43 protein-coding genes and 2 pseudogenes (1 of these 45 cut by a window edge) are annotated in these 57,671 nt (G+C 36.7%); 18 read left to right on the top strand and 27 right to left on the bottom strand.

The window, feature by feature from the left end; genetic code table 11:
* Nucleotides 1-4: 4 nt before the first annotated feature.
* The 4 genes from HCX49_RS05060 to HCX49_RS05045 form a co-directional block, all read right to left on the bottom strand.
* Nucleotides 5-1,090, bottom strand: a complete 1,086-nt coding sequence (locus tag HCX49_RS05060; RefSeq protein WP_206368248.1) for a FecR family protein — start codon at nucleotides 1,088-1,090, stop codon at nucleotides 5-7.
* 49 nt (nucleotides 1,091-1,139) lie between these two features.
* Entirely contained in the window at nucleotides 1,140-1,691 is a 552-nt protein-coding gene (locus HCX49_RS05055) for an RNA polymerase sigma factor (RefSeq protein ID WP_168126385.1), read from the bottom strand.
* A gap of 465 nt (nucleotides 1,692-2,156) precedes the next feature.
* Nucleotides 2,157-2,621, bottom strand: a complete 465-nt coding sequence (locus tag HCX49_RS05050; RefSeq protein WP_168126384.1) for a GyrI-like domain-containing protein — start codon at nucleotides 2,619-2,621, stop codon at nucleotides 2,157-2,159.
* 207 nt (nucleotides 2,622-2,828) lie between these two features.
* Nucleotides 2,829-5,309 (bottom strand): phosphocholine-specific phospholipase C, encoded by a 2,481-nt coding sequence (locus HCX49_RS05045; RefSeq protein ID WP_168126383.1) that lies wholly within the window; start codon nucleotides 5,307-5,309, stop codon nucleotides 2,829-2,831.
* A gap of 427 nt (nucleotides 5,310-5,736) precedes the next feature.
* Between HCX49_RS05045 and HCX49_RS05040 the strand changes: the two genes are divergently transcribed.
* The gene (locus HCX49_RS05040; RefSeq protein WP_168126382.1) at nucleotides 5,737-6,549 is read left to right on the top strand and encodes a helix-turn-helix domain-containing protein; all 813 of its coding nucleotides are present in this window, start codon (nucleotides 5,737-5,739) and stop codon (nucleotides 6,547-6,549) included.
* Between the two features lie 71 nt (nucleotides 6,550-6,620).
* On the top strand, nucleotides 6,621-7,307 hold the full coding sequence (locus tag HCX49_RS05035; protein WP_168126381.1) for a DUF6624 domain-containing protein: 687 nt from the start codon (nucleotides 6,621-6,623) through the stop codon (nucleotides 7,305-7,307).
* Between the two features lie 147 nt (nucleotides 7,308-7,454).
* Here the strand turns inward: HCX49_RS05035 and HCX49_RS05030 are convergent, their stop codons facing one another.
* The 6 genes from HCX49_RS05030 to HCX49_RS05005 all read right to left on the bottom strand — a co-directional run bounded on the left by HCX49_RS05030 (nucleotide 7,455) and on the right by HCX49_RS05005 (nucleotide 18,093).
* Nucleotides 7,455-8,627, bottom strand: a complete 1,173-nt coding sequence (locus HCX49_RS05030; protein ID WP_168126380.1) for a peroxiredoxin family protein — start codon at nucleotides 8,625-8,627, stop codon at nucleotides 7,455-7,457.
* A 615-nt stretch (nucleotides 8,628-9,242) separates the two neighbouring features.
* Nucleotides 9,243-9,650: a hypothetical protein gene (locus tag HCX49_RS05025; protein WP_168126379.1), complete on the bottom strand. Its 408-nt coding sequence runs from the start codon at nucleotides 9,648-9,650 to the stop codon at nucleotides 9,243-9,245.
* A 246-nt stretch (nucleotides 9,651-9,896) separates the two neighbouring features.
* On the bottom strand, nucleotides 9,897-11,957 hold the full coding sequence (locus tag HCX49_RS05020; RefSeq protein WP_168126378.1) for a glycoside hydrolase domain-containing protein: 2,061 nt from the start codon (nucleotides 11,955-11,957) through the stop codon (nucleotides 9,897-9,899).
* Nucleotides 11,958-12,055: 98 nt separating this feature from the next.
* Nucleotides 12,056-13,291: a YdcF family protein gene (locus HCX49_RS05015; protein WP_168126377.1), complete on the bottom strand. Its 1,236-nt coding sequence runs from the start codon at nucleotides 13,289-13,291 to the stop codon at nucleotides 12,056-12,058.
* A 19-nt stretch (nucleotides 13,292-13,310) separates the two neighbouring features.
* Nucleotides 13,311-14,831 carry a RagB/SusD family nutrient uptake outer membrane protein gene (locus HCX49_RS05010; RefSeq protein ID WP_168126376.1) on the bottom strand — a complete coding sequence of 507 codons (1,521 nt, stop codon included), beginning with the start codon at nucleotides 14,829-14,831 and terminating at the stop codon, nucleotides 13,311-13,313.
* A gap of 13 nt (nucleotides 14,832-14,844) precedes the next feature.
* Nucleotides 14,845-18,093, bottom strand: coding sequence for a SusC/RagA family TonB-linked outer membrane protein (locus tag HCX49_RS05005; protein ID WP_168126375.1), 3,249 nt, complete (start codon nucleotides 18,091-18,093; stop codon nucleotides 14,845-14,847).
* Nucleotides 18,094-18,304: 211 nt separating this feature from the next.
* Here HCX49_RS05005 and HCX49_RS05000 point away from each other — a divergent pair, with 211 nt between their 5' ends.
* Together HCX49_RS05000 and HCX49_RS04995 are read left to right on the top strand one after the other, a co-directional pair.
* On the top strand, nucleotides 18,305-18,901 hold the full coding sequence (locus HCX49_RS05000) for a GrpB family protein (RefSeq protein WP_168126374.1): 597 nt from the start codon (nucleotides 18,305-18,307) through the stop codon (nucleotides 18,899-18,901).
* Between the two features lie 720 nt (nucleotides 18,902-19,621).
* Nucleotides 19,622-20,500, top strand: a complete 879-nt coding sequence (locus tag HCX49_RS04995; protein WP_168126373.1) for an AraC family transcriptional regulator — start codon at nucleotides 19,622-19,624, stop codon at nucleotides 20,498-20,500.
* 143 nt (nucleotides 20,501-20,643) lie between these two features.
* Here HCX49_RS04995 and HCX49_RS04990 read toward each other — a convergent pair whose 3' ends face one another.
* Both HCX49_RS04990 and HCX49_RS04985 read right to left on the bottom strand, forming a co-directional pair.
* Nucleotides 20,644-21,810: an iron-containing alcohol dehydrogenase gene (locus tag HCX49_RS04990; RefSeq protein WP_168126372.1), complete on the bottom strand. Its 1,167-nt coding sequence runs from the start codon at nucleotides 21,808-21,810 to the stop codon at nucleotides 20,644-20,646.
* A gap of 65 nt (nucleotides 21,811-21,875) precedes the next feature.
* Nucleotides 21,876-22,751, bottom strand: coding sequence for a helix-turn-helix domain-containing protein (locus HCX49_RS04985; RefSeq protein WP_206368247.1), 876 nt, complete (start codon nucleotides 22,749-22,751; stop codon nucleotides 21,876-21,878).
* Between the two features lie 438 nt (nucleotides 22,752-23,189).
* Between HCX49_RS04985 and HCX49_RS04980 the strand changes: the two genes are divergently transcribed.
* The 3 genes and pseudogenes from HCX49_RS04980 to HCX49_RS25525 all read left to right on the top strand — a co-directional run bounded on the left by HCX49_RS04980 (nucleotide 23,190) and on the right by HCX49_RS25525 (nucleotide 27,192).
* Nucleotides 23,190-24,218 (top strand): hypothetical protein, encoded by a 1,029-nt coding sequence (locus tag HCX49_RS04980; protein WP_168126371.1) that lies wholly within the window; start codon nucleotides 23,190-23,192, stop codon nucleotides 24,216-24,218.
* A gap of 351 nt (nucleotides 24,219-24,569) precedes the next feature.
* Nucleotides 24,570-25,391, top strand: coding sequence for an aminotransferase class IV (locus HCX49_RS04975; protein WP_168126370.1), 822 nt, complete (start codon nucleotides 24,570-24,572; stop codon nucleotides 25,389-25,391).
* 142 nt (nucleotides 25,392-25,533) lie between these two features.
* Nucleotides 25,534-27,192 (top strand): annotated as a pseudogene (locus tag HCX49_RS25525) (FAD-binding dehydrogenase).
* Between the two features lie 107 nt (nucleotides 27,193-27,299).
* Here HCX49_RS25525 and HCX49_RS04965 read toward each other — a convergent pair.
* Nucleotides 27,300-28,766 (bottom strand): PLP-dependent aminotransferase family protein, encoded by a 1,467-nt coding sequence (locus HCX49_RS04965; RefSeq protein ID WP_317166808.1) that lies wholly within the window; start codon nucleotides 28,764-28,766, stop codon nucleotides 27,300-27,302.
* Between the two features lie 112 nt (nucleotides 28,767-28,878).
* On the bottom strand, nucleotides 28,879-29,271 hold the full coding sequence (locus HCX49_RS04960; RefSeq protein ID WP_132767706.1) for a hypothetical protein: 393 nt from the start codon (nucleotides 29,269-29,271) through the stop codon (nucleotides 28,879-28,881).
* A gap of 257 nt (nucleotides 29,272-29,528) precedes the next feature.
* Here HCX49_RS04960 and HCX49_RS04955 point away from each other — a divergent pair, with 257 nt between their 5' ends.
* Complete coding sequence (locus HCX49_RS04955; protein WP_168126368.1) at nucleotides 29,529-30,596, top strand: DUF6688 family protein; 1,068 nt, start codon at nucleotides 29,529-29,531, stop codon at nucleotides 30,594-30,596.
* A gap of 104 nt (nucleotides 30,597-30,700) precedes the next feature.
* Here HCX49_RS04955 and HCX49_RS04950 read toward each other — a convergent pair whose 3' ends face one another.
* Nucleotides 30,701-31,573, bottom strand: coding sequence for a hypothetical protein (locus HCX49_RS04950; RefSeq protein ID WP_168126367.1), 873 nt, complete (start codon nucleotides 31,571-31,573; stop codon nucleotides 30,701-30,703).
* A gap of 263 nt (nucleotides 31,574-31,836) precedes the next feature.
* Here HCX49_RS04950 and HCX49_RS04945 point away from each other — a divergent pair.
* Nucleotides 31,837-32,619, top strand: a pseudogene (locus HCX49_RS04945) (sulfatase-like hydrolase/transferase).
* 28 nt (nucleotides 32,620-32,647) lie between these two features.
* Nucleotides 32,648-33,274, top strand: a complete 627-nt coding sequence (locus HCX49_RS25655) for a sulfatase-like hydrolase/transferase (RefSeq protein ID WP_260291964.1) — start codon at nucleotides 32,648-32,650, stop codon at nucleotides 33,272-33,274.
* 130 nt (nucleotides 33,275-33,404) lie between these two features.
* Here the strand turns inward: HCX49_RS25655 and HCX49_RS04940 are convergent, their stop codons facing one another.
* Both HCX49_RS04940 and HCX49_RS04935 read right to left on the bottom strand, forming a co-directional pair.
* Complete coding sequence (locus HCX49_RS04940; protein WP_168126366.1) at nucleotides 33,405-35,885, bottom strand: WG repeat-containing protein; 2,481 nt, start codon at nucleotides 35,883-35,885, stop codon at nucleotides 33,405-33,407.
* Nucleotides 35,886-35,938: 53 nt separating this feature from the next.
* Complete coding sequence (locus tag HCX49_RS04935) at nucleotides 35,939-38,242, bottom strand: WG repeat-containing protein (RefSeq protein WP_168126365.1); 2,304 nt, start codon at nucleotides 38,240-38,242, stop codon at nucleotides 35,939-35,941.
* Nucleotides 38,243-38,451: 209 nt separating this feature from the next.
* On the opposite strand from HCX49_RS04935, the gene HCX49_RS04930 reads away from it, so the two are divergent.
* Nucleotides 38,452-38,811: a bleomycin resistance protein gene (locus HCX49_RS04930; protein WP_132767697.1), complete on the top strand. Its 360-nt coding sequence runs from the start codon at nucleotides 38,452-38,454 to the stop codon at nucleotides 38,809-38,811.
* A 14-nt stretch (nucleotides 38,812-38,825) separates the two neighbouring features.
* Here the strand turns inward: HCX49_RS04930 and HCX49_RS04925 are convergent, their stop codons facing one another.
* Nucleotides 38,826-39,689 (bottom strand): GLPGLI family protein, encoded by an 864-nt coding sequence (locus HCX49_RS04925; RefSeq protein WP_168126364.1) that lies wholly within the window; start codon nucleotides 39,687-39,689, stop codon nucleotides 38,826-38,828.
* A 448-nt stretch (nucleotides 39,690-40,137) separates the two neighbouring features.
* Here HCX49_RS04925 and HCX49_RS04920 point away from each other — a divergent pair, with 448 nt between their 5' ends.
* Entirely contained in the window at nucleotides 40,138-40,692 is a 555-nt protein-coding gene (locus HCX49_RS04920; RefSeq protein ID WP_168126363.1) for a tetratricopeptide repeat protein, read from the top strand.
* Nucleotides 40,693-40,781: 89 nt separating this feature from the next.
* Here the strand turns inward: HCX49_RS04920 and HCX49_RS04915 are convergent, their stop codons facing one another.
* The 4 genes from HCX49_RS04915 to HCX49_RS04900 form a co-directional block, all read right to left on the bottom strand.
* Entirely contained in the window at nucleotides 40,782-41,018 is a 237-nt protein-coding gene (locus tag HCX49_RS04915; protein ID WP_132767691.1) for a hypothetical protein, read from the bottom strand.
* Nucleotides 41,019-41,135: 117 nt separating this feature from the next.
* Nucleotides 41,136-42,671 (bottom strand): TlpA family protein disulfide reductase, encoded by a 1,536-nt coding sequence (locus HCX49_RS04910; RefSeq protein ID WP_168126362.1) that lies wholly within the window; start codon nucleotides 42,669-42,671, stop codon nucleotides 41,136-41,138.
* Complete coding sequence (locus HCX49_RS04905; RefSeq protein ID WP_168126361.1) at nucleotides 42,668-43,426, bottom strand: LytR/AlgR family response regulator transcription factor; 759 nt, start codon at nucleotides 43,424-43,426, stop codon at nucleotides 42,668-42,670. Before HCX49_RS04905 ends, HCX49_RS04910 begins: the two co-directional genes overlap by 4 nt.
* 4 nt (nucleotides 43,427-43,430) lie before the next feature.
* Nucleotides 43,431-45,185: a sensor histidine kinase gene (locus tag HCX49_RS04900; RefSeq protein ID WP_168126360.1), complete on the bottom strand. Its 1,755-nt coding sequence runs from the start codon at nucleotides 45,183-45,185 to the stop codon at nucleotides 43,431-43,433.
* Nucleotides 45,186-45,227: 42 nt separating this feature from the next.
* On the opposite strand from HCX49_RS04900, the gene HCX49_RS25650 reads away from it, so the two are divergent.
* Nucleotides 45,228-45,353, top strand: coding sequence for a hypothetical protein (locus HCX49_RS25650; RefSeq protein WP_259192630.1), 126 nt, complete (start codon nucleotides 45,228-45,230; stop codon nucleotides 45,351-45,353).
* 120 nt (nucleotides 45,354-45,473) lie between these two features.
* Complete coding sequence (locus HCX49_RS04895; RefSeq protein WP_168126359.1) at nucleotides 45,474-45,974, top strand: hypothetical protein; 501 nt, start codon at nucleotides 45,474-45,476, stop codon at nucleotides 45,972-45,974.
* A gap of 88 nt (nucleotides 45,975-46,062) precedes the next feature.
* Here HCX49_RS04895 and HCX49_RS04890 read toward each other — a convergent pair whose 3' ends face one another.
* Complete coding sequence (locus HCX49_RS04890) at nucleotides 46,063-46,896, bottom strand: AraC family transcriptional regulator (protein WP_206368241.1); 834 nt, start codon at nucleotides 46,894-46,896, stop codon at nucleotides 46,063-46,065.
* Nucleotides 46,897-46,979: 83 nt separating this feature from the next.
* Between HCX49_RS04890 and HCX49_RS04885 the strand changes: the two genes are divergently transcribed.
* The 3 genes from HCX49_RS04885 to HCX49_RS04875 are packed head-to-tail and all read left to right on the top strand — an operon-like array spanning nucleotide 46,980 to nucleotide 49,524.
* Entirely contained in the window at nucleotides 46,980-47,927 is a 948-nt protein-coding gene (locus HCX49_RS04885; RefSeq protein ID WP_168126358.1) for an NADP-dependent oxidoreductase, read from the top strand.
* A gap of 14 nt (nucleotides 47,928-47,941) precedes the next feature.
* Nucleotides 47,942-48,898, top strand: a complete 957-nt coding sequence (locus HCX49_RS04880; RefSeq protein WP_206368239.1) for an alpha/beta hydrolase — start codon at nucleotides 47,942-47,944, stop codon at nucleotides 48,896-48,898.
* The gene (locus HCX49_RS04875) at nucleotides 48,895-49,524 is read left to right on the top strand and encodes an NAD(P)H-dependent oxidoreductase (protein ID WP_168126357.1); all 630 of its coding nucleotides are present in this window, start codon (nucleotides 48,895-48,897) and stop codon (nucleotides 49,522-49,524) included. Before HCX49_RS04880 ends, HCX49_RS04875 begins: the two co-directional genes overlap by 4 nt.
* Before the next feature lie 84 nt (nucleotides 49,525-49,608).
* Here HCX49_RS04875 and HCX49_RS04870 read toward each other — a convergent pair whose 3' ends face one another.
* Nucleotides 49,609-52,746, bottom strand: coding sequence for a GH92 family glycosyl hydrolase (locus HCX49_RS04870; RefSeq protein ID WP_168126356.1), 3,138 nt, complete (start codon nucleotides 52,744-52,746; stop codon nucleotides 49,609-49,611).
* A gap of 378 nt (nucleotides 52,747-53,124) precedes the next feature.
* Here HCX49_RS04870 and HCX49_RS04865 point away from each other — a divergent pair, with 378 nt between their 5' ends.
* On the top strand, nucleotides 53,125-55,242 hold the full coding sequence (locus HCX49_RS04865; RefSeq protein ID WP_168126355.1) for a hypothetical protein: 2,118 nt from the start codon (nucleotides 53,125-53,127) through the stop codon (nucleotides 55,240-55,242).
* 74 nt (nucleotides 55,243-55,316) lie between these two features.
* Here the strand turns inward: HCX49_RS04865 and HCX49_RS04860 are convergent, their stop codons facing one another.
* The 3 genes in view from HCX49_RS04860 to HCX49_RS04850 are tightly spaced (each overlapping or abutting the next) and all read right to left on the bottom strand, a layout consistent with a single transcriptional unit that may run on beyond the window.
* Nucleotides 55,317-56,024 (bottom strand): HAD family hydrolase, encoded by a 708-nt coding sequence (locus HCX49_RS04860; RefSeq protein ID WP_237682718.1) that lies wholly within the window; start codon nucleotides 56,022-56,024, stop codon nucleotides 55,317-55,319.
* On the bottom strand, nucleotides 56,021-57,022 hold the full coding sequence (locus HCX49_RS04855; RefSeq protein ID WP_168126354.1) for a lysylphosphatidylglycerol synthase transmembrane domain-containing protein: 1,002 nt from the start codon (nucleotides 57,020-57,022) through the stop codon (nucleotides 56,021-56,023). Before HCX49_RS04855 ends, HCX49_RS04860 begins: the two co-directional genes overlap by 4 nt.
* A protein-coding gene (locus HCX49_RS04850; RefSeq protein WP_168126353.1) for a CDP-alcohol phosphatidyltransferase family protein crosses the window boundary here: on the bottom strand, nucleotides 57,003-57,671 show its 3' portion. It continues 267 nt past the right edge of the window; the window shows 669 of its 936 coding nt (coding positions 268-936); its start codon lies beyond the right edge, outside the window; its stop codon occupies nucleotides 57,003-57,005. Before HCX49_RS04850 ends, HCX49_RS04855 begins: the two co-directional genes overlap by 20 nt.

The following is a 57,671-nucleotide window of genomic DNA, read 5'->3' as shown; positions in this document are numbered from 1 at the left end:
GTTTTTAATAAATTAATATACTGTCTTGTTTTTCTGTGTAATGTAAATTGACACCTGTTTTAATTAACAGGTCAAGTAAATCTTTACAGGTTTTTTCCTCAAATACACCCGTAAAAGACTCATTCATGAGTCTTTCATTTTCTATGACAATCGTTTTATTGTACCACCGTTCCATTTTTTTTGTCATAAGTTCCAATGGATCATTTTGAAAAACAAGCTTATTTTTAGTCCAAAGAATATCCAGTTGTTCACCGTTTGTAGCGGTAGCTTTTTTCATATCAATAATTACTTGTGTGTTATCAGGAGAAGTATTCTGACGATTTTTACTGATACGCATGGCATTGGTCATGATGTTGGTTACTTCGATTTTGTCTCCCGGCAGCATAATATATTGACGATATTTACCATTGTCTTTTATTTGTAGATTGACCTTCCCTTCAATCAATGCTGTTTCCATTTTCTGTTCTTCAGGATAGGCTCTGACATTAAATTGAGTACCTAATACTTCAATTCTGTTGCCATAAGAATCGACATGAAAAGGTAGATTTTTGTTTTTTGCAACATTAAAGTAAGCTTCACCGGATAATTTCACATCACGGTTACTATGTCCATATGACGTGTTATATTCCAATTGGCTCTCGCCATTCAACCAGATTTCCGTACCATCTTTTAACCTGTAGAATTTACGCTCTCCCTTGGCGGATACAAGTGTGATGCTATCATTACTAGCTACTGGCATATAGATGTAAGTAACTCCTATTGCTAAAATGAAAAATATAATCACTGCTGCTATTGAGAATCTATATTTTCGCACTTTACGTTCAGGCTCTATTGGTTGTGCTATTACAGGTTCTTGGGAAACAGCAGCAGACATAAATTTTTGCTTTGATCTTTCGTAGCGTGTTTCTTTGGGGATTGTTTTTTTTCCAGATATACTTTTGCTCTGTGTTAGAAAGAGATAGAGATCGATTCTATTTTCATCTTCAGCCATTAGACGATACAGCTCATCCAATTCTGAACCCGAAATCGACTGGTTCAAAACTTTATGAATCAATTGTAAATATTGCTGATCTGCTGATGACATATTCATGGTTTAATAGCAAGACACATGAAAAGAGCAAAATCCCCAATACGATATGTTATTTTTTTGCTTTTAATAGAAAATATAATTTTTCGATTGCAATCTGCATGTGTCTGTCTACTGTTTTGACTGCGATACCCATGCTTTCGGCCGCTTGTTTATAGGTCATCTGGCAGTCTTTTACCAAAAGAAATGCTTCTTTGGTTTTTGGTGATAATTGATTGATTGCAAATTCAATCTCTTTGGTTTTCTCGGTAGATATTAGAAGTGCTTCAGGAGATAGGTCGTCGATTAAGGTATTACAATGCAGTTCAACAGATTCGTAACGAACTATTTTATTTCGTAATAGATTGAGACATTTATTTTTTGTTGCCCGGTATAAGTAGGCAGACACTGATTTGATCTCCATAAGCTTTGGACCCATATTCCAGATCTCCCAAAATACTTCGCTAGCGACATCTTCAGCGTGACAATCGTCTTTAACAATGGATAAGGCATATTCCTCCAGAATTTCTAAATTTTTAATGAAGAACTCCTTAAACACATATTCATCACGCATAATGGCGATTTTATGTTTTTGCTCTTCACTAAAATCCTTAATATCGTACATGTTTATGGTTCGTTGATTGGCTTGACTAATATAAACAAATCATACATAAAACGTTAACAATTGAAAAAATTTAAAGAATTTTACTTCAGCTTCCCGACTGAATTTCTGAACCGCTGGAATAATTTAAGAGATTTGGTAATAACTACCAAAAGCAATACTAAACTTTTAAATGAAAACATGTCCACTTGATTTAATATCTTTTGATTTGATTAATAATCTACGTGTTTAAAAAGGTGTTTTAAACATTTTACTTCTTAGCAACAACCTAAATATTGCTGTTATACTTCATATTGTATGATGCATGAATCTCTTACTATTCGATTTTCAAAAAGTTGAAGCAAAATACGGCATCAAAAATAAGGTCATATAAAAAGCCGTTTGGTCATTCCAAACGGCTTTTATTTTAATACTATCTTATTTATATTTTTTTGGTACCGCTACAAAAACAAAAAACTATAAAGATCACTACTTAACAGAGATAAAGGTCTCTACCTCTGCCTCAGGACCATCATTGTATTTTTCACCATGTACGGTAAAATCTGCTTTGTAGGCTCTTTTTGAATTAAATTCTTCATCACCCCAAATGCCCAACCAAGTATTGAATACGGCTTCTGGCATCTTTCCTTTGGACACAAATTCAGCATATTCTCCCCCTTCGATTACTAGACCGACAAGTCCTTCTGGAACCACCGTTAACGTACTTACTTCATATCCGATAATGGTATCGTAATGGCCTGTAAAATCTGTTTCATAATTTGTATAAACGGCATAGATGTCGTTATTTATCTTTTGCTCGAATTGATGTATGGTTTCATCTTTCCAAAACTTTTGCCATAATAATTCGATATCATTTGCAGATTGTCCATTTTCATTGGTAGTTCGAATGGTCATACCGATAATCTTCTTTTCTTCAATAGTAATGTTGTTCATTTTTTGATTTTTAATATTTAAACGAAGATAACGATGACGGGTGACAGCGGTATGTCAGCAGTAATAGCCACATTGAATTAAACTTATAGCCGATAAAAGGAATCAGATATAGAATGGTACGCTATTAATTTGCATCTAAGTAAAAGCACCATACAATTTGAGGTGTATGATGCTTTTTATTTAATAATAGAAGGATCGTTAAGACTTCTATGCCATTAATGGATCGCTTTTCGCGTTTTGTCCAACTTCAATACGTCCTGCAAATTGCTCGAAATAGTTCAAGTATCCAGTACAGCTTACTTTTATATCATACCAAAAATGCTGTTTGGATAAATCAACTTCGGCAACCGAGGTCGAACCGGCACGCACCTTAATGTTACGCTCTGGTTGTCCATAGCTGTTATCGTGAAGCCATACTTCAACCTGACTGTCTTCATGATTCGCGATCTCAACCAGCAATCGGCCTGTAAATCCTTTACCTTTTTTATCGCGTTCATAACGACAAGAAATTTTAATTTTTGGGTTTTCTTTACCTCCAGCAAATCTTCGGAAAAAACCATTGGGACCGTAAACGCTTAATTTATAAGCAGGCTTTTCGAAGGCTTCTAATGACCAGCTATCCTGCAACCGGTCTCCTGCAACGGTAGCATAATTCCAACTTCTTCCTTGTTCATTATGATAAGAAGTTTCGCTGTAAACGGTAAATGCTGCTCCTGCTGATGCGGTACCGAATATGCGATTTGAAGACTCAAAGGAGATCTTATATGCTACATTTTCTTGATCAAAATATCCATCAACATAGAGTTCGTAAGGTAGTCCGCATGAATCTCTATTCCCTTTCTCCTGTTTCGGGAAGTTGGGCGAAGTTCGAGGATCTTGCTCTATCTGCTCTATTTCAGCTTGATTTAAGACTTTAAATCCTTTGGGCACATCTTTATATTGTGCTTGATGAATGCTTTTAATAAATGGCTTTTTCTGAACGAATTCGGGTTTTGCTATAACTTCCCCTTTATATGGTCTGAAAGCGGAGGTTAAATCTCCACAAACGGCCCTCCTCCATGCTGTAATATTAGTCTCTTTGATATCAGAACGTGTTTTGTGATTAATGAACCGCTCTAAAAACTGTAATGGTGAGGTGTGGTCAAACACCTGTGAATTTACCCAACCTCCACGGGACCATGGAGAGGCGATGATCATCGGTACACGATACCCAAGGCCGATGTTACTTTCACGGCCGCTTTCGGGATGATATTGCTCTTCTTTTGTTACATATTCCAACCGTGTGTCGATGCCTTGAGAAACTTTACCTGAATCTTGACGATAAGGGTTTGGCGCCGCAAAAGGTGCCACATGGTCAAAATAACCATCATTTTCGTCATAAGTAAGGATAAAGATAGTCTTTTTCCATACTTCTGGATTTTTGGTTAAGATTTCCAGAACTTCACTGACATACCAGGCTCCGAACCAAGGTGAATCGGGGTGATCCGAGAAAAGCTGCGGTGCCGTTAGCCAAGATACCGTAGGCAGTTTGCCACTGTCCACATCTTCTCTAAACTGATACAAGATATCACCCTTCGGTATTTGGAGTTGGCGGGTCTCATCGCCTTCTTGATATTCCATCTGCTCGAGCTCCATATAGTCTGGAGCAGCACTGTTATTCACAAATGCACGTCGATGGATTTCTTTTGTGTATGCGCTTAACTTTTCAAAGTTTTCGTCTGTATACAGCTCTTGCTCTTTTAAGGTTTCTTGCAGCCGCTTTTGCAATTTCTCATACTCTTCCCCAGTTACAATATCTTTTTCCTTTAGCTCTTCAAGTTTTGCGTCGATCTGCTTTCGTTTTTCAATCAATAGATCTTGATAACGCTTGCTATATCTGACAGCATATTGAGGAAAATATTCCATTACATTACACCCAAAATTCCCCAACCAACTGTTTTCTTGACCACTATAACCGGCACTACTGGACGATATTTCATTTTGATAGATTTTCCAGTCCACCCCGCTATCTGTAAGGCGTTCAGGAAAAGTTTTCCATGTGGCTTTACCACTGAACTCGGAATCTCCGTTCCACACCAGTGCTTTATCGGTCAGTTTTTCTCTGATATTGCCTGTCCAAAAATAAAGCCTATTGGGATTGGTGCCTGTTAGACTGGAACAAAAATGTTGATCGCAGATGGTAAATGCATCGGCCATGGCATAGTAGAACGGTATATCTTCACGCGTATAATGACCCAATGTTAAGGGCATCTCTTTAAAATCTTTAAATCCCGAACGTTTGACATCCAGCCAGCGATCCATCTTGCCCTGATTGCGGGCATCGGTCTGGTCTGTCCAATTGTGTGGCAGACAGCCCATCCAAGTGACTTTAGAATCTTTAATATCCAGTCGAAAAGGAGCATATGTTTTACCATCAGCTTGTGTCTGTAACCAGACTTTCTGGTTATTGGGCTGCCGGATAGCACGTGGATCGTTAAATCCTCGAACTCCCCTTAGGGTGCCAAATGCATGGTCAAATGATCTATTTTCTTGCATAAGTAGCACAACATGTTCTGCATCGTAAAACGTACTCCCTAATTTAGGATCTATAGCCATGGCCTTAGCAATAGATCGAGGTAGCAGTTGCGACAAGGACATACCACCTGTTAGCATCGCCGCTTTTTTTAGAAAATCTCTCCTGTTATCCATTTTATCAATTATTCTTTTAAATGATCATTCTTTAATCAGCCCCATCCATTCAACTTTTCCCTTACTCACAAAAATGCGCCAGTGTCTTCTTAATGTTGTAATATCATGTGAGACTTGAAAATACGAATTATAGCTTGTTTATAATGAACAGCAATTATAAACTAATTATTGGAAATAGAATATTATTTTTTTATCAATTCCATGTTGCTGAGTAATGATGGAATTGGTATTATTATCCATCTTCGTGGTCATAGATTGATTGTAATGATAGAAATAACCAGTTAGACAGGATAGTGAGGCATAAGAAAAAACTAAAGATCATACGGGAGATAACTTTTGGAAATGTGCTTCTTATAGGTGCAAGTGCGCGATAATCTTATTATCTTTAAGATATATCTCCTTTTATAATTTTTTTAGATATACTATTATGTTTACCAATATTATACCATTTTCCGATCAACTAAAAAAATATATTACCTGTTTTACAGTGTCACACCATGGAGAGACCTTTCCTTTAAGGTATACAGCGTTTCCAAATTTGGGCACATGTCTAGCCCTATTTAATCAGACCTCGATATCCATACAGCCCAACAAAGTTACCTTCATAAGAGATGAAACCCATGGACCTGAAATTATTGTATTGGGTAGATTAACACAACCGACACTAATCACGTTTAATGATCCTGTAGACGAAATAGGAATTAATTTTACACCCTGCGGTATCAACTATTTTTTTGAGCTGCCATTTGTAGAAATAGCAGCTCAGTCACATCAATTACTGAGCGAATCCAAATGGTCTAAATTTGCTTCACAACTCTTCGCAATTCCTTTAGAAAAGAGAATTGAAAGCCTCGAAGAATTTCTTTTATTGAATTTAAGCGTACACAAAGGGGATCCATTAGAAAGAATTAATAACAGCACTTCTGAAGTCAATAAATTGACCGTGAAAGAGCTGGCAGCAACCGCCTGTATGTCTGAACGAAATTTCCTACGGTACTTTAAAAAGTATGTTGGTTGCAATCCTTCCCTCTTTAAAAAAATAATTAGATTTAGAAATGCACTTGATGCTCAATACTCGAAAAATACAAACGCATATCATAGATTTTTAATTACTGAAGACTATTACGATTCATCGCATTTCAGAAAAGAATTTGTACAATTTACGGGTTGTGCATTGAGATCCTTTAAAAAAGGCACTTTCCTGCCTGGAAATGGGAGTTCAGTATTTAAACTGATGTGAAAGTTGTCCGATTTATACCTTTTTAGTTTTTTCCTATCATGTATTTTTGATAAGTAAAATAAGTTGTAATTATGAAAGAAGTATTCCTATCAGTATTAGCACTCATTAGCATAAGCTGTTATGCTCAAAAGCCATTAAATCTGGAATTAAAGAAACAATTGGATACCATTCTAAGAACAGATCAGGGTATAAGGGAATTTTTAGATCCGCAGGTTACAGATGAAAGGAAAGATACCATTGCGCAATTCCTCAATTACCCGAGAGCTTTACTCGATAAAAGTAACTGGAAAATTATGCAAAAAATTGATTCAATAAATATTGAAAAGGTCGAGCATATCATTGAAAAATATGGTTACCCAGGTAAAACATTAGTTGGTGAACCTGAAAATACAGCTGTTTTTTATGTGGTACAGCATTCAGATAAAATCTCAAAGTATTATAAATTAATTGAAAATGCAGGAAAGAATAAAGAATTACCTTTTCGGTATGTTGCTATGATGCTGGACAGAAAACTTACTAGCGAAGGAAAAGAACAGATATACGGTACCCAAGTATATATGCAAATGGTGAATAATCCAAAAACGGGTAAAAAAGAGCCATTTGAATATGTAATGCCTATTAAAGATGCTAAAAACGTAAATAAGAGACGCAAAAAAGCTGGTTTTGATTCTACAGTAGAAGAAAATGCACAAAGACTCGGGGTGGTTTATAAATCATATACACAAAAGCAAATAAATGATATTATTAAAAATAAGTAAACGTATCTTTTACTGTTAATGTGAGCTTCTTTTGACGAATGATTAAAACAAATTGTTAAGTGATTTTCAAGTCAAGGTGACAGATAATGGATTTCTATTTATAGGCAGGAAATTTATTAATCAACTTATTCTACATTGAAAGGATGGTTATTTAACTGACATAGTCATCATCTCTTCAAGAGAATCAATCAACTGCTTTTCTAAACCATCTGAATACCCAAAACTACTTTTAAAAACTTTACCTTCTTTATCAATCAAATAATAATAGGGTGAACCAAAAGCATGATAATTTTCTTTGATTTCTTTTGCATTGGATATAATTGGAAATTTGATCGGATTAGATTCACTATATTTCTGAACTCTATCTTTACTTTCTGCAAACAGTCCAATAACTTGAATTTTATCTTGCGGATATTTATTAATTATATTGTTAATAGTATTTATGGAAAGCTGGTTGGCTGGACAATCTATAACCGTTAAAAAAAGTAGGGTATTTTTACCTAAAAATTGGGAACTGCTATAATTCAATCCATCAAGTCCTTCTGCTGCCCATGCAGGACTCATCTCACCGCTCTTAAGTAATTCTTTCTTATCATTTTTAGCAATCTGCGCAGATGAGGGAGTACTAAAATTAGTGAGGTCATATTCAAGATTATTCTTTTGTACATTGCTAAATAATGTTTCAGAATATAAATTCAAAACCCCAAGAGAAATACCTCCGGCGGAAACCTCTCCCCTTAGCATATTTTTATAATAGACCGGACTAAAATTATTCTTATTAAAAGCGAAAAAACTATATTCAAAAGTTCGTTTTTCGGGTGTCTTAACATCGGACTGAACAAATCTAAAATAATAGCAGTTAACCCCATTTATTAGGGTGTCTGCTAAAAGCTGAATCTTATTGGAATTATTTTTTAAATAATAAGAGATGGAATCTATTTTACCAGCTAATCCAAATACCTCATTTCTAAGATTAATGTTTTTGCGAACTTCATAGGTGTTATTGTTCCCCAGATAAAATGATTGTTGACCATTAAATAAATTAGTAAACTCATACTCACTTGCTTTTATGTGTTCTTTTAATGCTATGACTTTTCGAGAAGAGTCTAAAATCAATTCGGTATGATGAACACGTTGCAAAGTATCTTCAGAAAAAAGTGATTTCTCTGAAGTTTTCGCGACATAACTGATACTTTTAAAAGAATTCCATTCATCAACAAATTTCTTGACCGACCTTAAATCTGTTTGATGTTGCGCAGCGATATTAGTTGTACTAAAAATGTTAAATATAAGAATGATTAAATAAAATAACTGTCTCATATAATTCTGAATTTGATCATAAAATACGGTTTAGGTAGCCTAGAAGGTTGACTTAAATATCGCGTTTAAAGCAACTCATCAATTTGATTATTGATCAGGATTAACAGTAGTAAAAATTTTAATAAAAAAAAACAATTGGTAATTATTATGATCTACACTTTTTTACTTAGCTAAATCTTATCAATAAAGATAATAGCAATACATGAATGTTCAAATTTTTAACGTGTTAATAAAGTGTTAAACAAAACAACTATTTTAGCGCCTATTCGAACTAAATGGTGATCACTATTAAAGGTTTATTCTGAACACTTTTATAAGGAGAAATTTCCTATAAGTCTTATTTTAAGTTTAATTTGTAAAGAAACAGACGAAAATTGATATTGATCCTAAGAATGCAAATATCACTAAACAAGCTGTACGATTTCATTAAGCTGCACGCTTCGGAGTTCTTAGACGGAGCTCACATCACCGTACTTCATAAAATTAGTATAATTATTTGTTATCATCATAATCGTGATGCCCTCTTTCGACAGCCATACAATCGCCTACGATTTGAAAAAGCAATTCTGATTAATAAGAAAAGAACATATCAGAAACTTAATAGCTTCTTATTGATCAATGAAAGATAGCTAGGTCTTTACGAACTAAATTAAAACTCTGATTGTCTTCTTTACCAAAAGAAACTTTCATTATTTTTGGAGCTGGCAGTTCAACTTTAATAAGTTTTATATTCCCATCAACTTTGTCCTTAAATGAATTAAATACTTCTTTAGAATAAATCTCCAGGATAAGTTCTTTTGAATCAGACTTCTTTATTCTATAAAGCTTCTGATAACTGTAAACTTGTTGATTTTTAACGAATTGAAAAGTGACAATGTTATCTCCTAAAAAATTTATACCTTTTAAAGATCCTTCACTCTGATTTTCCCAATTTCCTTTTAATAATTCTTCTGTCTTTATTGTTGGCTCATGGAAACTATAAAAAATAAATGCCAAAACAAAACTTAATACCTTTAATCCCATAATATATTAAATTAACCTCTCTAATTTACAAATAATCAAGTGATTAACAAAATAAATTTCGAATACTTTTTCAACAGATAGCTAAACCTATCGACGATTATTAAATTGATTGGTTCACCTCAAATTACCCTAAATCAACACGATTGAAATCTCTTTTTATAAGCTCATTTCAGTGCCAATACCAGATGCATAAAACACCCTTTTGGTGATCCAAAACGGGTGTTTATTAATCAGTTTAATAAGCTCTTAATCTCGCTGTTTTAAATCTGAAACCCAGATATTGGCTGTACCATAAGTAGAAGGTTCGGCGCTGGCTTCTATCTCCAGTAATCCACCTTTATCAAGTTCTTCATGATGTAACCAAATTCTGTTGATATCTTTACCATTGAGCAAAATCCGTTTGACATAGTTGTTTTTATCGTTATAGTTGAGCACCTTAATCTTAAGTTTCTGCTCTCCCCGCTGTACAACGATCTCTGGAAATAAAGGGACGCTGACATAATAAATAGGCTGTCCGATCAAAGGCTGATGTAGACCCAGTGCCGTCAATACAAACCAGCCTGACATGGCGCCGGCATCGTCATCCATGGTACGTACAAATGCTTTAGGTTGGTTCTTGTAGATTCGATCTATGAAGGGATCGATACCACGGCTATTGTCATTAAAGTAATATTGTATTACCGTATCCAGAGCCAGCTCCCGTATCAATGATTGATAGCGTGATGGCTTACTGCTGGCATAATAGGATGTGGGTGATTGTATATCGGGTTCGTTGGCGCGATTAAAGTAATGATGATCAAAAAAATCATTCAATTGTTCCGTGAATGCTTCTTTACCTCCCGCCAGATCTACTAATCCCTGCATATCAAAGGGTACATTCCAGCGGTATTGACGGATTGTACCTTGATACATATTTCTTGCTGACATACGGTCTACATCCGGACGATTGAGATCTTTAAATTCTTTTAACCAAACTGTTCTGTAACTACTTGCCCGGTCCAGGTAATGCTTCCTGTCTTCTGGCAGTAAACCTGCCATAGCCCACATATCATAAGCGGCTTCTAAATATTTATCTGGTTTTGAAAAATCAAAACGCAGCGTGTCGTGCACCAAGGAGTCACGGATAGCGGTTAGATTTATATCATATTCTTTTTTATGGGCATCTAAAAGCACTACCGCAGCGTGTTCTGTTCGAACAGAGTTTGCTGGCTCGTTTGGTCCTGCAAAATCAAATTTTCCATAACGATAAAGATCTGAAACCGAAGAAACAATATCCTGATACTGTTTAGGATAGAGCAGTTCTAACAGGGGCAACTGTGTTTTGTAATTGTCCCAGATGGCCCATCCATGATAACGTCTGCCTTTGGACTGGTGAACTTGTCCATCTGTGCCTCTATAGGTGCCGTCTGATTCATCAATCTGATAGGGTGACTGAAGGGTACGATAAAGCAACGAATAGAAAAGCTTCTCGCGCTCAGGATCTCCTTTGACTATAATACCTGACAGATAACTTTCCCAGCGATTATCGGAAGAAGTTTTTACCTGATCGTAAGTTTTATTGCTATTAACGTTTAAAGTGGCCTCAGCATAATTTGGACTTACAGCAGAAAAAGCGATCCGTAATATTGTTTTTTTCACCTGCTTTTCTAGATGAAGCGTCAAGAGATTATCCGTTCCTGTCCAAAGGTTGCCAGATGTGGCGGAGATTGCATAATGCACGCTGTAAATACCTACACCACACGTTGTTTTTGATCTGACAGTTCCTTTGATGATACCATTCTTGTCAATGGTATAGGTGTTGGATACAAATGCACCATTGACTGCATGTGCAAGATCTAATGTCAGTCCTTTTTCTCCTTCAGGAAAAGTATATTGATGAATTCCAAAGTTTTCATGCACTGCAAATTGTGCTTTTATACGATCCCTTAAGGCAATATCATAATATCCGGGTCCGGCCATTTCCTGCTCTTTAATCAGAGGTGTGCCATCATCCTGATGTCCCAGAAATGGCTTTACCAAAATGAGACCTCCACTCCCCTTACAACCTACACCTTCAAATCTATTGTGGGTAAACCCCAGTATTTCTTTAGCTAGGTGCTCATAACCCATATGCAACGTGGGATAGGTTTGAGGAGCGATACTCATCTGATGAAAAGGTGAAGATGCTGCCGGAGATAATTGCCCGTGATCTCCGGAAGATCCTAAAAATACATTTGTCAATTCAGTCTTTGACTGTGCGTAGAGTGCCAAGACAGGACTTAATATTATTAGAAAGCTGGCCGATAAGTGTTTCAAGTATTTTTTCATAACGCTATTTACAGGTCTCTAAAAGAGACCTGTAAATTACTGTAATTATGGGTTGAACAATGGGAATATATAAAAATTGAAGAAAGAATCAAAAACAGCTAAGGATCTAGCGGTTCATCCGGATCTATAGTTAGAGATTCTATACGAGGCTTAAACTCCACAATGACGTCACTGATGCGTTTTCCAAGCTCATACGGAATATATCCTAATTCTCGCATGCAGCGATCGGCCATATTTTGAACGGCATCGATATGTGGTACACTGCTGTTAACAATTGCAAATTTATCTTGCGGAAATCCATAAGTCAACAGGATTCGGGAAGTATTACGTAGATTGGTGGTGGTATGGCGCGCATGTGGATCGATCAAAATAGCTTCTTCGGGTACACCGAGTACCTGCATCAGGTATTTTTTCATCTCCAATGCTTCGATATAGGGTGTCTTGTAGGGATGTACCCGCCCACCTGAAACCATAATAAAGGGAGCCAATCCATCGAAGTAACTCCGTGCCGCCATTCTGGAACGCAACATTCCGCCGGGGCTGATAGGTTGACCGTATTGATCTGGTCCTGCTCCTAAAGTCAATAACAGGCTGTAAGGATAGCGACTAAAATCTGTTTTTCGGATCGCTTCATATGCTTTCTTATTTTCCAACTCCATCAAAGGTTCCAATTGTGCCACGTCCCATCTTTCGTTGACTTCCAATAGCCTAACAGCTGTCCAAAGTGACTCGTAGAAGGCTAACTTAGGTTGTTGCACATCTTTGAGAACGTCTTGGGCCACATCTTTAAGCAAGTATAAATATGATTTATTGGTAATATTAAAAGAAATCGAATCAATACGCGGATAATTTGGTTTCCTACCTCCGGCATAAACATCGATAACATAGTTCATTGCTTCTAGATCCTGCCTAAAGGCTCTAGCAAGGTATTCATCGGCTTTCTTTCCTTGTGACAGCCCATAGGTCTGTGAATCCATCAGACGCTTGCGGAATGATTGCCCTGTCTGGCTTTTAGTGTTTGCAGCAAAAATGTTGACCAAGAGATCAATCTCCTCTTGTTTCCACTTGAAAGCATCCATAAAACAGGCGACGTCTGGACATTTAGCATTATTGAGGTAGCGCGTATGTCGCTGTTTTAGTAGATTTTGAACTTCAGGCAGGGAAAATAATTCTCCGGTCAATACGCTGTCTTGACTTAAAATATAGGTGGCGTAATAGTTCTTGGCGATCACCCAATCTTGTGGGGTTCTATCGCTATGAAACTCCTGACCCAAGGATACACTCGAAAAGAATATACCTAGGGTCAGAAGCCATATGGTGATGGTATTGATCATTAGAATGATTTGTTACTATTTAATATCCTGTGTTTTGATACATTTTCTCAGGATTTAACTTATACTCGTCAAATGGAATCGGATAATAGCGATCCTTGATCGAGATATTGGATAGCTTGGCATTTCCATAATCGGACTGATTCTTCTTTTTAAAATAATCGACCAGAGCGTTTGCATCGTAATTACGGATAAGGTCAAACCACCTGTGATTTTCAAAGGCAAGTTCTACACGACGTTCGTGTAAAATAGCATCTTTCAATGTGGGGTATTTAGAGAAGTAGCTAGCATTAGTTCTTGAGCTTGCGTATGATGGTAAGCCTGCTCGAAGTCTAACTTCATCGAGTAAAGCAATCGCTTCTGCATCTTTACCTAAATTCATCTTTGCCTCTGCTAAAAGCAACATCACGTCAGCATAACGAATTAATATCCAATCATTCCCCCCTCTTCCTTCGGTACCAGCTACTTCGCTGTTGTCTCTAAATTTGGTAATAAACCAATCTTTAACCTGAGCGTGTTCTGCAAACTTGATAGAGAAACTTTTTCGTAAATCTTGCTCTTCATAATCTTTTACAAGATCATGCTTGACATTGCCTCCGATACCGGTTGATACAAATTTGGAGTTGATGTTTTCTCCCCTTGCCTGATTATTGCGTGCAATACTGGAACTGTAGTTTTGATCACCTTGTAAATATTGAACTTGCAGAACTAATTCTTTACAGGTGCTTTTCTTGCTGACATCAAAAACATCTGCATAAGGGATCTCAGTGAGTTTGCCAAAAGTACGCATGCCGTATGATGCCGCGAGATATTGCTCTGCTTTTTTAAAATTAGCCTGCTTGTCACCCGTTAATGTAGCTCCCATAGTCAGGTAAACTTGTCCTAATATAGCATTGATAGCGGCCTTGGAAGTGCGACCTACGGCATACTGCCACTGTACATTGGGCAGGTTGCTGTTGAGTGCTTCTGTCAAATCGGCAACAATCTGCTGATAGACAACAGCTTCTTTCTGTCTATGCGCAATTTCGGCCGCTTGCTCTTTAGTCGTGATCTCGACGGTTGACAACGGAATATCACCAAATTTGCGTACCATATGGAAATACAAGAGGCCTCTAACAAACTTGGTCTCGGCAATGTATCGTTCTTTGACCGCATTGTCGGCAAATGTTACACGGTCGATATTGGATAATAAAGTATTGCAACGTGCAATGCCATCGTACATCGCTGACCAATGTGTTTTGATATAGGAATTACTCGGTAGTATGGAGAAATCATTAAACTGAAAGGGTTCGCCTGCATTAGATTGGTTATCATCACGGCCTGTATTGTCCGAACGCTCTTCACTGTAAAGCGCACTGGACTCACCGATAGTGCTTCCCGAGCGTAATGCTTGGTATAAACCATTAACAGCCAATAAAACGTCGTTTTCTGACTTGAAATATGCGCCAATAGTAACCGCGTTGGGGTTATCCTGATTTAAAAAACCTTTATCGCAGGAGGATAGTGCTAAAAGAACGAAGGGTAATAAATATCTTTTTTTCATGATAATCGATTTTTTAAAATGTAACTTTTAATCCAAGATTGAATGTACGCACCAAAGGATACAAACCGTAATCTACCCCAGGAGTCAGATTACCGCGTTGATTGTAGTCGGGCTCTGGATTGTAACCTTTATATTTGCTAATGGTAAATGGATTGTCTACACTTGCGGATATCCTTACACCTGAAAGAGCTAACTTATTGGCAGTTGCAGTTGGTAAGCTGTAACCTAATATAATATTGGTCATCCTAAGGAAAGATCCATCTTGTAGGTAAAAAGTAGATAGACGGGTGCTGTTGCTCTGCGTACCACCCCTTGAAGCACGATATACTTCACCATTGCCTGGGTTTGATGCCGATCTGTACCGTTGGGCAACGTCTGCATATTGATTGCCTGAACCTTCCATATTATATAAGTAATAGTCGTAACCATCCAATACTTTATTTCCCTGTGATCCATTGAATGAGGCTCTCAAGTCAAAGTTTTTATAACGTGTATTGATCGCAAATCCGTAGGTGAAATCAGGATGTGGACTTCCGATAACACGTTTGTCTTCATCATTCACAATGCCATTTCCGTCAACGTCTTCAAAATAAAGATCTCCTGGTTGCAAAGGATTAGTTGATCCTGCAGATGGGGCAACACTTTTATAGTTTTCTTCGGTAGCTACTCCCAATACTTTGAATCCGTAGAACATACCAATAGGACTGCCCTCTTGTGTAATATGCGTGATATATGAGCGTTCTGCCCCATTTGTCATAATGGTAGATCCGCCACCAAGATCCAGTACTTTATTGCGGTTGACATTGATGTTACCGCTAATACCTAAATCAAAGTCTTTTTTACGCACTAAGGCAGCATCGACTTGAAGATCAAATCCTTTGTTTTCAACTTTACTATTAGGCAAGTTGGTCAAGATCGTTGTTGCTCCTGATACTGCGGTGATCGGTTGATCGAACAACATATCGGACGAACGACTCAAATAAATATTACTCATAATATTCAAGCGTCCTCGGAAAAGTCCTAAATCCAAGCCAGCATTGTATTGTGAGGTGGTTTCCCAACCCAATTTCGGGTCACGTAAATCTCCGGGAGCAAGTGATGTTTCCACTTTGTCACCAATAATCACACCTGTAGGTGAATTGTATGTGGTTTTAGCCTTATATTCACCAATATTGTTGTTTCCACTTTTACCCCAACTTACTCTTAGCTTCGCAGTAGACCCCTCTCCTAGCCATGCATCATAAAAATCTTCTTTAGAGATGGTCCAACCTGCAGAAACGGAAGGAAATGTTCCCCATTTGGTGTTAGGTCCAAAACGAGATGAACCATCCGTACGGAAAGATGCAGATAGAAAATATTTGGATGCATAACTGTAGTTTACGCGGCTAAAATACGACTGCAGTGTTGTAATTCTTTTATATGCATCGAGTAGTTGAAAATTTGATGGATCTGCACCTTTGTTGGTAATCTCTTCAATAGCATCGTTTTGAAATCCATTGGCGCGAACAGACATGTAATCGATATCTGTCCTTTGAGCCGAATAACCTAACAGGGCTGTCACTTGATGTTTTTCTGCAAATGTCTTATTATAATTTAAGGTCGTTTCAACTAACTTATCAATTTCACTAAGCGTATTGGCGTCGGCATATGCTGCGGCTTTTGCAGAATTTGAATAGGGTGCATTATTACCATTTGAAATACTTGTCGGTCTATAATAATCGTACTTCTCGTCATAAGTTGCTAATCCACCATTTACTTTTAGGCTCAAACCATCAAAGATTGAGAAATCTGCAAAAGCATTATATAAACCGCGTTTTCCGCGTCTGTTATTTTTGATCTCAGTGACGTAGGCCAATGGATTTTCTGGATTTTGGACGCCATAGTTGTTACCTGAAAGATTTGCCATCAAAAATTTAGCGTAACTACCATCTTCATTATAAACAGGAAGTGTAGGTAAATAAATTAATGCGGCCATAGAAGGACTCCTATCATAGCGGCCTGTGGTCACTTCGTTGTTATCGTTGTAGGTGAAAGAGACATTGGCTCCGACAGTAAGTCGCTTACTTACCTTAGCATCGGTATTGGCTCTAAAATTAAAAACCTCCTGCCCTGTACCCAACATAATACCTTCCTGATTTTGATATGAAGTACTTAAAAAGTATCTGTTTTTATCGTTTCCACCATAGGCAGATATATTGTGTCTTTGAAAAGGTGCATTTCGGTATAAGGCATCTTGCCAATCGGTATCATATTTTGCTTTCTTGGCCAAACCTGTCGAAAAATCGTAGTATTCTTCTGGAATCGATACTGAACCGCCATTACTTACGCGAGCAACACGGTCGGCATTGCTATCTAAACGCATATTTTCATTCCAAACCAATCCTCTTCCTGTAACTAAATCTTTATAGGCATTATTTCGACCATCAATCAGTAAATCGATAAATTCTTCAGAATTTAATAGATCTATCTTTTTTGATAATTGTCCAAAACCACCTAATACTTCGTAATCGATATTACTACGACCTTCTTTACCTCGTTTGGTCGTAATAAGGACAACACCGCCAGCGGCACGAGAACCATAGATTGCGGCAGAAGCGGCATCTTTAAGGACATCAATGGTTTCAATATCATTTGGATTGATATTTAAGTTGTTTCCCGAAGGATAGCCGTCAATGACATACAAAGGATCCGATCCTGCATTGATAGATCCCATTCCACGTACCTTAATTTTTGTTCCTTCATAAGGCGCGCCACTCGTTTGCATAACTTGCACACCTGCTATTTTACCGACTAAAGCTTGCGACAGCTTAGGTGATGTCAGGTTGAGTTCTTCTGCTTTTACACTTGCAATAGCTCCTGTCACATCAGATTTACGGATTTTTTGGTAACCTATGGAAACCATTACTTCCTCGAGTTGCTGCCCTTCTGAGGTCATCTTAATCTGAAATCCACTTTGGGAAGTAATGGTCTGTTGTGTGGTCGTATATCCAATAAATCGAATAGAGATGGTATCTCCGACTTTTCCGTCCATCACAAATCGACCGTTATGATCTGTCTGATAGTCTTGTTGGGTGCGCAAATTGCGGACAGTCGCGCCAATAATGGGTTGACCAGCTTCATCGAGCACGGTTCCGGATAGCTGCTGTTGAATGTTAAGTTCACTTTTCAACAATGCTATTCTTAAATTGCTTGCTTCTGTAGGTAGTGAGTGGCATGTAAGTGGTAATAACAGCCACAATAGTCTAGATGATTTAAAGTACATGAGTTTTGCCTTTACAAATAAGATTGATTAGCGGCAAAGCTATACGTTGCGTGTTAAATAGGGATTACCATAAGCTTATGAAATGATTAACAATCATGTGCATCGCAACTGGAAATAAAGACCGCACAAGAACAAAAACAAGTCTTGATGATCGTGCATAACATGAATTTAAACTTATTCCTTAATTTTGGAATTCAAACCGACTCCAAGCATGGAAAATAAGAAGATAAAAAAGGTCGTTGTGGTACCCTATTCTGTAAATTGGGCTACTGAATTTGAAAAACTTAAATCAGTTTTCCAGAATTGTTTGAAAACGCTGATACGCGGCATTGAACATGTTGGCAGCACCGCTGTACCTGGTCTCTCCGCTAAACCTATTATCGATATTGATATTATCATCAGCAATAAAGAAAAATTTGATGAGATCAAAAGTACACTCAAAAAACTAGGTTATACTTATTGTGGTGAAATGGGTATTCCTGGAAGAGAGGCCTTTAAAAGAGATGACCAATTAACGCCTATGGATGGTTCCGGCTACCTCTGGTATGAACATCATTTATATGTTTGTGTTGAAAATAGTGAAAGTTTAAAAAATCATTTATTGTTAAGGGATTATCTCCGCGCAAATCTGAATGAAGCACAAGACTATGGTCGATTAAAAACCGAACTAGCGGCAAAGTATCCTGATGATATTGATCATTATGTAGAAGGAAAAACAGCCTTTATTCTTCAAATTTTGAAAAAGTCAGGTTTCGATCAAGAAGTCTTATCACAAATAGAACTGCAAAATAAGGCTATGAAGTTATAGCATATGTAGATCGAATACAATTCTACTGTCTAATATCGTTTAATTTTCTTTTTTTATTTGTGCTTAATATCTGCGCGAATATCCCAAGCGCACACACTGCTGTTGATAGCAGAAAACTTCGTAAACCTATTTCTCCTATAGAAAATAGAACTATACTAACGGTTTCTAATAAAATATAAGCTATAATAATGATTTTCGAATATTTATTCATAATGTTATAATTTGGGCTGTTCTATCAATTTAGTTTATCAGTATAGTGCTCTACATCTTTTAGAAAAAATAACAGATCCATTCAAAGTAATTATCTTTCGTCGAAAAAGACACCTACAATTATGATCAATGATAACCTTTCTTCTCCTAACCGTGTTTCTTAAATTGTAATTGTGGTTTACAGTCTTAAGATAGGCATCATTTTTTTAAAATAATATTAATAGTGCAAAAATATATTTCCCGGTTTAAAAACTATGTGGTGAGATTCTATAGTGCATTGCAAAAAAACATTAGAATAAATCAAATTAGCAGTAGTAAGGATAATTTTTTTTGATGATTTTCACATAAGAGAATTCTTACATAGATGTAGTACGATCGTTGTGCTTGCTCGCGCGTATCTTGTTCATTCACATTACGAAAATTTTACCTGTTCGATCTTGTAAGTCACAATAAAAATCTCGCTGTAATGATTTCTTATTTTTTTATATTGAAAAAACACACAACCTTGTTATGAAACCCATTTTTGCAAAAGTAATGGAAACGGTGGGGGAAGATTTGTTTGCAGTACGGGTAACACAGCAGCAAGCATTCTCTACCGATTATCATTTTCATAAAGAATGTCAATTGACTTATATTGTGCAGAGCCAAGGTAAACGTTTAATTGGTGATCATTTCGATTATTTTATAAGTGAAGACCTCACCTTAACTGGGACGGAGCTCCCTCATGTATGGTTTACTGATGTTATTGAATCGGAGAAGGAACATCATGCTCATTCTATTGCCTTGTTTTTTGATCCGGACCGTTTAGTGGAAATCTTATCATCATTTCATGATACTGAGAAATTACAGGCATTTCTGCTTCTATCTAAAAGGGGGATACGCTATGAAGGAAAATGCAAAGAGCAGATCAAAAAATTATTGTACAAGCTTCTGGATGCTCAAGGATTGAAAAGAATAATTATATTTCTGCAAATCATCGAAAAACTACAAGATGCATCGGACAAAAATGTTTTATGTCACATTGAATACTCAAATATTCACTTTCCTAACAACGCTCTAAAAATTGATAAGATAGTTCAATATGTACTGACCAATTATTCGAGAGAAATCAGTTTAGAGGAAATCGCTCTAGCAATGAATTTAAGCAAAAATGCTTTCTGTCGTTATTTCAAAACTCAAACTCAAAAAACATTTGTGCAATTTGTCAATGAAGTACGCATCATGCAGGCATGCAAATTAATTGTAGAAAATCAACTTTCAATACATAGAGTTGCTTACGATTGTGGTTTCAATAGCTTATCAAATTTCAATAGAGTCTTTAAGACGATTAAAAACCAAACTCCCAGTGAGTTTAAAAATGCTCTTTATGAAGTGACTACGATTTCATGAACTCGTATTACAAACTGCTTCTTAAATTCCATCTCTTCTGCGTTTAAGAAAATAAACAGGGAATCATATAAACTCCCTGTTTTTTAAATTCTTTACAATGGTTCTGCCTGTATGCAAAACTATTGTAAAGAATGCTGATCGTATTAAGCATTTACAACTTCTTCCAAAAACACAACTCCCTCGTAACAAGCATTATAAATTGCCTTCAATTCTTCTAAAGAAGGAAGACGTGGATTGAATCCTGTACATGGATCTACCAGTGCATTTTGAGCAATAAAATCCAAATTTTTCTCCCAAAGTTCTTTTGAAATACCAAAATCTTTGATGGAAGCTTTGTTATTCACTTCAGAGCGTAAACGTTCAATAGCTTGTGCTAATCCTTCTGCTGTCTCTTCACCTACTATTTTCGCTAAATCTGGATAACGTGTAGTTACTTGGGCATTATAGCGGATTACATTGGGCAGAAAAATCGCATTGGAAGCTCCATGAGGTATTCCATATAATGCTCCTACCTGATGTGATAGCGAGTGTACAATTCCTAACCAAGCGTTATTGAAAGCCAAACCGGCCATAAATGAGGCATCATGCATATTTTGACGTGCTGTAATGTTATCCGGATGAACGACAACTTCGCTAAGATTATCAAATACAAGCGCTAAACCGCCTTTTGATAATGCATCAGCATAATTGTTTTCAATGTTGGAAACATAAGCTTCAACACAGTGGGTCAATACATCAAGACCTGTATTTGCTGTCACATGGGCAGGCATAGACGCGCAGATTTCTCCGTCAACAATAGCAATATCTGGTGTAAGTTCGTAAGAAACAACCGGATATTTGACACCTTTCTCACGATCTGTAATCACAGCAAGGCCTGTTGTTTCTGTTCCTGTACCGCTTGTTGAGGGAATCGCTATGAATTTGGCCTTATTTCTTAAAACCGGAACTGTAAAAGGTTTTATAATACTATCAAAATCAATATCAGGATATTCGTAAAAAACCCACATCATCTTAGCTGCATCAATAGCAGAACAGCCTCCCAATCCGATAATCCAGTCGGGTTTAAATGCTTGAATCTCCGCTGCTCCCTTTAAACAAGTTGTTGAAGAAGGATCTTCTTCAACGCCCTCGAAAACACTTACTTCTACCCCTGCTTCTGCAAGAAATGAAATGGCTCTATCCAAAGTACCACTTTTTTTCATCGAGCTGCCACCGGTTACGATTACAGCTTTTTGACCTTTGATATTTTTCAGCTCTTCAAGACTTCCAGCACCATGGAAAACCTCACCTGCAATAAATAATTTACTCATGTTTATATTTTTTTGTACTTGACAAAAGTACATGAGCAGGAATTACCACTGTTATACAAATGGGATTATCCGTTATAAATTTGCGACAGTTCCTGCTGCAGCTGTGTAGGTGTTTCTTTTAATTTGGAGCGCACAAACTTGTTCAATGCTGATGGCGAATTAAACCCTAGATCAAAAGCTATCTCTTTGTGTGCTAGATCGGAAAACATCAATTGCCTTTTAATTTCCATTAAAATACGATGATGAATAGTTTGAATAGCTGTTTCACCGCAATGTTTTTTGGTGATGGCATTTAATTTTTTTGTCGTTATCATCAGTTCCGCCGCATAGTACTGAACTGTACGATGTTGTTTGTAGTGTATATTCAACAATTTCTTGTACTTGATATAAATGGGCTTATCGCTAGTTTCCTGATACATTATGGGATGTAAACCATGGACAGATTCAATTAATCCGAGTAGTAAAATTTTAATATAAAATCTGGCTTGCTCCTTTTTAACTAGAGAGGGGTTCTGATAAACATCTTGAATAATATTGATCATCCCGAGACTCCGCTGAAAATCTGCTGCGGCAAGCATCGTGCAATTGAGCTGGGTGGAAAGGTTAACATTGTATGTACTCAATTCATTTTTCAAAATATCGGAACAGAATAATATTTCTTCAAATAGGATGATCTTACCTTTTAGATCTATACTTTGATTTGCGATTAAACTCACCTGCTCTGGAAATATCACGGCAATCTTACCTGCTTTTAGTTTATGGATTTTATCTTCTACACTCATTTGCATGGTACCATCTTCAATCACATAGATGCAAAAATGATCCTTTTTATGCGCTATTGTATATTGATTCAAATTTTCTTTGGTTAAATCAAACACTCTAAAAGACAGATCCTGGTCTTCCTTCTTTTGCTGATTATCTTTTATTTTTAACTTCTTCAAAATCCTTCGCTTTGTTTCTAATACATCGGGGCGGTAAATCTAAAAAAACTAATGACACTTAAACGTAAAAAATTAAAACGTCCTCGATTCAAAGGATACGAAATTAAAAAAAGAAGTGCAGCAACTGATCTGATGATTTCATCTTTACCTTATAATAGTATATAGTACTTTACGTCAAAAACTAATCATACTACTAAATTCATCCTGCCATAAATTCCCTATCGTTGAATCTTTGTCTTATTTTATACCGATATGTAAAAAATTAGTGCTTAGCAGCATAAGATAGATCAAATTGTTAAAAAACTAACCCTAGTATTTCGTAAAGTCATGATCAAAATCTGAATATCGATTTCCAAGTAGCGATAACTAATTAAATCATTCGTAAAAAAAACATAAAATGTAAAGAAGTTATTTATCTTTGAATTTCAAATCAATAACATGATAAATAAATTACCCTTGATAGCGCTATGTTTATTTCTATTTGCTTCATGTAATAAAGCAAAGGAAGATAATCTAATCACTCACGAAGAAAAAATCAACCCTTATTTTACAGGTATAGATCTATCTAATACTGCTCATATAGATTGGAGAACTAAGGATCTTACAGACAACTATTATATGCTCGGCTACGGTTATGATATTACGGGTAAATATGCGCATCCTGCATCTACTAGAAACAAAGTAATCGATGTTGAAGCATTTGACAAGGATGGTGGAACGATCTTTCAAAGTTTCAGTTCAAGCGGTGGTCCTAAATTAGAAATAAGTGGAAAAAAAGAAACATGTATCCAGACGATGGGGCAAAGAGCGGGGCTTAGCAGCGAGGAACTTGCTAAATATAAACATATTTTTAGAGAGACTTTCAAATCAGCATTTAAGAATGATACAACATTTAGATCAATAGATTATGAATATGAAGGGGTTTCTCAAGTACTAGTATATGCTACTTTTGGAATCTTTGAAATGGATCTCAATGAATTTCAATCTAAGTATCTAACCTCAGCGTTTAAAAATGATCTGGAGACAAAAACAGCCAAAGAAATAATAGCTCTTTATGGAACACATGTTTTAAAGAAAATTGATGTTGGACAACGAATGGATTACCTCTATCGTCATAATCAAGCGTCTAATGGAAGAAAGTGGTTTATACCAACGATGTATAAATATTTTATGCCCACCCCTTCTACTTGGACAGAAACACCGAAAGAAGCCGCTCCATTAAAACAGAATTTAGCTGTTGAACTGGTTGGAGGAAATAAACTAGCGCCCAATTTTTGGATGATCGATGTCACGAATTACACCGGAGAAAAAATTGTTTCTCAGGAATGGAATAATATTTCGAAGACTGCTCCTACCCTGGTTGATTTTTTTAAAAAAGATGGTGTAATTCCAATCTATAAGTTTGTAAAAGACGAAACAAAAAAACAAGCGCTTATCGAAGCTTACAATGCATATCTAGGGCTGTAAGTATATATAAACTCGGCTAAAAGATAATCTGCGAGCTCATCTATTTTAACGCTGAACTGTTACTCGTCGAATACCATAGAATGGGACTTGTAAAAAGTTATGAAAATGGTGAATTTGATCTGAAATCATTAATAAAAAAGAATGAGTTTGATTTTTTTGAAAACGACCATTGCGCATGATGAACAATATAGTTCGCGCTAAATCTCTTAAATTAAAGGTGATATTCTTTACCAAATACAGGTTACTTTGCGGGTAAAGTTCAAATTAAACACGTGGCTAGAACTTGTTTTTCAATGGAGGATTGTATAGGTTTGTGTTCGCTAAACATTCAATATAAAAAAGTATATGCAAATGGGCTATTTGATCTTCAACGGAAAATTAATTCCTGAAAACGAAGCAAAATTATCAATTACGGATCTTGCTCTTGTGCGCGGCTACGGTATTTTTGATTTTTTCAAAACGGTACACGGTATTCCAGTATTCCTAGAAGATAATCTAGATCGATTTTATCAATCTGCTGAGCTGATGGATCTACCTGTAAATTACTCCAGAGATGAACTGAAAGCTCAAATAAAAAGTTTGATGGAAGCAAATATGATTCCGGATTCTGGTATTAAAATTTTATTGACCGGCGGATATAGTAATGATGGGTATAGTATTGGTGAGCCCAATTTAATTATCAGTCAACAAGCTTTAAAAAGAAATTTAGTGTTGGAAAGTAAGGGTCTGAAACTACTTCCTTTTCACTATCACCGTCCATTTAGTCTCGTCAAATCTATCGATTATGTGATGGGTATACAGGCACTTAAGGCAGCTAAATCGCAGGGGGCTGACGATGTGGTTTACATACAAAACGGCTTGATATCGGAATGCCCGCGTGCTAACTTCTTTTTAATAAGTCAAGATGGCAAATTGTTAACTGCTGGTGAAGATGTTTTACAAGGTATTACCCGTAAAAAAATTATCGAATTGGCAAAAACTATCATGGTGGTTGAAGTCCGCAATATTAGCATTGAGGACATTGCATCGGCAAGTGAGGCATTTATTAGTTCAACTACTAAAAATATTACTCCTGTAACTGCTTTATTGGGTTATAAAGAGTTTAGCCCAGCAGCAGGACCTTTAACAAAGCGCCTTCAGGAATTGCTACAGGAATTGGTTTACGGTCATTAATAATTCATCATTTATCCGGTAAGCGGACGACGCTGGTATTTATAAAATTCTATGCTATACCACAATAACTGACACAGTTCTAAAAAAATAAGATCATACTGTTCAAAATTTCTTAACTTCAAGAAAGCTAAATTATGTTGACATGGAACAGTATGCAACAATTATCATTGGAAGTGGATTATCAGGACTCGTTACTGCATATGAAGCGACGAAAGCCGGTAAAAAGGTGCTTATTTTAGATCAGGAAACTGAAACGAATATGGGTGGCCAAGCATATTGGTCATTTGGAGGTCTTTTCTTCGTAAACTCTCCACAACAACGAATTTTGGGGATTAAAGATTCTTTTCAACTTGCTTATCAGGATTGGGAAGGTACGGCTTCGTTTGATCGTCCTGAAGATTTCTGGCCTCGTAAATGGGCTTCTGAATATGTTAAATTTGCAACAGAAGAAAAATACAACTATGTTTCGGAATTAGGAATGAAGTTTTTTCCGATCGTCGGCTGGGCTGAACGTGGTGCTGGTTCAGCTTCGGAACATGGCAATTCTGTACCCAGATTCCACATTACATGGGGCACAGGAACTGGCGTGGTCAAGCCTTTTGTTGACAAAGCATATGAAGCTCAAGAAAAAGGTTTGCTTACGTTCAAATTTCGACACCGTGTGTCGCGGTTATTGATCGAAAATGGAGTTATTGTCGGTGTCGAAGGTGATATTCTTCAAGCTGATGATAAAAAACGGGGTGAGAAAACTAATAGAAATTGTATCGGTGAGTTCTGTTTTCGTGGAGCACACATTGTCATCGCTTCGGGTGGAATTGGAGCCAATCTGTAACTTGTGAAAAAAAACTGGCCGATTCGACTGGGCTCTCCACCTCAACATATGGTATGTGGAGTTCCAGATTATGTGGATGGCAAGATGATTGAAATCGCGGAACAGACTGGCGCACACGTCATCAACAAAGACAGGATGTGGCATTATACTGAAGGTCTAAAAAACTGGAATCCCATCTGGTCGAACCACGGAATTCGTATTCTACCGGGGCCATCTTCAATTTGGCTCGATGCAACGGGCAATCGGCTCCCCGCTCCTTTCTTTCCTGGCTTTGATACGCTCGGTACGTTGAAATTTATACAAGCTACGGGATACGATTATTCGTGGTTTATTCTCACTCAAAAAATTATTAAAAAAGAATTTGCACTCTCTGGTTCTGAGCAAAATCCAGACCTGACCAATAAAGATTATCGACTCATTCTGAGCAGACTTTTTGGGAAAGCTGCTACAGCGCCTGTGGAAGCTTTTAAAACTCATGGCGATGATTTTATTGTCGCAACAAATCTGGAGGAATTGGTGACAAAAATGAATCAGAAAGCAGGAAACGAACTGCTCGACTATAATACGATAAAAAAACAGATTCAGGACCGGGACCGTCAACTTGACAATAAATTTAGCAAGGACATACAGATCAACTACATCCAGCATACGCGAAAATATCTCGGCGATAAACTTGCCAGAACTGCAAAACCACATAAAATTCTAGATCCTAAAAATGGTCCATTGATCGCTGTACGTCTGAATATTCTGACTCGAAAAACGCTAGGTGGCATTGAAACCAATCTAAATGGTCAAGTGCTTGACGCGGAAGGTCATGTCATGCCGGGATTATTTGCTGTTGGAGAAGCTTCTGGATTTGGAGGTGGTGGAATGCACGGTTACAGGGCTCTGGAAGGAACTTTTCTAGGGGGATGTATTTTTTACCGGAATGAAAACTGGTCAATATATAGCAAAACAATAAAGAGATAGCCTAGGCCGAACAAATCTGATTTTTAATCTAAATGCAACTAAAAATCAAATCATTAAAGCAGACCATATAAAGTCTTACCACCGGAAGAATACCGAATAAGAAGTGTTTAAAAAGCATTCTTCACGATCGTACCCAGCCGTTTCAGATCGGTATGGATTCGTTCGTTCCACTCTAAAGCAAAATTTAACCGCATACAGTTATGATAACGGTCCTGAAGTGTGAACATTCTACCTGGCGCAAAGCTTATATTCTGGCGGATAGCTGTATCAAACAAGGATGCTGTATCAATTCTTTTATCCAATTCGAGCCAAAGCACGAATCCGCCCTGAGGGTCGGATATTTTAGTATTGTCCGGAAAATATTCTTCGATAGCCCGTTGGTACTGAAAGCAGTTTGAATACAGCTTATTTCTAAAATTTTGAAGGTGATGGTCATAACGGCCATGCTCCATAAAATCTGCAATAACCTCCTGATATAAAACAGGTGTTGAGATGGTCTGCAGCAGTTTTTGCCGAATGATCTTCTTCTTGAATTTTCCCGGCGCTACCCACCCTACACGGTACCCCGGTGCCAGTGTCTTTGAAAAGGAACCGCACCACATGACTATTCCAGCTTCATCAAAGGCTTTACAGGGCTTAGGTCTATTGGTGCCAAAGTAAAGGTTACCATACAGGTCATCTTCGATCAACGGTATATTTCGTTCGGTAAGCATCTTCACCAGTTCGATTTTGTTTTCTTCTGGCATAAGACTGCCTAATGGATTACTGAAATTTGCGGTGAGGCAACATACATCTATTTTAGAAATAACTTTCTTTAATGCGTCCATATCGATCCCACAAATCGGATGGGAAGGTATTTCGATCACATGAAGTCCAAGTGACTTGGCTATTTGAATTGTCCCGAAGTATACAGGTGTTTCCATTGCGATCGTATCGCCTGGCTTTGTCACGGCTAACAAACAATTAAAAATGGCATTCATGGCTCCGGAAGTGGTCACCAGATCCTCTTCAGTTAGTTGTCCTTCAAACTCCATGCTCCATTTGGCTATGCTTCTTCTTAAATTAATACTTCCCTGCGCAGGTTCGTAACTGGTCCCGCCGTCGTCAAGTTTTCGTATCACATTCACAATTCCTTTATTTAGTTTTGCTATAGGAAGCATGCTTTGTGCAGGAACGCCTAAAGAGAACTGTGTCAGATTTTCTTTTTTTAGCGAGTTATAAACTTTATCAATCAGATCTTCCTGGTCGTGCTCATTATCCGAGGCCTGTAATCGACCAACTGAGGGAAGTGATAAACGTCGTTGCGCTATTTTACTCACAAAATAACCAGATCGAGGTCTAGATTCAATCAGAGACCTGCTTTCTAACTCTAGAAAGGCCTGTTTAACCGTATTGATACTCACATGATACATCTTCTGAACCACACGCAGCGAAGGGAGTTTATCACCTAATTGCATCGTTCCGGAGACAATCTGTTCTTCAATAATATGAGCAATCTTGAGGTATAAGGATTCTTTCTTCATGGACTTATATGCTAATAAATTATCTTCCGCTATTTTTTTCTTATTATTCACTGCCTTCAAATTGTTGGATATTGAACACGCTGCAATTTACATATTTTAGGATATCATATGTATCCAACAGCACCTATGCTATATGTTTTAAATATTCACTTTTTCATTCAGTTTAAAGGTTGAGCCAATCAATAAGTCGTTCAATCGCCAATTTAAGTTTAGAGATGCTATGATCATCATCTCCGAATGTCTGGATAAAATTTCTTTTTGCTTTGATTTCTAATGCTTCCTTAAATTCGACTTGATGAAATTCTGATAAAAAGTAACAAGTCATTTCCACCTTGTTTGAATGATTAATAATTGCAGATGCATAGCCAATAACTTCTTTAGCCTGCATGATCACAGCTAAAGGGAGTCCAAATTCGGCGGTCAAAATATTTATCCTTGCGTCCTTTCCCTCAAAATCGGATTTCTCCTTGTGTTTTTTATATAAAGAAACCACAGGGCTGAGTTCGGACAAATAAAAATTTACAATCTTAAATCCATTAATTTCATTAGTCTTCATCTTCTTGTTGTATTGGTGATAAGCAAATTTAAAGACTCTATTTCTTTGGGTACAGATACAGAAATACTAATTTTCATAGGTACAGCTAGTATTTTTTATACGAGTCCTAACCATTAATTTTACACATTTTAAAACGGCATCTAGGAAAAAGAATATAATCAGTAATAAAACTCATTGAGAACGCAATACCTTTCCTTATTTTGATTATATTCATGAAAAATTGTACCCCTTAACTATAAACTAAAGTAGAAAAGCCAATGGAGTTTCTGATCATATTTTTTCTAATTTCATTTCCACTACTAGGATTTTGGGTTTATAAACAGTTGCGAAAGAAAGCTAATACCTCTACTAAAATTACGGAATACCTTATCATTGTGGCTTTTTGTATTTCGATTCTACTATTTGTTTTCGGACTTATGCTTTATGGCTCGCACTATAAGGAAGCAATAGATATTGTCGACGGCGGTTACTCGCCATTTGCTTTAGAACATAGCTTGACATTAGTTACTTTTTTTGCACTTGCCATGTTTGGAATTATAAAGCTATGGTTAAAAGGAAGATCAGCACCTCCACTTCTATTTGTACTGTCACTGATCTTTGTCATTATCGGAATAATTATGAGCGTTGCTGTCTTACTACAGATCTCATCGAATACGCAATTCTACGATTCCTGGTTGTTCTTTTTCCTACCCGTCACATATACGGTAACGGCGTTTATTTTAATTTTTAGATGTATCGGAGAAGAAGCTATATCCGCAACAAATAAACATTACTCGAATAAATTTCTTAACTACCTGAATACGAAAATGGCGAATGTGAGCCATCAACCCGTTTACGTTCTGGTCTTTCTTATTCCTGTTTTTGTGATTATTGTTGCAATATTAGTTTTATTTGGACAGGAAGTAAATTCCATTACAAAAGTATTTACGGAAACGACTACATGGAATTTTTCTACCAAAACTCACCCACCTTTTTTAGATCATAGGGGACATTACTTATGTACTGTAGCTGTTTGTGGAGATCCAACGATTGTAAAACCACTTCGCTTAGGGAAAAGGTATGGAAATGAAATTGTTGTCAACAGACAACTACTCGTTGCCAATGCTTTCGAGGAACTAATTTCAGATCATTTTCCATCTGTACATCAAGTCATCAGAAGATTTTATGATCGTTTTGGTTATCCTTTATCAAAAAAGATTAATACGCCTCAAAAATCTAATTTGGTATACAGATTGATGAAACCTCTGGAGTACTTTTTTATCTTTTGTTTGTATTTATTCACTGAAAAACCTGAAGAGAAGATCGCAAAACAATATGCTTTATAGACACTAACAGCGCTTTTAAATCAACTTTATATCGCAGTTATCATGGTTATTTTTACTGTTAAAATGTAAACAGAGATAATTCCGATCAAATTTTATTAATCCATTTAATGATTTGGTTCAGCATGAATTTCATAACCGAATCCATTTTCCTTCCAGGAATCTTTTTTTAAAAGAGCCATATTTGAAGTTTTACCGAGCCAGATTTTGATCACCTGCTCCGCTCTTACACCTTTCTTAAAAAGCTTTTTGAACTTGGCATATATACCTTTAGTGGTTTCATCATATTTAGGTTCTCCATATAGGGAGGATATATGTGTTGTCAATACTTCCAGTTCTCGTTTTCCTATTTCAGGATTAAACTTTCTATAATCCAAATGCTCAAATCGCACATTTAATTTCGAGAAAATTTCTTTACCGATTTTATTGCTGTAGACTTGGAATTCATAATCTTGTGTTCCATTGTTGGTGTAGCCTATGTTTTGATTCGGATCACCACTCAGCTCACTCCATTTAAGGTGCAAAAAGTCTCCATCTCCAGTAATATGGATTGCTGCAGAATCTTTTACAACTAAGTCCTTTCCTCTATACCCCTTTAAGTAGGTTTTATAATTTCCTGGTAAATAAAAATAATGCCCCCAAGCTGTAGTAAACCGATATCCTCCGGATTGTTTAACGACAAGATCCAGTTTCTTGGGACTTCCTTCAACCTCCCATGTCAGCGAATCTAAATTTTGATATTTTAAGGGAATTAGCATTGATCCGTTTGGTCCATTATAAGTACTATCTTTTAGTTCAAACATCACCATCTCGTAGAAATTTTGATTGCTCTTATCTGCAACTATTCTGATCGGCACTTTTTCTTCTTCGCCAGTAGGATGTTCGACATCAATTTCGTCGACAAGTGAACCAAGTTCTTTGTCAGAACATGAAATTAGTAAACAGCTTGTTAAAAGTAATAAGCAGATTTTTCTAACCATAATTTAAGTCTTACTTGGGAGTCTACTCAAAAATAAGAATTAAAGCTTTATATTACAAGTTGATCGTGAATATTTTAACCGTTTTTTCATAAAAAACCTTTGAAGTATGTAGTAAAAATAATATTATTTGTCCTTTCCAATTATTTATACGCTTATTACACCGATTTTATTCTGAAAGCATTTCACAATTTTCTTAGATTGATTATTATATTTGCATTGAACCGAAACACTATACCTTAAAAAAAAGGCATTTATTAACCCTTATGATCGCGGGTATTTTTATTCCGCTTAGTATAATTGCACAAAATAAAAAGAGCAAACCAAATGTTATCTTTATTTACGTAGATGATTTGGGATATGGTGATTTAAGCTGTTATGGTGCAAAGGCTATTTCGACACCAAATACAGATAAATTGGCCACAAATGGACTGCGATTTACGCGTTGACATGCAACCTCTGCAACCTGTACTCCTTCCAGATTCGGTTTAATGACCGGTCAGTATCCCTGGAGAAAACCGGGAAGAAATATTCTTCCCGGAGATGCAGCTTTGATTATACCAACAGATCAGATTACCTTGCCTAAGGTATTTAAAAATGAAGGTTATACCACTGCTATCATTGGTAAATGGCACTTAGGATTAGGTGACCAAATTAATAAGGATTGGAATGCGGATATTAAACCAGGACCAAATGAGGTCGGGTTTGATTATTCATATATATTTCCTGCAACAGCTGACAGAGTTCCGACCGTCTTTATGGAGAACCATCGGATAATAGGCCTGGATCCCAAAGATCCTATTAACGTCAATTATAAAAATAAAATAGGAAATGATCCTACTGGAAAGGAACATCCTGAATTGTTAAAGTTACAATCTTCTGTTGGTCATAACCATACGATCGTAAACGGTATAGGAAGAATTGGCTATATGTCCGGTGGAAAACAAACAAGATGGACAGACGAAGAATTGGGAACTACGTTTTTAGCTAAAGCTCAGGATTTCATAGCGCAAAATCATAAGAAACCATTTTTCCTGTATACTGCATGATATTCATGTGCCGCGAATGCCTGCCACCATGTTTAAGGGTAAAAGCAACTTAGGCTATCGGGGTGATGCTATTTTGGAAATGGATTGGATCGTTGGTCAAATAACAAAGCAACTTCATGAACTTGGTATTGAACAGAATACGATGATCGTTTTCAGCAGTGACAATGGCCCTGTACTGGATGATGGATATGCTGATAAAGCAGAAGAACTAAACGGAATTCACAGTCCCGCAGGTCCACTACGGGGATGGAAAACGGACCTATATGAAGGTGGAACCCGTGTCCCTTTTATTATCAGCTGGCCCGCACACATTAAACCTGCTGTAAGTCAAGAATTGGTTTGTCAGATTGATTTCGTTGCCAGTTTTGCCAGTTATTTCAATCAAAAACTTCCAGATGGACAAGCATCTGATAGTCAAAATTTATGGGATACCTTTGTTGGCAACGCGAAACAAGGAAGAAAGACATTGATACAAGAAGGATATAGCAACCTTGCTATTGTATCTGGAGACTGGAAGTATATACCTCCATTTGGAAAAAATGGTCCTCAACTCTACAATCTTAAAGAAGATCTTGCGGAAGAAATAAATGTATTCGATCAATTTCAGGAACAAGCCGCCATACTAGAGGCATTATTTAAGCAAGAGAAAAATTAAATTAGGATATACACTCATCACTAAATTTAATCATATCTTGCTTTAATTATTTATAAAAAACATCTTCAATTGATAATTGAAGATGTTTTCACAGCGTGAGAATTTACAAGACTTTTTAAATCTAAAACTCTTATTTTATTTTGAGATAATCTCCTTTTTCATCGATATATTTCCAGACTGCTTCCCGATAAACCAGCAACGGGAAGATGTTTTGCTTTGTATCTAAAGGTGAATCGAAGAAGGTGGGTGCATCAAATAAGATTTCTTCAAATTCAATAGGCACGATTACATTTCCTTTAGCATCCGATATGCCAAATTTGTTATTTTTTTGAAGCAGAAAATAAGTTCCATTCTGAAGGGCCCGAATTTGTGTGTATTCAACCGGTAGCACCTCTTTTCCTGTGGTAAGATCTCCCAATCCATACAGATATTCATAACCGTTTACTTTTGGTAAAAAGACTGAATTATTAATAAACACAGATTCTTCGTGGTTTAGCCTAGAATTTGTGAGATCATATGTCAGGGGAAAGATCAATGCTCCCTTTTTATTGATAAAACCCATTTTAAAAACCAGTGCACGGCTGTCTGAGTTTTCAGATTGACATACCATAGCGGCATCGCCCCGGAAATCAAATGCCCAAACATATTTCGGTGAGACGATTACCTCACCCATATTGTTGATATAGCCATATCCTTTTTCGTTGTATAGCAAAGCCATGTCACCTTTATAGGGCAAGATCACCGTTTCCTTACCGGGATCCTTTGGCAGATAACCTTCTTTTACATAGGTTACACTAAATGCTCCTTTGAATTCTTTTTTTGCCTTAATATCATAAAGAACCCCGGTTTTGTCATTTTTCGACACTAATAGAAGATTGGGATTATTGATCGGATAAACAGATTGATAATCAAACGCCTGCAGCTCCATGTCATCCATATTGAGTAAAAGATATTTTCCTTTTATATCTTTTATTAAACAGTATTTAACTCCTATGGTGTCTATTCCTTGAATAGCTGTCTCCAATATCTTTTTTCCTGCAAGATCATACAGATCACTACTCTGATTATCCATATCATCCGCCTCTTTTTTCCGGACATTGTTTGCTTTTATAAGGTTTCTATTCCCGAATTTCCCCATAATAAAGCTATCGTAAACGGGTGGAATGATTTCCTTTCTGGTATCTAAATCGTAAATGCCCATTTGTCCATTTTTGATGAATGTCATCAGATTTTTCGGCGCATCATAGAGTTCGGAAATCCCTTCAAAATCGCTTAACATCAGGTGTCCATCTTGATCAAATAGGCTGGAGATTTTATTTTTCTCGGTAATGATATATTGCTCTTTTGGTTCGTTGTTCTTAAACTTAAAAAGATCAATCTTATAATATTGTGGCTCAATATAGATGTTTGTATTGGCAAAATACAAACCATAATATGCGCCTTTTTTAATCTTAAAAGTAGCTAGGTTATTACTGCCGGATGAGTAAAAGTAATCATTGACATGTGTTATTTCTCCATTCTCGATTTCGAAAAGCACCTTCCGCATCTTATCCATCAGATAAGACTTTTGCTGTTTTTTAACAACAAAATAATCGTCGTATACTTTTATATCATCATATTCATTTGGTATAATAACTGACCCTGTTAGGTCTGAAATTCCTTTTTTATGCTGTTTTGTGGTCAACAGATATTCTCCATAATAACCTAAATATGAATTATCGTTAGGCAGTTCGATATTATCGAAATCAAATGGTATTTTCAGATCACCGTCCTGCCCGTATACACCATACTTGTTATTTTCTTTTACAAGTAAAACACCTGTTAATATTTTGGCATCAACAAACTCTCTTTTTGATGGTATATGTATGATAAGCGGTTGTCCATTTTTTGAAAAGGAAGCCACCCAGTTATCACTCCGCATATTCCAATGTGCATGCTCGTATTTAAATGGAACGAGCACTTTTTCACTCCAATCCATGACTCCCCACTTACCATTTTGCTGTGCATATACATAGGCTGAACCATTGCCACATCCACCACAATAATCAAATGCATCATAGCCCTGACTGGTCGTTACTTTATTTTGCAATTTACTGTATAAATACCATTTCCCATTTTGTTTAACATCAAAATATTCACCATCTAAATATCCGATATCATCGAAATAAGGTAAAAAAGTTTTATCAGCTAAAAATAAGCTGACCTTTCCATTGCGCTTTACCTTCCAGAACTGCCGAAATTCGATATCAATATCATCGTAGTCTGCTGCTAACAAAAGATCTCCTTTTGGCGAAATAATTCCGATTTTTCCATTTTTCAGATACTTCAATACACTTTTTGGAAGAAAATCTGCTTCCTCTTTAATCTCACGTTGATAATCTTGTACTGAATACGCATCGTTAAAACTTACGGGGGTAGTTTCTGCAAGTTCAATTTTCTCCCCATGCACATTAATATAATAAACCCGACCTTTATCTGTTATTTTCGCGAAGCCATTTCTAAAAGGTGCCATACGATCTTCTTCAACATATGAACTGCTTATTTGTGCTGCTGCAGGATTTGAAAAACAAAGTGTTGCAGCAAAACAGCATGCAGTAAGTATAAAATTCAAATTCTTGTATTTTAAATATGATGAAAATGATGTCATAAGCGATTATATTTAGATTAATAAGAGCGTTCTTTTGCTTTTATGGAATACTTTTGACCATCTTTCCCAACGAAGTAATACCAGTCACCCTCTTTTACCAATAAGGGCCAGGTTTTTTGATCTCCTTCATAATTCCTACGAATATCATCATATAGGGGCGCTACAAGGATATTACCAGCCCAATCTGCCAATCCATACTTGCTCCCTTTCGCAAAGGTAAAATTAGGATCTGCACTACTTGTCTCTATGTCATGGTATTCTGCTCCTAAAATAACCGTACCGTCTCGTCGTACTAACATCTGGCTATCTTTTCTAGCAAAAACTAACATTTCAGCATCTGCGCCAGCGGCATACACTTCATTATACTCAAATGGAACGACTGTTTTACCTTCCAAATCAATCATTCCTTTCAAGTATTTGAATCCACTAGAGGCTTCTTTGTTTTCGATCTTCTTTGCTGCAACAGCATATCCATCGTAAAAACAATCAACTTGATCAATGCCCGTAAATCTTTTCTCCTGACCTAAGGTATCAATAAAAAGATTTCCTTCTCCCGCATATATCTTTTTCAGCCCAAAATAAAACCCACTCAAAGTATGCTTATTATAATTGGGGAAACGAATAAGGTGATAATTACCCTCTACCTTCCATGAAGGGTTCGCATAGATCTTCGTACCATCAAAAGTGGTCAATTGATAAACACCTTCTTTCGTTTCGATCTGCAGAAAACTGTCATTCACCACATGTACATCGGTAATATCAGCTCCTAATTTACGAAGCTTACGTTGTTTGATATCATAGAGTAAAAACTCGTAATTATAATCGGCAATCAGTTTCCGCAGTAGAAAGAAACGGTGATTCAGTAATGTAATATACTGTTCATGCGCTGCAAAAATAATCTCGTTTTGATCCAGATCAAACAATCCAATTTTTAATGCAATACTTCCTTCTTCTTTTCCTTCTGAGAATACAATAAAACGATTCGCGAGATCGAATTCGTTTTGTACTGCTTCTTTGGAATATTGATAAGAATCATTAAATGTGTATTGAACTGGTAATATTTCGGTTCCAGTTTCATCCACAATTCCAGATTTTAGTTCGGAGTCTACAAGAAAGAATGACTTACCTCTGTAATAGTGAAATTGTATATTCTTGTATTTACCACATGGGATAATTGTTTTTCCGTTCCAGCTGTACAGCCCTTTTTTTCCAGCCTTCGTGACTTCTATAAAATAGGGTGCCTGGTTTATCTGCTGCTCATAAATTAACTTCAATCTGACATCTTCTGGAGGTTTTCTGGCCAACATTTTCTCGGTTAATGCATCGGAGCCGGTGTCATATTTATGATGGCCATTTGCCGCTAAAAATCTTATCTCCTCAAATTGAAAATCCAAAAGTGTTTTTCCCTGCATATCAACCACTCCGTATTTACCGGATTTTTTGGCTATTCCCAGATTTCTAATAAAAGGATCCAATGATTCAAATGCAGGCGATACAATTACTTTTTGGGTAGTGGGATCAATAACTCCAAACAAGTCTTTTTGCTTAAATATCAGAAGCTTTGATCCTTCAATTGCTTTATAGTCCGTATTTCCTGAAAGTAATATGGTACCTGTAGTATCCATTAAATAAAGCTGTTTATTTTTTGTTCCCTCAATATAGGTCTGCTGCCCCCCTACGATATACCTTAAATAGTCATCATACTCGACGGGGATGATAACTTGCCCGCTAGCTTTGGCAAGTCCACTTTTATCCGCCGTGCGAACCTCCACATACTCGTCAGAAAAAAATTTTGTGATATATTCATATTCAGGCTCATGTACTAATTTACCATCAGAGGCTGAAGCCCAGCCCCAAAGATTATTTTTGGCAATTCCAATACTATTTTTATTAATAACTGTGGTATTCTGAAATTCTAAGGGAATAATGATGTTGCCCTTATCATCAGCGACTCCGGTTTTACCATCTTTTTTTAAAATGATGTATTTGTAATCGTATGGTATTCCCGCATACCACTGTCCTTCGTATTCCGTAGCGAGCTCAATTTCATCATAATCGATAGGAACGACCATGTTTCCCTTATCATTCAAGACACCATAATGCCCCTTCTTCACGACAACAAATAGATCTGCATCATGTTCTTCCACATCATCTATGAAATGATTGCCATCCAGATGATAAAAATATTCTTTTCTATCTTTTTTGACTTTTACTAAAGGAGACATCGAACCTCCGAAGCCTATCGCATCTGCAGTCTGAACTGTCTGCGAAAAACCTAAAACAGTTGATAATAAGAGTGAAAAAATAAGAATATGCTTCATTGATAACCCGTTTCTCCAAATATCTAGATTTTCAACCGAAAAATACACCCCTGAAATCCGCTAATTTTATTCTTTTAACATCCTCATAATTAATGGCTGTATATCATTGTTCAAAAATAAATCGTTAATTTTATACATACAGTATATATGATGTTAAAGTTTTCTAGTCATACATACAGGTTTAACATCGCTAAATAAAGAATAAAACTATGCTAACAGCAATACATCCGAAGTTACCTATGCGCGATAAATCGCTAACAAAAGACTATTATGTCAAGCAATTAGGTTTTGAAACTTTCGGCGACCACGACTATGAAGGTTATTTAATGCTTTTCAAAGAAGGTATTGAAATTCACTTTTTTGAATTTAAAGAACTTGATCCGAAAGAAAATTATGGCCAGGTTTACATTAGAACGGACAATATTGAGACCGTTTATCAGCAGTTCTTAGACAATAATGTCGCTATTCATCCAAATGCTCCTCTGGAAATTAAATCGTGGGGGCAAAAAGAATTTTCGTTGCTCGATCCTGACAACAATCTATTAACTTTTGGACAAGGTGTCGATTGAATTTATAATACAATTTAAAGCTCAATCCAATTATTATCTTTTCTTATCACCTCATTCAACCTTTCTTGAGCCGCTTTTCTATCCTCAGCAATACTTCCGCCATTTGATTCCATTATGGAAAGCATATTTTTTTGATAGTACCTTCTATCTTTGAACAGCTTATCTTTGTTGATTTTTTTAATTTCAACATTTTCTTTTTTGTTTAATTCTATATCCTCGTCTACATTTTGAATAGACTGAAATTCAAATTTCCATGTTTTACTTGAATCTTCTAATCTTAAAATTAGTCCCGGTAATTTCCCGAATTTGTAAGGCCCATCCGATATTGGAATTTCTGTTGAAAACCAAGCTGTCCAATGCCTACCGCCAAAGTCTATTTCAGCTTTTTGACAAAGAAACTGATCAATGGTAATTGTGTCTGAAGATAATTTCCAACTGTCCATTGCTGTAGCAGGCTCTGTATAATAATTTATTTCTTTAACATGATTTAAATTGCTGCCTGAATATTCATCATAGACTTTGATCTGTCCAGTATTAGATTTTAATATTTGATAATTCAGGTTATTGATCTTTCCAATTGTCACAACCACTGGCGCAGAAAGTTGGATAACTTTATTATTAATATAAGCTGCATAAGTGGCATCTTGCTCAGCTTTATGAAGTGTTCTAAATAAAGAAACCGTATCTGATAACAGCAACTCGGTCAACTCGGTAGTTTTAGATGCTGTATTTAAACTATCCATTTGAAAAGTCATATTATACAGTACCTTTTTATGTACTTTCAAACGATCAGATTGGGCATAAATAGCCGTACTGAAAAACAATGCAACAGTTGAAACTGATAATGATAATAATTTTACGCGTTTATTTAAGTTCATATTTATGTGGAGTATTGATTGAGTCTACTTTCTAAACACATTGAAAACATTGGTTTTTTGAAGTTAACAATTTCTCTTGTAATGACAAAATTATTTACCACATAAAAAAGTATGTACTAGGGTTAATAATAAGGTTATTAAAAACAATGAATTCTAGAATAAAGTAACAAAAAATTAATAATCAATAGGGGAAAGCTTTCAAACTGAGGGTAAAGTGTATGACTATAAATCAAATATTGCGGAAAGCTGTACTATAAAAGTGTTTTAGAATTATGTAAATTGAAATTGTTTTATAACACATCACATCATGTACAGATACAAAAGTAAGCGTTTTTCACTTAAAGATTTGGAAGAAATTATGCATAAATCTCAACATGGAGATTCAGATAGTCAATAATTACTTGCAAATTATTATGATGATGCATTATGGATTGATGAAGAACCCATCTTGCAACAAGATAAAAAAGAAGCATTCGATTTAACAGAAGCGGCCTATAGGAATGGTAGCAAACAAGCTATGATAAGCTACGCCAATTATTTATCTGTTGGGTATGCCTGTGACAAAAACGAAGCGCTAGCAAAAAAACTATATAAAGAAGCGATTAAAGCAAATGACTGTTTAGGTGCTTTTAATTTAGCTCGTTTGTATACTACGAATGGGAAATATAAAAAAGCATTTGAGTTTTATCATCTAGCGGACAATATGGGTAAATATTGTGCATTAGAAATAGGAACGTGTTATTATTATGGAATTGGAACCAAGCAGGACATTAAAAGGGCAATTTGTTATTATAAATCTATTTTAAGGTTAGAAAAGTATTATTCCGCCTACGAATTTGAAGAGGCTAATTATATATTGGCAAAATTGTATTTGGAAGGAATTCACTTACCCAGGTCTCTTTCAAAAGCAAGAAAACTCTTAAATATGGCTAACATAGACCGAGATCACAGAAGTGCCCAGAATATCCAAGCGATGTTAAAAAATTCCCATAACTCCTACTGATATGGTGTAGATAAGGATTATGATGAGGAAAAGATTTAAGATACAGATCAACATTGAGGATATCGCAGCTGATCTGTATAATTTAATGACTAATCTTCATCATGGTCTTCTCCAGCTAGCGAGAACTTGATTGATTTTTGAGGATAATCATCAAAACTTTTTCTACTGGTATTACCAATTACTTTTTTAAGGCTTACTTTATCTCCTAATCTAAAATGAAGTTCTACTAACTGATAGTCCAATAAATATGGCCCACAAAAGTAATTACCCTTTTCGTCTTGCTCAATTATTCCTTGATATAGCCCTCTTTTTGTTTCTCTTGGCATGTTATTATATTTATGGGACAAAGATACGAAGAGTAAAGGCATTTTAAACTATTAACACAAAAGATAATAATAAATGGTCTGAATTACATGATCATCCTATTCATCATGATCTCTAAATCAGAGTTGTGCTTTCAACATATCTAACGATAATCCCTGCATACTGGTAATCGTTTCGGAATCATAGCTTCCATCAGGTTTTAGCATAATATACGAAGGAAAACCACCTTTATTAAATAAATTCATCGCTTCGCTTGTCACCTTTTCATTAACAAATACATGAATACCGGGCTGCTCTATTTCAAGCACTTTATTTTTCCATTTCTCTTCACTTGAACTGGATGATGTGCAGATATAGACAAATTCAATTGGTAAATCAGCTTCTTTTGCTTGTTTATGTAGCTCTTTACTATAAGGCATTGCTTGAATACATGGGATACACCAGGTTGCCCAAAAATCAATTACAACAAGTTTATTTGGAAATGTAGATTTCAAATCTCGCAAAAAATCAGCCCCAGATTGATGTTCATCGATATAAAGTAATGCTCCAGATCCGGTTTTTAATATGTGTTTTCCAAGCGTTGATGCAACATTTTCTTTGACATTTTCTTTAACAGTTGATGCCTGGTTGATTGAATCAATTTTCTCAATCTTACTGTCCAACATGGCAATCTGAGATCGTACATACTCGCTAGACCACTTGAAATGCAGGGTCGGTGCTAATTGTTTATAAAGATCACGCTGAAGTTTAACATCTCTATCTTCTAGCTGTAACTTGATTAAATCTGCGTAAGCTGCCGGTAATATGCTATCGCAGTAATTAGCAAGATTGACATGACTATATTTTTGACCGGTAGTTTTAAAAGAGGATCTTACATAATAATTCAAAAATTGTATATATGCCCGTGAGTTATTTGATATCGCGTAAACAGGAGTCAGTAAGTCTTCTATCTGTTTTACTTGAATATTGTTTTCAAGTAAATATTTCAATTTTTCTTCATAATAACTGGCCGCTGTTTCACTTTTGACTAAATATTGATAAGTATCGCCATATGTAGTATAGAACATGTCATTAACACGATCCTGAACAGCAAATAAGCTATCTAGATTAGTTAAGAATGCTGTATCTTTTTTATTTAGATCCTGCAATTTCGTTGAAAAACTTTCATTATGTTTTTTATCGAATAATATATAATTATTCATCACCTCATTTTTTTTACCATCTTTACCACCAAAAGTAACTCCCTCGCCATTCCAGTAAACAAATTTCTTTTTCAATTTGTCCAGATCGAAGGTGAGCTCCAGTTCTTCATTTAAATAGATACAGATATATGCATATTCTCCAAACGTGAACCATATTTGCTGATTCATTAATTTATCTGGTATGACAATACTAAAAGTGCCATCTGGAGCTACTTTGGTTGTATAACTTGATTGAAAAGGATTTCCAGCATTCACGATGCTATATTTAATCGTAATTCTTTCGAGATCGGGCGGGCTTGCATGTAACACTTTTCCCTTTATCTGAGCTTGTACTTGATGAGTAGATTGTGTATCAAAAGCCGCATCTGTAAGTGGCATTGGATGAGTTTTTCCCTGAGCAAATAAAGCTATTGGAAAAACGATGCTAAAAAAGTAAATAATAAGAGTTTTCATGGTTTTATAATCTGGTTTAAAATTTGATATACATATTCTTTTTTCTGTCTGGCAATTGGTACCAAAAAATTATGTTGCATATGAACTGCCGGATTATCTCCTTTAGTATACCCCAACACATGCTTCGGATTTATGAGATGGCTCTGATGTGTTCTTATAAATCCATATTGACTTAACATTTCATCGTATTCTTTAAGGGTCTTACTGATCACAATTGGTTCTCCCTCCGACAGGTAGATCTCGGTATAATTATCATCTGCACGACATCGAACAATTTGAGCAACGGCAATATACCGGGTTTCTCTTCCAGTACTTAAAGCAATTTTATCTTCATCATGTTGCTTGTTATTGAGATTCTGGATTAAGTTCTCCAGATTGGCATTGTATTTCTTCTGCTTAATTTTTTCAACGGCTTTATACAATGCTTCTTCCAACTCTTGTATATTCAATGGTTTGAGCAGATAATCCAATGCTGAAAACTTAACAGCCCGAATTCCAAATTTATCATAAGCCGTTACAAAAATCACTTCAAAACTACGCTCTCCTATTTCCTGTAACAGATCAAAACCATTTTTTTGAGGCATTTGAATATCTAGAAAAATTAACTCCGGTTGTGTATTTTTTATCAGTAAAACACCTTCGTCAGCATGGGTAGCTGTACCGACCAACTGTAGATTATCCCTATACTTTTCTAAATAAGAACTTAATATTTCGATGTTGTTTACCTCATCGTCTATAATTACATATCTGATCATCTGATTAATTTTTAGAAATCCAGTTAGAAATTAGGATACAGACCTGAGTTTTATTGTTAGTAGTCTTAATCTCAATATGAAATGTATTTTCTGGATAAAGCTTATTAAGTAAATTTAGACGTTCTTTGCTCAATCGAAGACCATATCCACTTTCATTATTTTCAACCGTATAATCAAATCCGGCTCCATTATCTTCGACACAAATACGCATGGTCTGTCCAAGCTGATCAATGATAATACTGATCATACCTGTATTTCCTAATATAGCGATACCATGTTTTACGGCATTCTCAACTATAGGCTGTAATAACATAGTTGGTATTTCAATGAGATCTGCATGAACAGAAATTTTATTTTCTATCTGATAATGAAAACCAAACCTTAACTGTTCCATTTGTAAATAATCGTCCAATAATTGTAATTCTTCACTTAGTGGATTCATTTCTTTTTCTGCATTTTCTAATGTTGCGCGAGTAACCGATGCAAATTTACTTAGGTAATGATTGGTTCCGATCAAATCATTCTTTTGAATCAAATTTTGAATGGAATTGATAGCATTGAACATAAAATGGGGATTTAACTGTGCCTGAATATTCTTGATCTGTAGTGTAACCGCCTGCTTTTGCTGCTGTACTTGCTTCATCTTTCTCCGACTTCGAGACCTCATCATGAAGAATCCAGCACATACCATAATTGAACCGGCTAAAAGATAGGGCCATATGATAGGCCACACCGCTTGTGTGGTCTTTATTGCTGTCGGCACTATTTGATAGGAAATGCGCAAGATCTCGCTATCTTTATATTCCGAAAGATCTCCGGTTTTATGCACCAGCAGCTCATACTGACCTACTTCATTCAAATATTGATTTGAAATGGTAAACTTGTCTAACTGTGTCCACCACTCCAGACGAACTGTATCCACCTGACCATTGCTATTTTTAATTAAATGAATGGAATAAGGAACGGTCTCATGCTTCTCAAATTCTAGATCAAATTCAGTAATACTATCTTTCTGAAAGGTCCATCCTACCGGAACTCCAGTATGCGTATCATAGGATTGAACCTGCCCCTTATTCAAAGAGTCGTTTAATACATTGAAATACCCGTATTCTCCTGATCCTCTTGCTACCAGCTGCTTCAGTACGGGGCGATTATTTTTACGCCAGTCAATGATATAACCATCTCTGATGCCGTAATTCTTCTTATGCCTGACCTCTACAAGGATCTGTTTTCCGGGATAATTAAAAGTGCCTATAGCACCATAAGGGACTTTGGCTCCATACTCCATTGACAATTTAGGTATCGGAGACCAGGGAACTAGTTCGATGCTATCATGCTCTACGACCCGGTAGACATAATCCTTATAATTATCTTTATTAATCCCCATAGCGACAATGATAGCATCGGAACTATCGGGTACAATATAACTATAGTAGACTTTGGATATGTTTTGAACAGGTGCCGTAAAATAGTTTTTAAGTTTAGGGCTCAATTTTATACCGAGCAATATTGGGGAATTGGGAACATTATTCAGGCCAGCTCCAGGTAATTTTACTTTATTATCAAAATTACCATAGACATGCCATAGATATTTAGCTGATTTGACATAGACGATATCATTGCGTACCATCATCCGCTTATCTGTTGAAAAACCATGAAAATGAAAATTATCTCCGAAAAAGTAGTCATTCCCCTGCTGGTCCTGTGCCCAGGTTTTAAAAAATAAAAGTAGCAGCAATAATAAAAGTGTTCTTTTCATTTCTATTTGGTTTATGGATCGAAAATGCTCAAATTAATTGGAATGAAAAAAGAAAATGAGCAATTGGCAGGATGTATTGAGTATCTGGAGAAAAGAGTAAAATATTCCTATAAAGATTTAAATCCTGATCAATTGAAGATCAAGACATACATCCTATTTTCGGATTAATTTGTTATATTTATAAAGTGTAGAGCGTGCTCGAAAGTGCCTTGTGAGAAGTACTTAAAAAAATAAAATACCTTAAAGAACGCAAATAGAGACTATTTATAAGATTAATTCCGTAAACAGATGACTATACGAAATACCATCCTTTTCTTAAGTATAATCTCCTTGGGATGTACAAATCAAACTACTAAAGTAAACGATAAAAAGACAACTGATAGCTTATCCAAAGTGACAGATAGTTCAATAATCGGCAATTTAACCGCCATACAACCGGTTAAAACTGATTCCACTCTGGGAAAATTATTGATCCGTACTTTTGAAGGAAAAGATGCTTCATCTTCTCAATACACATTAATCGTTCTAAATCAAGAATATAGTGGTGATGGACAGTTCTCTATCAGTATCTTTGATAACAGGAATAAAAAATTGTTCGTAGCACAAGGTAAAAGATATACGTTACGAGGTGAGAATGACACCACACTATGGCAGTTTGTAACGAATGATGATAAATATAGTTTTGAATTTTTAGTTAATGCGGCTGACTCAATTACATTGGTCAATAATCCTTATAGTCAAGATAACCCTATTTTAAAAATGATTTCAAGTGAAAAAATAACGAACTAGTATATTGGGGCACCGTAAATTTAATACACTACATACTCAGTTCTTTCTTAATCAATAAGCTTACGTTCAAATATCTGCTTCTATTTTGTTATCCAGCCGTTTTCTCTCTATATTTTTTTAAACTCAGTCCATGATGGCGTTTAAAAAACTTATTAATATGACTTTCATCCGCAAATCCAAATTCATGTGCAATCTCATGAACTCTTTTATCACTAAACCTTAATCGATGTTCTATTAAGCGGATCCGATACGAAGAGATATACTGTTGTATAGATTCATGACATTGTTTACGAAAATAGCTTCCGAGATAAGTGGAAGATAGTCCAAATTTTTCGGCCATTACTCCTATTTTTAAAAATTCGGGTTGCCGTATATTTTCCTGTATATAATCCAATAATTGCAGTATGCGTGTATCTGCAGTCTGTGAAATATGCTCTGGTTTAACAATCGCAATATTCCTTGCTGCTATGACAAGAATGGCATTGACCAGATGCCTTCTCAAATCTTCATTATAATGCCCATGCTCTTCGCATGCCTGTTGAAGATTTTGCATCAGCAAGCTGACCATCTGCTTGTCTTCCTTATTGACGAGCACAGATCCCGACAAATGAGAGGCATTGTATAATAAGCATTCTATATGGTCGATGCTTTTCCATTGATATTCTTTTATGTAGTTTTCGCCAAAGCGTACGACCATAAACTCATTCATTCCATCGAGATCAAATTCATGACAATCATGTGGTGTCAAAAGAAATAAGTCTCCTGGAAAATAATCAAATTTATTTCCATTGACACCGTGTTTTCCGTTGCCGGAGATAACATATACGAGTTCAAAGAAATTAAACTGTCGATCACGTAAAGGACATACTGAAACTTGTTCGTAAAAAACTTCTAAGGATTGATAGATATTTTCTCTTGCCATGATGCAAAGGTACCCAAATAACACTTAATTGTACCTGTTTTCACCTCCTTTTTCAGTCTATTTTTGCTAATAAAAATTAAGATATGAAGGCAATTGTGTTAGAAAAATTTGGCGAGGTAGAAAATCTGATTTATAAGGATATTGAAAAGCCTATATTAAAACCGGATGAAGTACTGATTGAAGTAAAAGCAATTGGTGTCAATCCTGTGGATGTTAAGGTCCGCAGTAGACAAGCTCCTCTTGCAGAAGATTTAATCAGGTATGATCCATTGATCTTGGGATGGGATGTTTCTGGAGTGGTAATAGAGGTTGGAAGTTTGGTTAAAAAATTTGGGATTGGTGATGAAGTATTTGGAATGGTCAATTTCGTCGGACATGGACGTGCTTATGCTGAATTTGTTGCGGCACCGGAATCGCATCTTGCCTTAAAACCTAATCGGATCAGTCATATTGAAGCTGCTGCCAGCACTTTGGCTGCATTAACAGCGTGGCAAGCATTTACCACATATGGAAAACTGCGCACTCATGATGTCGTATTGATTCATGCCGCATCTGGTGGCGTTGGTCATTTCGCAGTACAGATAGCAAAATATATGGGCGCTTATGTCATCGCGACATCATCGGTACAGAATCGTGATTTTTTGCTCAACATAGGGGCTGATGAACATATTGATTACAACTCAACGGAATTTGAACAGGTCCTTTCGAATGTCGATTTTGTACTGGAGTCAGTGGGGGGTGCTAATTTTCAAAAATCAGTTCAGGTTTTAAAACCTTTTGGCACTATCGTAGCCCTGCCATCGGGACATACGAAAGATGATGAGTTAAAAGCTCGTGAAAAAAATCTTCACGCCTGCTTTTTTATGTCTGTCTATAGTGATGGAGCGGCTATGCAACAAATTGCGCATTTATTAGAAACGGGTATTCTGAAACCTCATATCTCACATGTTTTCAATTTTGATCAGATGAGAGAAGCGCATCTGCAAATTGAATCTGGGAGAACGGTAGGTAAAGTGGCTGTACAATTTTAAAGCAATTTGAAATCATGTTGGGGAATATAGATCCAGAATTATTAGAGGCTATTGCTGCTAGTCCTTACAGTAAAATAAAATATGAATATCTGCTACAAAACGATCCTACAAAAATCAGAGCGGAAGAACTACGTTTGTCTTTAAACGAAGAGCCTTTGATTATACCAGAGCAATTACTTGTTGAAAATATGCTAATTCCCTCTTCCCAGTCTGAAGAACCGATACGTTTGAGAATCTACAAACCAAAAGCTAAGCAAGATTTACCGGTATTGTTATATTTTCATGGTGGCGCATTTATATATGGAACTCCGGAGCAGTATGATTTTATACTCTTTGAATTAGCACTTGAAGTGGGTATGCTTATCGTTTCTGTCGATTATCGATTAGCTCCAGAATATCCTTTCCCTGCAGCTATTGAAGACGGCTACGATACCTTATTATGGCTCTATGAAAATGCGAGCAAACTGGATGGAAATAAAAATATGATCATTATCGGTGGCAGCAGTGCAGGTGCGACAATCGCTGCATCGATTACTCACCTAGCCCGGGATAAAAAGAATAAGATGATCCAACATCAATATTTACTTTATCCTCCTATGTGCGATACGTTGAAGAGTCCATCGATGGACAGTTTAGCAAAAGCACCGATGCAAACAAAAATAGCGGCTACATGGATGTGGAAGCATTATTTATGGAACGGCAGAACCCATGTCCCCAGATACGGGGTGCCATTGCGTGAAGTTAATTTTCATCATTTACCCCATGCGACCATCGTTGTCTGTGAATTTGATCCCTTAAAAGATGAAGGAAAATTGTATGCGGAAAAATTATGTTTAGCTGGCACTTCGGTCGAATTATTGGAAATAAAAGGTGCAGTACATGCCTTTGATTTTTTCCCTTGTCTATTATCGGAAACCTTTTATGCACAGCAAATCGAACTGTTTAAGAAAATTATCAATCAGAAAAAATGAAAAAAATAGTTGTTATCAACGGGCATCCGGATAAATTAAGTTTCAATAGTGCTCTGGCAAATGCTTATATCAAAGCGGCGAAAGAATCAGGTGCTGAAGTACGTTATATTGCTCTTGGGGATTTGGACTTTAATCCTAATTTACAATTTGGCTATAGGCAGAGAATGGAACTGGAGCCCGATCTGCTCCAAGCGCTGCAAACCATTCAATGGGGTGAGCATCAGGTATGGATTCATCCACTCTGGTGGCTCGGCATGCCTGCTCTGATGAAAGGTTTTTTTGACCGAGCATTTCTACCCGGTATTACATTTAGAAAGTCTAAACAGGGTCTAAATGTGGGCTTACTTCAAAACAAGACTGCTAGAATCATAACTACAGCGGGTGATCTAAACCTAAAAACTTATAAAGAGGTTTATGGATCCAGTGGATTGCTTCAATTGAAAAATGGTATTCTGGAATACTGTGGTATCACTTCGATTCAAAGTAGTTTTATTGGACCTCTTGAAAATTTTGATGAAGCTGATCGATTGAAAGCATTAAACGATGTTGCTGATTTAGCGATAGATGATGCAAAAGCGCTACCTATCGGCATAGTAGCTGATGATAGCATCCCATGCATTGGATGAACACATCATTAAAAAGCTCATCTGTATTTTATTGCAGATGAGCTTTTTAATGATGGTTATACATAACCTACCTGAATCAATGGTTTAATGATGCATAAGCCCCCACTGTTTATTTGGTTCAGACCCCATTTCTAGGACAAGCTCTCCTCCTTTCAGAAGCTCGGAAGCATCAAAATAAAATGTATCAAGTTTCTTTCCATTCAGGGTTGCGGCCTGCACGTAGATATTCTGTTTGCTGCTGTTATTGGCTTTGATCACGAATTGCTTTCCTCTACCGTATCGGTTATCCAGTTTAATTTTGATCTCTTTGAACATGGGGCTTCCAATTTCATATACCGGATTGCTTCGCGTACCTCCATCCATCTGGAATAAACCGATTGCAGTCATGATATACCATGCACTCATCTGTCCTTGATCTTCATCACCGAGATAGGCATTGGAAATGCCTTGTCCATAATACCTTTCGGCGATAGAACGGCTATATTTTTGCGTGAGCCAAGGTTTGTTCATGTAATTAAAAATATAGGCAAAATGCATCGATTGCTGATTACCTTGTACAACGGGGTAATCCCAGTATTGATCATTTGGCCCATTATAACGCCATTTTTCACTTTCTCCAAATCCCCATTCCAATCGCTTTAACAGCACATCTTCACCGATCCATTTGGAAAGCCCAGGTAGATCCTGAGGGACAAAGAAGGTTAATTGCCATGCATTACCTTCTAGGTAATGATGGTTTGCTCCAGATTTAAATGGATCAAAGTCTTTTAACCATTCGCCTTTTGAATCTTTCATCCGGGCATAGCCGGTTGATGGATCGATTGCATTTTTCCACCAGGTTCCCCGGTCATTAAAATATGTATAATCGTAAGTTTTGTTTAATGATTTGGCAAATTGACCTACCGTCCAGTCATCATAGCTATATTCTAAACTATTGGAAAAACGGCCCAGATCTGATGGTACATATTTATATTTTAAATACACATCTAGATCTCTATTGCCCGCAAATCCGCCTTCAAATTTCAGCGGGCTGGTCATCTGCATTTTCTTAACGGCTGTAAAAGCCTTTTCTACATCATAATCACGAATTCCCATCTGATATGCTCCGACGATCAGCGGAATTTCATGTTCTGCAACCATCACTGGTATATACTCCATTCCTGCTGGTCCCTTAGCTAACCAGCCGTCGGCATCGTACATCGCTAATTGTGATTTAACCCATTTGTTTGACCATTCAGGAGTCACCAAATTCCAAAATTGATTCAGATTCCAAAAGGTATTCCAGAATGCGTCACATCCAAGTGCCAGATCATTCCTGTTAGTGAGTGTACGAACTTCTTCACGTGAATCTCGCCATTGCCCGTTAATATCGCTAAATGTGTTTCTACTGGCAAGTGCACGGTACATATTGGTGTAGAATTTCTCTTTCTCCAAATAATCGTCGGAGGTGATTTCCAAGCGGTCGAGTAACTCATTCCAGACATCGTGTTGATGTGCTACAACCTGATCGAAAGACCATTGAAAAGGTTGGGTGATTTCCTGATGCAAATTCTCTTCGGCATTTTCGATACTAACATAGGATATGCCTGTGCGCAATTGAACTGTTTTTTGTTTCCTGACATCAAATTCAACAAACATGCCGGCTTCTGTCACCTGCTTACCTTCGCCATCTTGGCCAGAACTGACCTGGCCACCTTTCCATGTTCCGAAGTTGATAATGGGACGATCAAACTCGATTGCAAAATGAACAATGTAATCTTGTTTTGCATCGGTAGACCACACATTTTCAGATAGCTGACTGCTATACCCAATGATCTTAGTGTCTGATACTTTCTTTAGTTTATAATCTAAAATCTGGTATGGATACTCGCCGTTAGCTTTGAGGTCGATCATCACCCGGCCTGTATCGGATCTGTTGAAAGTATAACGTTGAAAACTTGCTCGCGTTGTCTGTGTTATGTCCACATCGATATCGTGATCGGTCAAATTGACGTGATAGGATCCTAATGGAGCACGTTCGGTTGTCTTATCAATCTGTGAGCGATATCCTGATTCGGGGTCGTATTGATCTCCGACCTTAACCTGCAGTTTTCCTGATGTAGGAAAGGTTCCTAACCCTCCCATTGTCCATTCATGGATATGACTAAAGGAACCGATCGATTCTATTGAGGGTTCATAACCTGCCTGCCAACCAATATTTTGATTATCAGGACTGATCTTCACCATACTAAATGGCATCCAGGGTCCCGGGGCAATCATCCATCGCGAATGCGCTGTACCAATCATGGTATTAACATAGTCGGAGGCACCTCCAAGTCTTTTCGGTTCTCGTGTCACCTGCAAACGATCTGTTAATTTATCATTGATGTAAATTTCACATATACTTTGCTTTCGTTTTTTTACGGGATCAAGGGGAACTTCGAGCATGGATAAGCCCTTGTCTAAACTTCCTTGATAGACAGATTTACCATCTATAAGAACCCGGATACGCTGGGCATTTTTTAGACGAAGCACCTCTACCAAAAGATTCTGCACACGTCCTTTAGGACCATTAGATTCGAAATCAGCAACCTTGATCTGCTTTACCAAAGCATCATAATTTGTGATCAATTTGGATTTTGCTGGCCCCAGCAAACGAAAAGAATCAAATTCAACCCATCCACCTTTCAAAACGGTTAAAGTGATATGGTTATATCCTGCGCGAATTACAGACGGATCAGGTTTTATGATGAGCTTCTTCTTCCCCAAAGCTCCAACTCCAGGTTGTCCTGTACCGGCTCCATTAGTAATATCATAATTATAATTTCGACCATTAATAGATAGCTGCAAGGTTGGATGATTTTTAGGATCCGAATTCACAAGGTCTACTTCCAATACATAAGGCTCATTGCCAGATGCTTTATCCAAAGCGTAATAGAAATTAAGGAAATGAGTCCGTAAACCTGAAGTAGGCCCTGTACCCCCCCATTCGTTTGCGGGCCCCGGAAGAACATAGGGCAATTCCGTATTTAGCTGACTTTGACCAATGATCACCTGTCTGTCTTCATATCCCATATCATGAGCCAAAAAATTCTTATAATCTCCTGGTGCTAATGCAAATTCTGCACTCGAACCATCAGGTTTACCCAATTGCCAAATTACATTTTGCTGTGCTAAGGCCTCCTGTCCAAAAGCAAGAAAAAATAATCCTGTTGCTACTAAAAATTTATTTCGTTTATTCATACTGTTTAGTTTATTGGTTATTCTTAAAAAAACATCTGCTTTCTGATCCAATTCAAAAATGGGATCATAACGACAATATTTAATTAAAAATAGACACAATCATCACTGGTTTAAAAGGTAATTATTTGACAAGATTTAAAATAAATATCGATTTTTCAATCGATGCCATGCAGGTATAATTAAAATTTAACTACACTTAATATGCATCACGCGTCTCATCTATAATACAATAATAAAACTTTGTACGTACATATGCAAGGATAAATACTAGATTGTACATACATACTTGTAAAAATTGGAAATTACAGCCTTTTATTCATACTGGATTAACAATGGAATGGGTTTTATTCCTTATCTTATTGTCCAAAACCGATTATAATGAAAAGATTCTTCTTTTGCTTACTATGTATACCTTTTTTTCTACATCAAACCTCTGGACAAATTGCTATTGATCGAAAAGCAGTAGTAGATAGACATCGGATTGTAACCAACAAACTTGATCTATTGAGTCCAGCACAGGTTGGTAATGGTGAATTTGCTTTTGCAGTGGATATTACCGGTTTACAAACATTTGTACCATTTAACACTTTATCAAACTGGAGTTGGCACAGTAGTCCTTTACCACAAGGTATGAAGGAAAGTGACTTCAAAAAGACTACTCTCAAAACCAATGGCAAAGATGTTCCTTACGATCTTCCAAATCCAAAACAGGAACAACTATCCAACTGGCTTGCAGCAAATCCGCATCGTTTCAATTTAGGGCGTATAGGTTTCAAACTAATTCGAAATGATGGTAAACTGGCAAATCAGAATGATATTTCACATACCCATCAAGAAGTTGATCTCTGGACAGGAATCATTAGCAGCAGTTTTGTATTTGAAGGTGTACCAGTCCATGTTAAAACAGCTTGTCATCCCGATAGCGATGCAATTGGGGTATCGATTGAAAGTGCACTTATCGGGAAGGGGCAACTTGCCGTTTTCTTTGCATTTCCTTATGCCATAGAACAGGGATATGAGAATTACCTAGGTGTATATGATGGCGGTGATCAACATACCTCCACACTTCATAATTTAGAAAAAAATTCTGTACGTATAGACCGTACAATGAATAGCACACATTATAGCGCTTCCATTAAATGGGCGACTGATGCTCAGATGATAAAGACAAAACAAATGCATCGTTTTGAACTTATACCCAAAGATACAGCAAAACTTTCCTTCACTTGTCTTTATTCAAATCAAACTAACGATATTCAGGTACCCATCACTTCAAACCTTTTTGAAGAAAGTGAAAAATCATGGAAAGCATTCTGGAATTCTGGAGCTGCTATCGATCTATCTGAGAGCAAAGATCGGCGATGGAAAGAGTTGGAACGAAGAATTGTACTATCGCAATACCTGATGCGACTAAATGAGTCGGGCTCTTTACCTCCACAAGAAAGTGGTCTGGTCAATAATGGCTGGTTTGGTCGTTTCCATTTTGAAATGATTTGGTGGCATTGCGTACATTATGCGCTCTGGAACAGATGGGCATTGTGGGATAAAAGTCTTTCGACATATCAAAATTTTTTAAAAACATCAACAGAAAGGGCACTCAATCAAGGATATCAAGGAGTACGCTGGCCCAAGTGTACTGGTGATATCGATCGAGAATGGCCAGACTTAATTCATGCGACACTTGTATGGCAACAACCCCATCCCATTTATTTTGCGGAACTCGATTACCGATTGCATACGAACAAGGAAACATTAACGAAATGGAGAGATGTGGTATTTGCAACTGCAGATTTTATGGCAGATTATGCTTCGTATGACAAAACAAAAAATCAATTTGATTTAGGTCCTCCTCTATACTTAGTATCGGAAAATTCTGATCCATTAGTAACCAAAAACCCGACATTTGAATTAAGCTATTGGCGTACAGGACTACGCTTAGCACAACAGTGGCGCGAGCGACTTGGCATGCCAATAAATAAAAAATGGAAAAATGTACAGGATAAACTCGCCCCCCTACCTCAAAAAAACGGCTTATATGAAACTTATGAAAATATACCAGACATGTGGGAAAAATATAATTACGAACACCCTGGACTAATTGGTACTTATGGTATGCTTCCTGGAGATGGTGTAGATCCAGAAACGTTCAAACGTACACTTAAAAAAGTGTTGGAAACCTGGAACTTTGATCGCACATGGGGATGGGACTTTCCCATGCTAGCTATGGCTGCTGCTCGTTGTGGCTATCCGGAACTGGCGATCGATTTGCTACTTCACCCTAGTAATAATTTTCAATTTGACCAGCATGGTTTAGCCACAGGTGGTCCATTTCCCTATTTTCCATCAAATGGTGGATTACTAACTGCAATTGCCATGATGGCCGGTGGTTGGGATGGTTCATCCTCAAAAAATCCTGGATTCCCTAAGGATGGAAATTGGTCAATTCGTGCCGAAGGATTCAATCCTTTACCAGCACTTAAAATAATAGCGAAATAAAAATCTCCAATCACTGTCGGCGGAAATCAAGAAAGCCAACAGTGAAGGAGATTTCCAAAATACAACAAAAGAAATTATACCAAGAATTCCTTCAGTTGTGCTATATCTGTTATGGTATAGTCTGCTGATGAAGTTGAATGAAGCGGTTGTTCCTCCCAACCTTCTCCATTCAACCAAAGTGTTTGACAACCGTTCACTTTTCCTGGTTCCATATCTTTGGTATAGGAATCTCCAATCACCAGGCATGCATTTGCAGGTATACCTAAAGCTGAAACACCTAAAGTATAGATTTCAGGGTTAGGCTTACGTACTCCAACTCGTGCAGATTCGACAACGGCCTCAAAATAATGCAGCAACTGATAATCATCTAAAACATGTTCCAGATTTCCATAAAAATTAGATACCATCACCATTTTATATTGTTTCGATAAAGTATCAAGTAATGGCCTAACGTGATCAAGACAATCTTCTACTAATTTATTGCAGGCATTAACAATTTGCAATCCGACACTATCTACCAGAGAGGTCATATTTAAATATTCAAATTGTGCTGTTATCTTAGCTAAAAGCACATCTTTAAAATTAAAAAGTGGCTTTATAATAGGATTTGTAGCCATTTTTCGCTCAGCATATACATATGCATCGTAGAAACCTGACTTATCGGTCGCTACTCCATAAAATTGATAATATTCCCAAAAAACAGCTGCCCAATGTCTTCCATTGGTATCCAATGTTCCGCCGTAATCAAATAATAATCCCTTTATACCTGTTATTTTCATCATCTTAATTTATAATCTTTGCGGACAATACTCATCCAAATCAACCCTATACCAATCCAAATAATTTCACGAATACGGGTTGCCAATCCCATAAATATACCTACCGATGCGGAGAAACCAATACTTGTGACTGCCATTGCCAATCCTCCTTCACGTGTACCCAATTGCATAGGTAGAAAAAAGATCAGGTTAGCGAAAAGCGAAGATCCTGAACTAACAATAAAAGCCTGAATCACACTCATATCGAGTTCCAGTGCTATTCCAATAAAATAAAGTTCGGCACAACCGACAACCCGAGCGAAAAATTCCCAAAAGAGTGCTACAAAAAATTGTGGTCTACGCTGTGTATATAAATCTTGGATCTGCTGATCAACATGCTCGAGTACTGTTTTTTTATCTTCATAAAATGTACGCGCGTACTTACCTACAAATGGAATCTTTTGAAAAAAGCGTACGATAGTGACTGTAAATCCCCGTTTATAAATTTTTGAAAAGGACCAAAAAATACCGAGTCCAAAGAATAAAATAAATAAACAGACGATCAGCATGCTCGCACTTAAGGGGACTACTGCTAGAATCAAAAAGATGGAAACCAGCCAAAAAACAATATGCGATAAAATATGCACCATACCGTACAGCAACACCGAGGAGCTCGCTTTTGCTTCTCCCAAATGTGGTTTCAATTCCATGATCCGGTAAGGTTCGCCTCCTAAAGCGACAAAGGGTGTAACATAATTAATGCTGTAGCCACTTACTGTCAACTGTAGAATTTTGATAAAGGGCAGTTTCGTTTCAGGAACGTTCGGTTCTTCAATGATTGATTTAAAAGCAAAAGCATTCATTACATAGATCACCAACCAACTTAGCAATATGGGCACAAACCACCACCCGGTCTGCAACAGATTGTTCCAAATATTTACTGGACCAATACTGAAAATCATATAAGCAAGTGTAGCTATTCCAATGATCAAGAAAATAAGCTTATATATGTTTTTCATCATATTGATTTGTCGCTAATTGATCGATGAAATGAGCACTTACTTGCTCCTGCCTTTTACACATATAGATCAGTATCGGATTTAAAATAAATATGTCAAAAAAGAAATATAACCAGACCTGATCAATAAAGATCCATAGAAACAAAAACAGTACGCGTGTATTAAACTGTACGATATTGGTATATTTCATCAATGGACGGTTACGGATACGAAATGCGTTGACAAATGATGCTGGCATCTGGTCGGCATACTTATGCTTAACCATCTGCAATAACTGTTGCAGTTTTGGCGAAAAATTCTCCTGCATGGTGGTATAATTCTTATAACCGTTCAATACGAATTTTTGAAAGAAGTCTTTCTTCCAGCTCATTTTGTCCAACTCTGCTTGAAGCTCTTTCGAATTATCTAGTTCACTACCTGCTTTTCCCTTTATAAAATACAAATGGACATTGCGATAATAGTCAGCCATTGCTGATTGAAATACATGGGATACTCCAGCTAAAACACCTGGTACCCAAATCCAGGCAGACCAACCTTCATTCATACATCGTAAACATAAAGCAATATGAATGGCCGCAAACCAGAAATCTCCTGCAAATCCATCTAAAATTCTTCCGAACCGACTTTTATTGTCAGTCATCCTGGCCAACTG

This window comes from Sphingobacterium sp. B16(2022), assembly GCF_012030425.1.
In the GTDB taxonomy this organism is placed as follows: Bacteria; Bacteroidota; Bacteroidia; order Sphingobacteriales; family Sphingobacteriaceae; genus Sphingobacterium; species Sphingobacterium anhuiense.
Note: the sequence above shows the minus strand (reverse complement) of the source record. Positions and strands in the feature narration are given on the sequence as shown.

Excerpts from the sequence above, each read along its gene's own strand:
- HCX49_RS04905 (WP_168126361.1), bottom strand. The coding sequence starts at position 43,426 with ATGATCAGATATGTAATTATAGACGATGAGGTAAACAACATCGAAATA.
- HCX49_RS05005 (WP_168126375.1), bottom strand. The coding sequence starts at position 18,093 with ATGTACTTTAAATCATCTAGACTATTGTGGCTGTTATTACCACTTACA.
- HCX49_RS25655 (WP_260291964.1), top strand. The coding sequence starts at position 32,648 with ATGTTTAAGGGTAAAAGCAACTTAGGCTATCGGGGTGATGCTATTTTG.
- HCX49_RS04870 (WP_168126356.1), bottom strand. The coding sequence starts at position 52,746 with ATGAATAAACGAAATAAATTTTTAGTAGCAACAGGATTATTTTTTCTT.
- HCX49_RS05010 (WP_168126376.1), bottom strand. The coding sequence starts at position 14,831 with ATGAAAAAAAGATATTTATTACCCTTCGTTCTTTTAGCACTATCCTCC.
- HCX49_RS04960 (WP_132767706.1), bottom strand. The coding sequence starts at position 29,271 with ATGAAGACTAATGAAATTAATGGATTTAAGATTGTAAATTTTTATTTG.
- HCX49_RS05040 (WP_168126382.1), top strand. The coding sequence starts at position 5,737 with ATGTTTACCAATATTATACCATTTTCCGATCAACTAAAAAAATATATT.
- HCX49_RS05020 (WP_168126378.1), bottom strand. The coding sequence starts at position 11,957 with ATGAAAAAATACTTGAAACACTTATCGGCCAGCTTTCTAATAATATTA.
- HCX49_RS04980 (WP_168126371.1), top strand. The coding sequence starts at position 23,190 with ATGATAAATAAATTACCCTTGATAGCGCTATGTTTATTTCTATTTGCT.
- HCX49_RS04885 (WP_168126358.1), top strand. The coding sequence starts at position 46,980 with ATGAAGGCAATTGTGTTAGAAAAATTTGGCGAGGTAGAAAATCTGATT.
- HCX49_RS05015 (WP_168126377.1), bottom strand. The coding sequence starts at position 13,291 with ATGATCAATACCATCACCATATGGCTTCTGACCCTAGGTATATTCTTT.
- HCX49_RS05025 (WP_168126379.1), bottom strand. The coding sequence starts at position 9,650 with ATGGGATTAAAGGTATTAAGTTTTGTTTTGGCATTTATTTTTTATAGT.
- HCX49_RS05055 (WP_168126385.1), bottom strand. The coding sequence starts at position 1,691 with ATGTACGATATTAAGGATTTTAGTGAAGAGCAAAAACATAAAATCGCC.
- HCX49_RS04875 (WP_168126357.1), top strand. The coding sequence starts at position 48,895 with ATGAAAAAAATAGTTGTTATCAACGGGCATCCGGATAAATTAAGTTTC.
- HCX49_RS05035 (WP_168126381.1), top strand. The coding sequence starts at position 6,621 with ATGAAAGAAGTATTCCTATCAGTATTAGCACTCATTAGCATAAGCTGT.
- HCX49_RS04930 (WP_132767697.1), top strand. The coding sequence starts at position 38,452 with ATGCTAACAGCAATACATCCGAAGTTACCTATGCGCGATAAATCGCTA.
- HCX49_RS04860 (WP_237682718.1), bottom strand. The coding sequence starts at position 56,024 with ATGATGAAAATAACAGGTATAAAGGGATTATTATTTGATTACGGCGGA.
- HCX49_RS05045 (WP_168126383.1), bottom strand. The coding sequence starts at position 5,309 with ATGGATAACAGGAGAGATTTTCTAAAAAAAGCGGCGATGCTAACAGGT.
- HCX49_RS04975 (WP_168126370.1), top strand. The coding sequence starts at position 24,570 with ATGGGCTATTTGATCTTCAACGGAAAATTAATTCCTGAAAACGAAGCA.
- HCX49_RS04950 (WP_168126367.1), bottom strand. The coding sequence starts at position 31,573 with ATGGTTAGAAAAATCTGCTTATTACTTTTAACAAGCTGTTTACTAATT.
- HCX49_RS05030 (WP_168126380.1), bottom strand. The coding sequence starts at position 8,627 with ATGAGACAGTTATTTTATTTAATCATTCTTATATTTAACATTTTTAGT.
- HCX49_RS04880 (WP_206368239.1), top strand. The coding sequence starts at position 47,942 with ATGTTGGGGAATATAGATCCAGAATTATTAGAGGCTATTGCTGCTAGT.
- HCX49_RS04955 (WP_168126368.1), top strand. The coding sequence starts at position 29,529 with ATGGAGTTTCTGATCATATTTTTTCTAATTTCATTTCCACTACTAGGA.
- HCX49_RS04895 (WP_168126359.1), top strand. The coding sequence starts at position 45,474 with ATGACTATACGAAATACCATCCTTTTCTTAAGTATAATCTCCTTGGGA.
- HCX49_RS04915 (WP_132767691.1), bottom strand. The coding sequence starts at position 41,018 with ATGCCAAGAGAAACAAAAAGAGGGCTATATCAAGGAATAATTGAGCAA.
- HCX49_RS04855 (WP_168126354.1), bottom strand. The coding sequence starts at position 57,022 with ATGATGAAAAACATATATAAGCTTATTTTCTTGATCATTGGAATAGCT.
- HCX49_RS25650 (WP_259192630.1), top strand. The coding sequence starts at position 45,228 with ATGAAAAAAGAAAATGAGCAATTGGCAGGATGTATTGAGTATCTGGAG.
- HCX49_RS04865 (WP_168126355.1), top strand. The coding sequence starts at position 53,125 with ATGAAAAGATTCTTCTTTTGCTTACTATGTATACCTTTTTTTCTACAT.
- HCX49_RS04995 (WP_168126373.1), top strand. The coding sequence starts at position 19,622 with ATGAAACCCATTTTTGCAAAAGTAATGGAAACGGTGGGGGAAGATTTG.
- HCX49_RS04925 (WP_168126364.1), bottom strand. The coding sequence starts at position 39,689 with ATGAACTTAAATAAACGCGTAAAATTATTATCATTATCAGTTTCAACT.
- HCX49_RS04890 (WP_206368241.1), bottom strand. The coding sequence starts at position 46,896 with ATGGCAAGAGAAAATATCTATCAATCCTTAGAAGTTTTTTACGAACAA.
- HCX49_RS04900 (WP_168126360.1), bottom strand. The coding sequence starts at position 45,185 with ATGAAAAGAACACTTTTATTATTGCTGCTACTTTTATTTTTTAAAACC.
- HCX49_RS05050 (WP_168126384.1), bottom strand. The coding sequence starts at position 2,621 with ATGAACAACATTACTATTGAAGAAAAGAAGATTATCGGTATGACCATT.
- HCX49_RS04910 (WP_168126362.1), bottom strand. The coding sequence starts at position 42,671 with ATGAAAACTCTTATTATTTACTTTTTTAGCATCGTTTTTCCAATAGCT.
- HCX49_RS04990 (WP_168126372.1), bottom strand. The coding sequence starts at position 21,810 with ATGAGTAAATTATTTATTGCAGGTGAGGTTTTCCATGGTGCTGGAAGT.
- HCX49_RS05000 (WP_168126374.1), top strand. The coding sequence starts at position 18,305 with ATGGAAAATAAGAAGATAAAAAAGGTCGTTGTGGTACCCTATTCTGTA.
- HCX49_RS05060 (WP_206368248.1), bottom strand. The coding sequence starts at position 1,090 with ATGAATATGTCATCAGCAGATCAGCAATATTTACAATTGATTCATAAA.
- HCX49_RS04935 (WP_168126365.1), bottom strand. The coding sequence starts at position 38,242 with ATGAAGCATATTCTTATTTTTTCACTCTTATTATCAACTGTTTTAGGT.